Source organism: Undibacterium sp. GrIS 1.8 (assembly GCF_040544445.1).
Classification (GTDB): Bacteria; Pseudomonadota; Gammaproteobacteria; order Burkholderiales; family Burkholderiaceae_D; genus Undibacterium.
Genome location: NZ_JBEONQ010000004.1, coordinates 57,672 through 115,342 on the forward strand (window position 1 = coordinate 57,672; position 57,671 = coordinate 115,342).

47 protein-coding genes (2 of these 47 cut by a window edge) are annotated in these 57,671 nt (G+C 45.6%); 36 read left to right on the top strand and 11 right to left on the bottom strand.

What is annotated here, in order from left to right; translation table 11 throughout:
* A protein-coding gene (gene dapC, locus AAKU64_RS02955) for a succinyldiaminopimelate transaminase (protein WP_354331461.1) crosses the window boundary here: on the bottom strand, window positions 1–724 show its 5' portion. It extends 497 nt beyond the left edge of the window; 724 of the gene's 1,221 nt are visible here — the first part of the coding sequence; the start codon lies at window positions 722–724; the stop codon falls past the left edge of the window.
* Between the two features lie 302 nt (window positions 725–1,026).
* On the opposite strand from dapC, the gene smc reads away from it, so the two are divergent.
* The 5 genes from smc to def all read left to right on the top strand — a co-directional run bounded on the left by smc (window position 1,027) and on the right by def (window position 9,298).
* Window positions 1,027–4,551 carry a chromosome segregation protein SMC gene (smc, locus tag AAKU64_RS02960; RefSeq protein ID WP_354361366.1) on the top strand — a complete coding sequence of 1,175 codons (3,525 nt, stop codon included), beginning with the start codon at window positions 1,027–1,029 and terminating at the stop codon, window positions 4,549–4,551.
* Window positions 4,548–5,681 (top strand): cell division protein ZipA C-terminal FtsZ-binding domain-containing protein, encoded by a 1,134-nt coding sequence (locus tag AAKU64_RS02965; protein ID WP_354331396.1) that lies wholly within the window; start codon window positions 4,548–4,550, stop codon window positions 5,679–5,681. Before smc ends, AAKU64_RS02965 begins: the two co-directional genes overlap by 4 nt.
* Window positions 5,587–7,773: an NAD-dependent DNA ligase LigA gene (gene ligA / locus AAKU64_RS02970; RefSeq protein ID WP_354361368.1), complete on the top strand. Its 2,187-nt coding sequence runs from the start codon at window positions 5,587–5,589 to the stop codon at window positions 7,771–7,773. Before AAKU64_RS02965 ends, ligA begins: the two co-directional genes overlap by 95 nt.
* A gap of 1 nt (window position 7,774) precedes the next feature.
* Window positions 7,775–8,656, top strand: a complete 882-nt coding sequence (gene galU / locus AAKU64_RS02975) for a UTP--glucose-1-phosphate uridylyltransferase GalU (RefSeq protein ID WP_354331400.1) — start codon at window positions 7,775–7,777, stop codon at window positions 8,654–8,656.
* 108 nt (window positions 8,657–8,764) lie between these two features.
* Window positions 8,765–9,298, top strand: a complete 534-nt coding sequence (gene def / locus AAKU64_RS02980; RefSeq protein WP_354331402.1) for a peptide deformylase — start codon at window positions 8,765–8,767, stop codon at window positions 9,296–9,298.
* 174 nt (window positions 9,299–9,472) lie between these two features.
* Here def and AAKU64_RS02985 read toward each other — a convergent pair whose 3' ends face one another.
* The 3 genes from AAKU64_RS02985 to map form a co-directional block, all read right to left on the bottom strand.
* The gene (locus tag AAKU64_RS02985) at window positions 9,473–10,219 is read right to left on the bottom strand and encodes a pseudouridine synthase (RefSeq protein WP_354331403.1); all 747 of its coding nucleotides are present in this window, start codon (window positions 10,217–10,219) and stop codon (window positions 9,473–9,475) included.
* A gap of 159 nt (window positions 10,220–10,378) precedes the next feature.
* Window positions 10,379–12,946, bottom strand: a complete 2,568-nt coding sequence (locus AAKU64_RS02990) for a [protein-PII] uridylyltransferase (protein ID WP_354361370.1) — start codon at window positions 12,944–12,946, stop codon at window positions 10,379–10,381.
* A complete protein-coding gene (map, locus tag AAKU64_RS02995; protein WP_354331407.1) occupies window positions 12,946–13,776 on the bottom strand; it encodes a type I methionyl aminopeptidase in 831 nt (276 codons plus the stop codon). Before map ends, AAKU64_RS02990 begins: the two co-directional genes overlap by 1 nt.
* Window positions 13,777–14,061: 285 nt before the next feature.
* Here map and rpsB point away from each other — a divergent pair, with 285 nt between their 5' ends.
* From rpsB to AAKU64_RS03120, 25 genes are all read left to right on the top strand, one after another.
* Window positions 14,062–14,811, top strand: a complete 750-nt coding sequence (rpsB, locus tag AAKU64_RS03000) for a 30S ribosomal protein S2 (protein WP_354331409.1) — start codon at window positions 14,062–14,064, stop codon at window positions 14,809–14,811.
* Between the two features lie 133 nt (window positions 14,812–14,944).
* Complete coding sequence (tsf, locus tag AAKU64_RS03005; protein WP_354361372.1) at window positions 14,945–15,826, top strand: translation elongation factor Ts; 882 nt, start codon at window positions 14,945–14,947, stop codon at window positions 15,824–15,826.
* A 200-nt stretch (window positions 15,827–16,026) separates the two neighbouring features.
* Window positions 16,027–16,758, top strand: a complete 732-nt coding sequence (pyrH, locus tag AAKU64_RS03010; RefSeq protein WP_354331411.1) for a UMP kinase — start codon at window positions 16,027–16,029, stop codon at window positions 16,756–16,758.
* 50 nt (window positions 16,759–16,808) lie between these two features.
* Window positions 16,809–17,369: a ribosome recycling factor gene (gene frr / locus AAKU64_RS03015; RefSeq protein ID WP_322119276.1), complete on the top strand. Its 561-nt coding sequence runs from the start codon at window positions 16,809–16,811 to the stop codon at window positions 17,367–17,369.
* Window positions 17,370–17,462: 93 nt separating this feature from the next.
* Window positions 17,463–18,218: a polyprenyl diphosphate synthase gene (uppS, locus tag AAKU64_RS03020; RefSeq protein ID WP_354331414.1), complete on the top strand. Its 756-nt coding sequence runs from the start codon at window positions 17,463–17,465 to the stop codon at window positions 18,216–18,218.
* Window positions 18,219–18,233: 15 nt separating this feature from the next.
* Window positions 18,234–19,058: a phosphatidate cytidylyltransferase gene (locus tag AAKU64_RS03025; RefSeq protein ID WP_354331416.1), complete on the top strand. Its 825-nt coding sequence runs from the start codon at window positions 18,234–18,236 to the stop codon at window positions 19,056–19,058.
* Between the two features lie 23 nt (window positions 19,059–19,081).
* A complete protein-coding gene (gene ispC / locus AAKU64_RS03030; protein WP_354361432.1) occupies window positions 19,082–20,254 on the top strand; it encodes a 1-deoxy-D-xylulose-5-phosphate reductoisomerase in 1,173 nt (390 codons plus the stop codon).
* Window positions 20,251–21,630, top strand: coding sequence for an RIP metalloprotease RseP (gene rseP, locus AAKU64_RS03035; protein WP_354331418.1), 1,380 nt, complete (start codon window positions 20,251–20,253; stop codon window positions 21,628–21,630). Before ispC ends, rseP begins: the two co-directional genes overlap by 4 nt.
* A 72-nt stretch (window positions 21,631–21,702) precedes the next feature.
* The gene (bamA, locus tag AAKU64_RS03040) at window positions 21,703–24,078 is read left to right on the top strand and encodes an outer membrane protein assembly factor BamA (protein ID WP_354361374.1); all 2,376 of its coding nucleotides are present in this window, start codon (window positions 21,703–21,705) and stop codon (window positions 24,076–24,078) included.
* A gap of 107 nt (window positions 24,079–24,185) precedes the next feature.
* Entirely contained in the window at window positions 24,186–24,662 is a 477-nt protein-coding gene (locus AAKU64_RS03045; RefSeq protein ID WP_322121591.1) for an OmpH/Skp family outer membrane protein, read from the top strand.
* Window positions 24,663–24,674: 12 nt separating this feature from the next.
* The gene (gene lpxD / locus AAKU64_RS03050; protein ID WP_354361434.1) at window positions 24,675–25,727 is read left to right on the top strand and encodes a UDP-3-O-(3-hydroxymyristoyl)glucosamine N-acyltransferase; all 1,053 of its coding nucleotides are present in this window, start codon (window positions 24,675–24,677) and stop codon (window positions 25,725–25,727) included.
* Window positions 25,724–26,188, top strand: a complete 465-nt coding sequence (gene fabZ / locus AAKU64_RS03055; protein WP_354331421.1) for a 3-hydroxyacyl-ACP dehydratase FabZ — start codon at window positions 25,724–25,726, stop codon at window positions 26,186–26,188. Before lpxD ends, fabZ begins: the two co-directional genes overlap by 4 nt.
* Window positions 26,189–26,980: an acyl-ACP--UDP-N-acetylglucosamine O-acyltransferase gene (gene lpxA / locus AAKU64_RS03060; RefSeq protein WP_354331467.1), complete on the top strand. Its 792-nt coding sequence runs from the start codon at window positions 26,189–26,191 to the stop codon at window positions 26,978–26,980.
* Window positions 26,981–27,123: 143 nt separating this feature from the next.
* Window positions 27,124–28,263 (top strand): lipid-A-disaccharide synthase, encoded by a 1,140-nt coding sequence (gene lpxB / locus AAKU64_RS03065; RefSeq protein WP_354331469.1) that lies wholly within the window; start codon window positions 27,124–27,126, stop codon window positions 28,261–28,263.
* 276 nt (window positions 28,264–28,539) lie between these two features.
* The gene (locus tag AAKU64_RS03070; RefSeq protein WP_354331423.1) at window positions 28,540–29,319 is read left to right on the top strand and encodes a TatD family hydrolase; all 780 of its coding nucleotides are present in this window, start codon (window positions 28,540–28,542) and stop codon (window positions 29,317–29,319) included.
* 1 nt (window position 29,320) lies between these two features.
* Window positions 29,321–30,067 carry an ankyrin repeat domain-containing protein gene (locus AAKU64_RS03075; protein ID WP_354331425.1) on the top strand — a complete coding sequence of 249 codons (747 nt, stop codon included), beginning with the start codon at window positions 29,321–29,323 and terminating at the stop codon, window positions 30,065–30,067.
* Between the two features lie 537 nt (window positions 30,068–30,604).
* Window positions 30,605–32,365: an ABC transporter permease gene (locus AAKU64_RS03080; protein WP_354361376.1), complete on the top strand. Its 1,761-nt coding sequence runs from the start codon at window positions 30,605–30,607 to the stop codon at window positions 32,363–32,365.
* 61 nt (window positions 32,366–32,426) lie between these two features.
* Window positions 32,427–33,728 (top strand): ABC transporter ATP-binding protein, encoded by a 1,302-nt coding sequence (locus AAKU64_RS03085; protein WP_354331429.1) that lies wholly within the window; start codon window positions 32,427–32,429, stop codon window positions 33,726–33,728.
* A 753-nt stretch (window positions 33,729–34,481) separates the two neighbouring features.
* Entirely contained in the window at window positions 34,482–35,603 is a 1,122-nt protein-coding gene (locus tag AAKU64_RS03090) for an Acg family FMN-binding oxidoreductase (RefSeq protein ID WP_354331431.1), read from the top strand.
* A gap of 598 nt (window positions 35,604–36,201) precedes the next feature.
* Entirely contained in the window at window positions 36,202–37,533 is a 1,332-nt protein-coding gene (locus tag AAKU64_RS03095) for a cytochrome-c peroxidase (protein WP_354331433.1), read from the top strand.
* A gap of 144 nt (window positions 37,534–37,677) precedes the next feature.
* Window positions 37,678–39,021: a porin family protein gene (locus AAKU64_RS03100; protein ID WP_354361378.1), complete on the top strand. Its 1,344-nt coding sequence runs from the start codon at window positions 37,678–37,680 to the stop codon at window positions 39,019–39,021.
* Between the two features lie 81 nt (window positions 39,022–39,102).
* Complete coding sequence (locus tag AAKU64_RS03105) at window positions 39,103–39,681, top strand: FMN-binding protein (protein ID WP_354331438.1); 579 nt, start codon at window positions 39,103–39,105, stop codon at window positions 39,679–39,681.
* Window positions 39,678–40,523, top strand: coding sequence for an FAD:protein FMN transferase (locus tag AAKU64_RS03110; RefSeq protein WP_354361380.1), 846 nt, complete (start codon window positions 39,678–39,680; stop codon window positions 40,521–40,523). The genes AAKU64_RS03105 and AAKU64_RS03110 overlap by 4 nt, the downstream gene beginning before the upstream one ends.
* A gap of 200 nt (window positions 40,524–40,723) precedes the next feature.
* A complete protein-coding gene (locus AAKU64_RS03115; protein ID WP_354361382.1) occupies window positions 40,724–41,173 on the top strand; it encodes a DUF4405 domain-containing protein in 450 nt (149 codons plus the stop codon).
* Window positions 41,174–41,582: 409 nt separating this feature from the next.
* Entirely contained in the window at window positions 41,583–43,340 is a 1,758-nt protein-coding gene (locus AAKU64_RS03120; RefSeq protein WP_354331443.1) for a methyl-accepting chemotaxis protein, read from the top strand.
* 47 nt (window positions 43,341–43,387) lie between these two features.
* Here the strand turns inward: AAKU64_RS03120 and AAKU64_RS03125 are convergent, their stop codons facing one another.
* The 4 genes from AAKU64_RS03125 to wrbA all read right to left on the bottom strand — a co-directional run bounded on the left by AAKU64_RS03125 (window position 43,388) and on the right by wrbA (window position 46,413).
* Window positions 43,388–43,873 (bottom strand): DUF4124 domain-containing protein, encoded by a 486-nt coding sequence (locus tag AAKU64_RS03125; protein ID WP_354331445.1) that lies wholly within the window; start codon window positions 43,871–43,873, stop codon window positions 43,388–43,390.
* 31 nt (window positions 43,874–43,904) lie between these two features.
* Window positions 43,905–45,311, bottom strand: coding sequence for an FAD-binding oxidoreductase (locus AAKU64_RS03130; protein ID WP_354331447.1), 1,407 nt, complete (start codon window positions 45,309–45,311; stop codon window positions 43,905–43,907).
* 92 nt (window positions 45,312–45,403) lie between these two features.
* A complete protein-coding gene (locus AAKU64_RS03135; RefSeq protein ID WP_354331449.1) occupies window positions 45,404–45,805 on the bottom strand; it encodes a DUF2069 domain-containing protein in 402 nt (133 codons plus the stop codon).
* Window positions 45,802–46,413: an NAD(P)H:quinone oxidoreductase gene (wrbA, locus tag AAKU64_RS03140; protein ID WP_354331451.1), complete on the bottom strand. Its 612-nt coding sequence runs from the start codon at window positions 46,411–46,413 to the stop codon at window positions 45,802–45,804. The genes AAKU64_RS03135 and wrbA overlap by 4 nt, the downstream gene beginning before the upstream one ends.
* A 176-nt stretch (window positions 46,414–46,589) precedes the next feature.
* On the opposite strand from wrbA, the gene AAKU64_RS03145 reads away from it, so the two are divergent.
* On the top strand, window positions 46,590–47,846 hold the full coding sequence (locus tag AAKU64_RS03145; protein WP_354331453.1) for a YihY family inner membrane protein: 1,257 nt from the start codon (window positions 46,590–46,592) through the stop codon (window positions 47,844–47,846).
* Between the two features lie 329 nt (window positions 47,847–48,175).
* On the opposite strand, the gene AAKU64_RS03150 is transcribed toward AAKU64_RS03145, so the two are convergent.
* Together AAKU64_RS03150 and AAKU64_RS03155 are read right to left on the bottom strand one after the other, a co-directional pair.
* Complete coding sequence (locus AAKU64_RS03150; protein WP_354331455.1) at window positions 48,176–49,594, bottom strand: undecaprenyl-phosphate glucose phosphotransferase; 1,419 nt, start codon at window positions 49,592–49,594, stop codon at window positions 48,176–48,178.
* Between the two features lie 73 nt (window positions 49,595–49,667).
* Entirely contained in the window at window positions 49,668–50,633 is a 966-nt protein-coding gene (locus AAKU64_RS03155) for a glycosyltransferase family 2 protein (RefSeq protein ID WP_354331457.1), read from the bottom strand.
* A 335-nt stretch (window positions 50,634–50,968) separates the two neighbouring features.
* Between AAKU64_RS03155 and AAKU64_RS03160 the strand changes: the two genes are divergently transcribed.
* The 5 genes from AAKU64_RS03160 to AAKU64_RS03180 are packed head-to-tail and all read left to right on the top strand — an operon-like array spanning window position 50,969 to window position 56,650.
* The gene (locus AAKU64_RS03160; protein WP_354335195.1) at window positions 50,969–52,108 is read left to right on the top strand and encodes an SLBB domain-containing protein; all 1,140 of its coding nucleotides are present in this window, start codon (window positions 50,969–50,971) and stop codon (window positions 52,106–52,108) included.
* A 13-nt stretch (window positions 52,109–52,121) separates the two neighbouring features.
* A complete protein-coding gene (locus tag AAKU64_RS03165) occupies window positions 52,122–53,564 on the top strand; it encodes a Wzz/FepE/Etk N-terminal domain-containing protein (protein WP_354361384.1) in 1,443 nt (480 codons plus the stop codon).
* Entirely contained in the window at window positions 53,557–54,618 is a 1,062-nt protein-coding gene (locus AAKU64_RS03170) for a polysaccharide biosynthesis tyrosine autokinase (RefSeq protein WP_354335199.1), read from the top strand. Before AAKU64_RS03165 ends, AAKU64_RS03170 begins: the two co-directional genes overlap by 8 nt.
* An 8-nt stretch (window positions 54,619–54,626) precedes the next feature.
* Window positions 54,627–55,589, top strand: a complete 963-nt coding sequence (locus tag AAKU64_RS03175; RefSeq protein WP_354335201.1) for a glycosyltransferase family 2 protein — start codon at window positions 54,627–54,629, stop codon at window positions 55,587–55,589.
* On the top strand, window positions 55,589–56,650 hold the full coding sequence (locus AAKU64_RS03180) for an acyltransferase family protein (RefSeq protein ID WP_354335203.1): 1,062 nt from the start codon (window positions 55,589–55,591) through the stop codon (window positions 56,648–56,650). The genes AAKU64_RS03175 and AAKU64_RS03180 overlap by 1 nt, the downstream gene beginning before the upstream one ends.
* Before the next feature lie 232 nt (window positions 56,651–56,882).
* Here the strand turns inward: AAKU64_RS03180 and AAKU64_RS03185 are convergent, their stop codons facing one another.
* A protein-coding gene (locus AAKU64_RS03185; protein WP_354335205.1) for an O-antigen ligase family protein crosses the window boundary here: on the bottom strand, window positions 56,883–57,671 show its 3' portion. The gene runs 567 nt beyond the window's last position; the window shows 789 of its 1,356 coding nt (coding positions 568–1,356); its start codon lies off the right edge, out of view; the stop codon is at window positions 56,883–56,885.

Below are 57,671 nucleotides of genomic sequence, written 5' to 3' on the forward strand. Positions count from 1 at the left end.
AGGTGATTAAGCCTCGGTAGTCATTTCTGCCTAAAGCATGCGCTGCTTGCAAGCTGCCTAGCGGTGCCTCTGACTTGAAGTAAATTTCGGAATAGCATTCGTCCGCTGCAATCACAAAACCGTATTTGTCTGATAAATCGAATAATTCTTTCCAGTCTGATAGTGTCAACACGGCACCAGTCGGGTTGCCCGGGGAGCAGATGTACAGTAATTGCACCCGTTTCCAGATGTCGTCTGGAATACTTTTATAGTCGGGGGCAAAATTGCGTTCAGGATCAGCGTTGGCAAAATAAGGTTCAGCACCGGCTAAGTAGGCTGCGCCTTCATAAATTTGGTAAAACGGATTGGGGCACAGAACGATAGGTTTGCCGTGCTGATTAGCGCTGGGATCGATGATCGTTTGCGCTAAAGCAAAAAGCGCTTCGCGTGAACCGTTTACTGGCAAAATCTGAGTGGAAGCGTCCAAAACAGGTATTGCATAACGACGCGCCAGCCAATTTGCAATCGACAGTCTTAATGCATCTGAACCTGCAGTCGACGGATATGCGCTTAGTCCGTCTAAATGATCCGTTACAGCCTGGCGGATAAATGCCGGTGTCGGATGCTTAGGCTCACCAATACCTAAGCTGATTGCTTTGTAGGCTGGATTTGGTTTGACATCCGCGAACAGAAGTTTTAGCTTTTCGAACGGGTAAGGCTGAAGTTTTTGCAGGAAAGGATTCACTGTAAATTCACGAGTAGTGGTGGAATTGCGATCTAAAAATGATGTTTTCATCATCTTTTGCTAGAAAAACTAAAGAACAGCACTACATTATAGCCTTCCACGTTGCATTGCGGCATAGGGAACTCCCTCGTTGGGCATCATCAAAAACGGAATTTCAACCCTTCAAAATGTTATGATGAATAAAAAAGTAATGTGTAAAACATGGGGCTGGAAAAAATCCATTCAATTTTTGCTTATAAATGCAAATTGGATATGAGTTTTCAGGCGGAATCTGAACATTAAAGATTGTAAAATTTTATAACGTGCGTTTAACTTCCATTAAATTGTCGGGATTCAAATCTTTTGTCGATCCGACCAACTTTCAGGTTCCAGGCCAGCTGGTAGGCGTGGTCGGCCCCAATGGCTGTGGTAAATCTAATATCATCGATGCGGTACGCTGGGTTTTGGGGGAGTCAAAAGCTTCCGAGCTCCGTGGTGAGTCGATGCAAGACGTTATTTTTAACGGCTCTACCCACCGCAAACCTGCCGGACGCTCCTCTGTAGAACTGGTTTTCGATAATAGTCTAGGTAAAGCAGCAGGTCAGTGGAGTCAATATGCAGAGATTGCCGTTAAGCGCACGCTGACGCGCGACGGTACATCAACTTATTACATTAATGGTCAGCCAGTCCGTCGCCGCGATATCCAAGACATCTTTATGGGCACCGGCTTAGGGCCACGCGCTTACGCGATTATTGGCCAAGGAATGATTTCGCGGATTATTGAGGCGCGACCTGAAGAGTTAAGGATATTTTTAGAAGAAGCGGCCGGCGTATCTCGCTACAAAGAGCGGCGTCGCGAAACCGAGAACCGCATTCATGATACTCATGAAAATCTGGTGCGTGTAGAGGACATTCTGCGCGAGTTAAACGCGAATTTAGAAAAACTCGAAGCCCAGGCAGTTGTCGCCAATAAATACAATGAGTTGCAAGGCGACCAGGAAGAGAAGCAAAAACTGCTCTGGTTATTGCGTAAAAATGAAGCAGCAAATGAGCAGACTCGCTATTTCGCAGAAATAGAAAAAACCCAGATAGATTTAGAAGAGCAAACCACCAAGTTACGCCATGTTGAATTAGAACTGGAGCAAATGCGTCAGGCGCATTATGCGGTTGGCGACAAAATGCATCAGGCACAAGGACACTTGTACCAAACCAATGCTGAGATTGGTAGCTTGGAAGCGCAGATTAAGTTTGTCATTGAATCGCGCAGCCGTTTGCAAAGCCAGCTCAATTCTTTGACGGCACAGCGTGATCAATGGCAACGTCAGGGGCAACAATTTCAAGATGATCTGGCTGAGGCCGAAATTCATGTGGAAGAACTCGGTGAGCGTTCTGAGCAGGCGCAAGAAATCGCCCAGCAGCAAAACGATAAAATCCCAGCGTTAGAACAAGTCTGGCGTGAGGCGCAACTTAAAACTACAGAGTCGCGTGCCAAGATCATGCAGTTGCAACAGCAGATCGAGCTGGAATCGGCACATCAGCGCAATGCCTCGAATATTCTGAACACACTGGCCACCCGTAAAGAACGTTTGCAGCAAGAAAAACAAGGCTTGGCAATGCCAGATAACGTACATCTGGAAAATCTGTCTTTGCAATTGGAAGAGAAAAAACAAGAGCTAGAAGAGTCGTCCATGCAGTTGGAAGAAGCACAAGAGCGCTTGCCAATTCTTGAGGAAGAACGTCGCGCGGCGCAACAACAAGTCAACCAAGATGCCGCCGCTTCAGCACAATTAGATGCGAGGCTGCAAGCGCTGAAACAGTTGCAAGAGAAGGTTTTGAGTCAGGGTAAAGTACAACCTTGGCTGGAAAAGCATGAACTCAGTGGTTTGCCAAAGCTCTGGCAAAAACTACACATTCAACAAGGTTGGGAAACTACGCTCGAGGCTGTGTTACGTGAGCGAACCTCAGCGTTGGAAATGTCGAATCTTGATTGGGCTAAAGCATTCTTTAATGATGCACCGCCAGCTAAGCTTGCTTTGTATTCTCCGCAGGTGAATACGCCAACAACCGAGTCAGTTGCTGGTTTGCAGCCTTTGCTATCTTTGCTTCAACTAAATGATGCTGGCGTACGCGGCTTAATGCAGGACTGGTTACATCAAGTGTATGCGTCTGATGATGTTGCCAGTGCGTTCCAAAATCGGGATAAATTGCCATTAGGTGCGTGCTTTATCACCAAGCAAGGCCATGTTATTAGTAAGACTAGCGTACGGTTTTATGCTGCGGATTCTGAACAAGATGGTGTGCTGGCACGTCAGCAAGAAATCGATAATATTAGCAAGCAATCTCGTGCTCAACAAATGCTGGCAGATGAATCCAAAACGCGCACGGTGCGGGCGGAATCTGCTTACACGCAAGCGGCACAAAGCTTGCAAGAGTTGCGCCAGCGGGTCACTAGCCTGACCCAGACTGTGCATAGCTTGCAAATCGAATTTATGAAGCTGTCAGAAGTGCAAGCGCGTTTTAATCAGCGTAGTACGCAAATCATGAGCGACCTGACAGAAATCGCGGCACAAGAAAGCGAACAGCAACAAGCGAAAATCGAATCCGAAGAGAAGTTTGAGATGCTAGATATTGAGCTCGCCGAACTGCAAGAAAATCATGAGCAAGCTCAGACCAATTATCTGGAAAAAGAACAGCATTTAACGGACGCCCGCCAGCGTCTGCGCGATTTAGAATTAGCTGCACAAGAAAGCGCGTTCTCAGAAAAAACCCATCGTAATAAAATGGAGGAGTTGCGTCGCAGTATTGCCACGGCCGTAGAGCAATCTGCCCAGCTATTTGCAAATATGCAGCAAGGTCATCTTGAGTTAGAGGAAATGGATGACCAGACTGCCCAAGCTGGATTGCAGTCTTTATTGGAAAAACGGAGTGATCAAGAGCGTGCGCTATCGGATGCGCGTCACGAACTTGATCAGCTGACGCAAAAATTACGTCAGGTAGAAGAGAGCAAAATGCAGGTAGAGCGCAGCCTGCAACCACAACGCGACAGAATCGTGGAGTTACAACTCAAAGAACAGGCAGCGCGTTTAAATCAAGAGCAATTCGCAGAACAATTGCGTAATTTTGATGTGGACGAACAAGTCCTTTCACAAAAATTGCATGACGATATGAAACCATCCTATCTGCAAGGTGAAGTCACTAGATTGACAAATGCGATCGCTGCATTGGGTGCCGTGAATATGGCGGCGCTAGATGAGTTGGCGCAAGCGACTGAACGCAAAACTTTCTTGGATGCGCAATATGCCGATCTAAACGAAGCTATTACGACCTTGCAAGATGCTATTCATAAAATCGATATTGAAACTCGTGATCTCTTACAAGATACATTCAATAAAGTGAATCTCCATTTTGCCGAATTATTCCCGATTTTATTTGGCGGTGGACAAGCGAAATTGATTATGACTGGCGATGAAATTCTGGATTCGGGTGTGCAGGTGATGGCACAGCCACCGGGTAAGAAAAACGCCACAATTCACTTATTGTCAGGTGGTGAAAAAGCGCTGACTGCAACAGCATTAGTATTCTCGATGTTCCAATTAAATCCGGCACCGTTTTGCTTGTTGGATGAGGTTGACGCACCGCTTGATGATTCAAACACGGAACGTTTCTGTAACATGGTGAAACGTATGTCCGCTAACACACAGTTTTTGTTCATCTCCCATAATAAAATTGCGATGGAAATGGCGCAGCAACTGATAGGCGTCACCATGCAAGAGCAGGGAGTTTCTCGTATCGTTGCGGTGGATATGGAGTCCGCCGCACATTTCGTATCTGAGGCGCAAGCAGCATGACAGATCTACAAATTGTTTTAATGGGAGCCGGTGGTGCCTTTTTAGTCGGCATCGTTGCATACAATAAATGGCAAGAATATAAAGCGAAGAAAAGTGTTGATCAGGCATTTGGCGCTGGACACGATGATGTCCTGATGAACCGGGATGCTTATCCAGAATATCCAGATAAATTGGCAGAACCGCGTTTTAAAGAAGAGACATACAAAGAAGATGTATTCAATTCGTCGCGCCATGAACCTAGTTTGGATACTGATTTTGCAGAAGAAAATTCAGATTTTGGACAGCAAAATGCTATCCCTGATCGCACAGCCACTTCATCATTTGACGCCGCCGAAAAAGAATTGCCCGTCGATGAATTGATCGACTGCATCATTCCTTTAGAGTTTGATGCGCCAGTACGCGGCGAAAAATTATTGAGTGAAATACAAAGTCTTAAGTATGTTGGCAAAAAGCCAGTGCATTTCATTGGATTAAGTCATGATGGTATGCGTGATGTGATCGCTCATGGTGGAATTTACACGGCCTTATTTGCCGGCGTGCAAATGGTCAATCGTAGCGGGCCGATTAATGAATTAGAGTATTCAGAATTTGTGACGAAGCTGCGCGAAATTGCAGATCGCCTGAATGCACATTCAGATATTCCTGATATGAACCAGGTGATGTCCAATGCACGCGAACTACATCAGTTTGTGTCTGAGCATGACGCACAATTGAGTGTCAATGTATTGGCCAACGGCGCGCCATGGGCTGTTGGTACTTTACTTGCAGCGCTAGAAAAACAAGGGTTTGATATACGTCCAGACGGTCGCTTGGTAATGCCAGACGGCGATGGCGGCAATTTATTTACCTTATCCACCAATGTCAGCGTTAGCGAAACGGTTACTGCTCGCCTTACCTTATTACTCGATGTGCCTTGTGTTGCTCCATCGCGCGACGGTTTTGGTGCGATGGCTGCCTGTGCACGTTCATTGTCTACACGTCTTGGTGGTACGGTAGTCGATGACGGCAATCAGGCAATTTCTAAGGCTGCCCTAGATGAGATTGCAGGTCAAGTCAGTGAGTTTTATGCCGCTATGGCGGAAGCAGATATTGCTGCCGGCTCGACTCGCGCACAGCGTTTATTTAGCTGAATTCAATAAAAATATGGAAGAAGATTTATTCGGTTATTCAGTGTCGACAATTGAGTCAAAACTTTATAACAAATTAAAAGAGCGCGTTCAAACACTGCATGTAGAACTTAACCGTCATTCTCATCGTTATTACGATAATGATTCGCCTTCAATTTCGGATGCTGAATATGATGCTCTTTTTTTAGAGTTACAGCAGATCGAATTGAATTATCCATTGTTCAAATGGGCTGATAGCCCGACCTTTCGCGTTGGTGGCGCTCCTTTACCTGAGTTTAAGCAAGTCCAGCATGCAACATCAATGCTGTCTCTAAATAATGGTTTTGAGGAGCAGGATATTCGTGCTTTTGATCGTCGCGTCAGCGATGGTCTGGATACACAGCAAGCAGTGGAATACGCAATCGATCTGAAGTTTGATGGTCTTGCCATTAATCTTCGTTATGTAGATGGCGTATTCACGCAGGCGGCGACTCGTGGTGATGGATTTACGGGTGAAGATGTAACGGAAAACATCCGCACCATTCGCAGTATTCCTCTACGTTTAAATATAAAAGAACCACCTAAAGTATTGGATGTGCGCGGTGAAGTTTTGATGTTTAAAAGCGATTTTGAAAAACTCAATCAACGTCAGCGTGCAGCCGAGGCTAAAGAATTTGCGAATCCACGTAACGCGGCTGCCGGTAGTTTGCGTCAGCTAGATTCTAAAATCACTGCGCAGCGTAGCCTCAAATTTTTTGCTTACGGAATTGGCTCCCTGGAAGGTGCAAGTTTGCCTGGCTTGCAGCTATATTCTCATCGAGCTTTATTAGAATGGTACAAATCGATGGGCATTCCTGTCTGTGAGGAACAGGCCATCGTGCGGGGTGCGGACGGACTCTTGGATTTTTACAAGCAGATACAGCAACGACGATCACAATTGCCATATGAAATTGACGGTGTCGTCTACAAAGTTAACTCGTTCGTGCAGCAAGATACTTTAGGCTTTGTATCGCGTGCGCCACGCTTTGCGATTGCACATAAATTTCCGGCACAAGAAGCTTTAACCACAGTGTTAGATATTGAAGTCCAGGTCGGGCGTACTGGTGCAATTACTCCAGTGGCTCGTTTAGCGCCCGTATTTGTCGGCGGAGTCACCGTGACTAATGCGACCTTACATAATGAGGAAGAAGTGCGTCGCAAAGATATTCGTATTGGCGACACCGTGTCGGTGCGCCGTGCTGGCGACGTCATTCCTGAGGTGGTCGCGAGCATCTTAGAAAAACGTCCTGTTGACGCTAAAGAATTTGTAATGCCGACACAATGTCCCGTCTGCGGGTCAACAATTGTTAAACTGGAGGATGAGGCGATTGCCAGATGCTCCGGTGGGTGGATAAAATGTATTGCTCAAAGAAAAGGTGGTTTGTTCCACTTTGCTTCACGCAAGGCCATGAATATTGATGGCGTCGGCGAGCAATTAATCGATCAATTGGTCGATAAGCAGGTAGTGACAACAGCAGCAGATTTATATAAATTAGGTTTAACGTCCTTAGTAGCGCTGGATAGAATGGCCGATAAGTCTGCGCAGAACATTCTGGGGGCGCTGGAGAATTCTAAAGCCACGAGTTTTGCCCGTTTTATTTATGCATTAGGGATTCGTCATGTCGGCGAGTCGACTGCAAAAGATTTAGCGGCGACTTTTGGTAATGCCGATGCACTAATCGAGGCGACCGAAGAGCAGCTACTGGCGGTATCTGATGTAGGCCCCGTGGTTGCGAAGTCGATAAGATTATTTTTTGCCGATCCGCTGAATGTCGAGCTAGTGCAGCAGTTACTGGCATCTGGAATACATTGGCCAGAAGCAGCGCAAAAAGAAGTCGGCTCTTTACATTTGCTTGGGCAGACGTTTGTGTTAACCGGAACCTTGCCAACACTAAGTCGCGATCAGGCAGGTGCTTTGATAGAAAGTGCAGGTGGTAAAGTAGCTGGTTCGGTATCAAAAAAAACCAGTTATGTCGTTGCCGGAGATGATGCTGGTAGTAAGTTGTTAAAAGCGCAGGAATTGGGTATCCCTTTACTGACCGAAGCGGAATTGCTTCAACTCTGTTCAAGGAATTAAGATGAGAAAAATTAGAAAAGCAGTATTTCCTGTTGCTGGTTTAGGTAGCCGTTTTTTACCTGCGACAAAAGCGCAACCAAAAGAAATGTTACCCATCGTCGATAAGCCACTGATCCAATACGCGGTAGAAGAAGCGGTTGAGGCAGGTATTACCGAAATGGTGTTCATCACAGGTCGCGCCAAACGTGCGATTGAAGATCATTTTGATAAAGCTTATGAGTTAGAAAGTGAGTTGGAAGCCGCAGGTAAACAGGCTTTGCTGGACCTGGTCAGAAACGTTATTCCAAAAAACATCAATTGTATTTATATTCGCCAACAAGCTGCTTTAGGTTTGGGTCATGCCGTTTTGTGTGCCCGTCCGGTGATTGGTGATGATCCTTTCGCTGTGTTGCTAGCGGATGATTTGATGGATGCAGATGAAGGTTATCCATCCGTTATGACGCAAATGGCTCGCTTGTATGAAGAAGAGGGTGGTAGTGTGATTGCAGTGCAGGATGTGCCGCATGAATTTACCCGCCAATACGGTATCGTCAGCGGTACGCCGTATAAAGATCGCGTAGAGAAAATGCACGGCATTGTCGAAAAACCTAAACCAGAAGATGCGCCATCTAATCTGGCGGTAGTTGGACGTTATGTTTTGTCAGCACGTATTTTTGGATATTTAGAAAAGCTGGGCAAAGGCTCCGGAGGAGAAATCCAGCTCACTGACGGCATCGCCGCAATGCTGAAGGATTATCCTGTGTATGCTTATCGCGCTGCCGCGACTCGCTATGATTGTGGTTCTAAACTTGGTTATCTCAAAGCCAGCGTCGCCTTGGGTTTAAAGCATCCAGAGACCGGAGCAGAATTTTCTGAGTATCTACGTAGTCTTAAATCTACTTAAGCTTCGCTTTGATATCAGGCCAAACGTGATGTTCAATTGCGTTTGGCCTTTTTGTTTCTACCAATTTTTTAAATTAACCCAAGCTGCTGAAAGCCAAGGAGTCTTTTTATGATTCATCCGATTTTAAAAATGGGCGACTCTCGTCTTTTACGTAAAGCAGAGCCAGTGAAGCAATTTAATACAGAAGAGCTAAACAGCCTGGTCAAAGACATGTTTGAAACCATGGTTGCGGCCAATGGCGCTGGTTTGGCAGCGCCGCAAATTGGAGTTAATTTGCAGTTAGTGATTTTTGGTTTTAAAGATAATCCACGTTACCCAGACGCCCCAAGAGTGCCGGAAACAGTCTTACTGAATCCCGTGCTAACGCCATTGTCTGATGAGACCGACGATGCCTGGGAGGGATGTTTGTCAGTGCCCGGAATGCGCGGCCTTGTGCCACGCTGGAGCAAATTACGCTATGAGGGCTTTGACCAATTCGGCAATCCCATATCTCGTGAAGTCGATGGCTTTCATGCGCGCGTAGTGCAACATGAATGCGACCATTTGGATGGCGTCTTATATCCAACGCGAATTAAAGATTTGACGAAGTTTGGTTTTACCGAAGTCCTGTTCCCAGACATGGATCAGGGCGATGACGATTGAAGCTTCGCTAGCAGATTCAACGCACTACGACAGCTTTTTCATCGGCATTAATTAATATACTCCCACTGGGTATTTTTTAATTGTCCATATAAAACATCGACAATAGACGGTTTTTCAATAAAAAATAGGGGAGTATATTCTTCTTGCTAGGGTTGATAGGGTATGTAGTGTTAGTTAAAACTGCTCGTCGTCACGCAAGTAGCGCCACTGACCTTCGGGTAAATTTCCCAGCCTGACTTTCCCTATGCGTACCCGTTTCAAGCCCAGCACTTTTAAGCCGACCATCTCGCACATGCGGCGAATCTGGCGCTTTTTACCTTCGCGCAAAACAAACTTAAGCTGATCTTCATTGAGCCAACTGACTCTGGCAGGGAGCAATTTTTTACCATCTAACATCAAGCCGTGATTGAGACGCTTTAATTCTGCATCGGGTAGGGTGCCTGTTTTGCCATATTGAACGCGAACCAGATATTCTTTTTCTACCAATGTGTCTTGCCCGATCAGTTGCTTGGCAATTCGACCATCTTGGGTCAATACCAATAAGCCGACAGAGTCGATATCCAGACGTCCTGCTGGCACCAGGCTTCTGAGTTGGGTTGGATGGAATTGCGCATCTACCGCGCATTCAGTCCAACGAGCTTCTGGTTTGATCAATGCAATCGCCGGTGTATAGCCATCTTCAGCTTGACCACTGACATAGCCGACCGGTTTATTGATGAGGATGGTGACGCGTTTTGATTGTTCCGCCGCGGCTTGACGCTCGACTGAAATTTGCTGGTCTGGCAGCACCTTACTGCCGAGTTCAGAAACTACTTTGCCGTCAACTCTGACCCATCCGCGCGCGATCCATTCGTCGGCTTCGCGGCGTGAGCAGATGCCCAATTCAGACATTCGTTTCGATAGGCGTACAAGTTCGGTCATGGCAAAGATAATCAATTAATAGTGATGAAAATAACGTTAAGTAAGTCTTAATTAAACGCGAGGTAGTCGTTTAATGGCTCAATAACAGGTAGGGCGTTGCATTAAAACAGAGATGCTAGAGATTTGTTTAGTTTTTAGAAAATATCTATTTGATTCAGCCTAAATCCGTAACGCATCCAATAGCTCAGTCTCAAATTGTAATTGGTTTTTAGCTCTTTGTAGCGAGGCACCATCGACCAGAAAAACGTCTTCTACCCGCTCACCAAGCGTCATAATTTTGGCTGTATGCAAATTAATTTTATATTTGGTTAATACGTTTGCAATCGAGTACAGTAGACCGTTTCTATCATTGGCTGAGATTGATAATAAATAGTATTGACCACGCTCATCCGGCCTTAGATCTACGCTTGGCACTATCGGGAAGGTTCTGGACATGCGTGATAACCGACCACGGTTCGGAGGTGACAAGGCAGTCTGCTGTGTGAGCACCGTTGCCAGTTCATGCTCGATTAAATTAATGATGTCACGGTAGTTATTTGCAAAGGCAGGCTCAATCACCAAAAAAGTATCGAGCGCATAGCCGCTTTTAGTTGTGTGAATTTTCGCGTCTAAAATGCCAAAATTTTTGCTATCAAAATAATTGCAAATTCGTGCAAATAAATCAGCTTGATCTTGAACATAGACAGTGACTTGCAAGCCTTCGCCAATTGGTGATAAACGACAATTGACGACCGGAACTGTGCTGTTAATTTTGTCATACAGTGAACGCGTTTGCCAGGCGATATCGGAGGAATCATGACGTAAAAAATACGCCATATCCAGTTGCTGCCAAAGCGCCTCATGAGCATCTACTGGCAAACCAAAAAGACGTAAAGCTTTAAGTGCATCCTCCTGCCGATTTTTTAATTCTCTATCTTTAGACGGCGCTTCGCCGCCTAAAATTCGCAAGGTAATACGATATAAATCCTCTAGCAGTTTCCCTTTCCATGCATTCCAAACCTTAGGACTGGTGCCTCGAATGTCTGCGACCGTGAGCAGATATAGCGCTGTGAGGTGACGTTCGTCCTTCACTATTTTTGCAAATGCCTGTACAACATCGGGATCAGATAAATCCTGTTTTTGTGCGAAATGCGACATCGTCAAATGCTGCTGTACTAAAAATATAATCAACTCAGAATTGGCTTTAGATATGCCATGATCAAAGCAAAATTTCTTTGCATCTGCCATACCTAAGACAGAATGATCGCCGCCGCGTCCTTTGGCGATATCATGGAAAAGTGCCGCGATATATAACATCCATGGTTGCGTAAAGTTCGCCATTAACTGGCTGCAAAATGGGTATTCATGTGCATGTTCTGTCATCGTAAAACGACGTATATTGCGTACCACCATCAAGATGTGTTGATCTACTGTGTAAGCATGAAAAAGGTCGTGCTGCATCTGACCAATAATACGTCTGAAGTTAGGCAGATAGCGGCCCAGAATACTCATCTGGTTCATGCGACGTAACGCATGAGTAATCCCCCGCGGTGACTGCAGAATCTGCAAAAACATCGCACGATTAAAAATATCATGGCGGAATCCCGCATCAATCAAAAAGCGGGCATGCCACAAGGCGCGCATGGTGCGTGCGGTCATCCCTTTCAATTCAGGGTGTTGCACCAGCAGCAGAAATACTTCTAGTATCGCAGACGGTGTTGACTGAAAAAGCTCATCCCGAGCCATCTCAATAAAGCCGTTTACTTCATTAAAACGCAGATTGATTGGGCGTGGGACGGACGGTTGAGGAAACAAGCTGGCTTCAATATTTTGCAGCAAGATCATATTGAGTTGCGTGACGGTTTTTGCTGCCCAATAGTAGCGCTGCATTAAGTGTTCACTGGCTCTGCGCGAATCAGTAGTCTTAAATCCAAAAGTCTCAGCAATCGCTGTTTGCACATCAAATATCAGCCTATCTTCGCGTCGACCTGCGTGAATATGCAGCCTTATGCGAATATCTTTGAAGGCGCGCTCATTGCGCTTAAGTTGGTGTGCTTCGGTCGGCGTAATTAAGCCACGATCAGCGAGTTCCCGCCATGAGTTGCCTAAGTTAGCAGCTTTAGCGACCCATAAAATCACCTGCAGGTCTCTTAGTCCCCCAGGGCTCTCTTTGCAGTTTGGTTCTAGGCTGTAGGCAGTATCTTCATACTTGACATGCCGCTGACGCATTTCCAGTAGTTTTTCCTGGAAAAACTGCTGTGGGTTTATATCAGCAAGATAGGCTGCTTGTAGTTCACGGAATAACTTACGGCTGCCAGTAACTAAGCGCGCTTCCAGCAAACAAGTTTTAACGGTAAGGTCTACTTTTGCTTCTTGCATGCATTCGTCAACGGTGCGTATACTATGGCCAATATCGAGTCCGATATCCCAAAAAATCTGCACTAATTGTTCCAGCTTTGCACGCGTCAGACTATCTGGCTGTGCAGACAGTAGAATCATCACGTCTACATCAGAATAGGGGAATAATTCTCCTCGCCCATAACCACCAACTGCGACCAGCGCGGTGCTGGTCGGGAAGTTAAATTTTTTCCAAATTTTGATTAAAACGTTATCAACATTGCGGCACAAGTCGTGCAGTAATTGTTCCGCTTTGTGATTTTCTGTGAATGCAGCGATGACCAACTGTTGCGCTGCTTTGAGTTCTTCTTTGAACTCTAATGCGGAAATGTTTGCAACAGCGGCCGTCATTATGCTGGCAGGTTTTGCGTCGAGCCGGCCAAAATAAATGCCGGAGGCGGAGGTGATCCCGCAGATAAGGTCAATACTTCATAACCTGTTTCTGTGACCAGAATTGTGTGTTCCCACTGTGCAGACAAGCTGCGGTCTTTTGTTTTAATGGTCCAGCCGTCACCCATTTCACGAATATCACGACGACCAGCATTAATCATCGGTTCTATAGTGAATATCATGCCAGGCACTAATTTCTCTAATGTGCCAGGACGCCCGTAATGAAGTACTTGTGGTTCTTCATGGAAAACTTTGCCGATGCCGTGACCGCAAAATTCACGAACCACGCTATAGCCAGCTTTTTCTGCGTGTTGTTGAATGATATGGCCGATATCGCCCAAATGATTACCCGGTTTTACTTTGGAAATACCTAACCACATGCATTCGTATGTGATCTCATTAAGACGTTTTGCCAAAATCGATGGCTCACCAACCAAGAACATACGGCTATTATCCCCGTGGTAGCCATCTTTGATCACAGTAATGTCTAAATTGACAACATCGCCACTTTTTAATATTTTATCCCCAGGAATTCCATGGCAAATTACGTCGTTGACCGAAGTGCAAATCGCCTTTGGGTAAGGCGTGTAGCCAGGTGGGCAATAGTTTAATGGAGCCGGGATGGTACCTTGGACATTGGCCATGTATTCATGACACAATCTGTCTAATTCACCCGTAGTTACGCCTACTTTGACGAATGGCGTAATGTAATCCAGTACTTCCGAGCCAAGTCGGCCTGCTATACGCATTCCTGCGATATCTTCCGGTGTTTTAATTGAGATAGATGTCATGCTGAGCCAAATAAGATGAATATAAGTAAGCTCTAATTATAGTCGAGGCAAGAGCCGTTCGCTGGCCGATCATTGCGCGCTTGAATTTAGGGCTCATTTCGTAGTAGAATAGAAGGCTAGTTTGGAAAAATGCATCACCAAGCTAAAGAAAAACTACAAATCGGCCGTGAAAAGTTGATTGAAAAATTATTTATTAATGCACGAATCTGATCAACAAGGGTGTCTGGAATTACATAATATTTCCCAGATCACTGACTGGATTCAAGACCTAACCCTGGAGTTAACATGTCTGTAACAATGCGCGAAATGCTGGAAGCTGGCGTCCATTTTGGTCACCAAACCCGTTTTTGGAATCCAAAAATGGCACCGTTCATCTTCGGTCATCGCAATAAAATTCATATCGTCAACCTGGAAAAAACTCTGGGTATGTATCAAGAGGCGATGCAATACATCCGTCAATTATCAGCAAATCGCGGCACAATTTTGTTGGTTGGTACAAAACGTCAAGCACGCGACATCATGGCAGCAGAAGCGCAACGCGCTGGTATGCCTTTCGTTGACCAGCGTTGGTTGGGTGGTATGTTGACTAACTTCAAAACAGTCAAAACATCGATCAAACGTTTGAAAGATATGGAAGCTTCTGTAGAAGATGGTTCCGTAGAAAAGTTGAGTAAAAAAGAAGCGTTGATGTTCCAGCGTGAAATCGTTAAATTGCAAAAAGCAATCGGCGGTATCAAGGATATGGGTGGTATTCCTGACGCAATTTTCGTAGTTGACGTTGGCTATCATAAAGGCGCTATCACTGAAGCTGCTAAATTGGGTATCCCAGTTATCGGCGTAGTTGATACTAATCACTCTCCTGAAGGTGTTACTTACATCATTCCAGGTAACGATGACTCCTCCAAGGCAATCGCTTTGTACGCTCGCGGCGTTGCTGATGCAATTCTCGAAGGCCGTGCTAATGCTGTCAACGAAGTGTTGGAAGCCGTTAAGCCAAGTGCTGATGAATTCGTCGAAGTGGCAGATCAAGCTTAATTGCTTAAAAGCTACGAACTGAGTTCGCAAGTAAGGTGATGGTAAAGGGGCAACAGTCGTTCGCCCCTTTTTTTAAATAAATTTTGATGTTGGTGCTTATCAATAGATGGCACTATCAATTTAGGAGAAAAACATGGCAGTGATTACAGCAGCGATGGTAGGTGAATTGCGCGCAAAGACAGATGCGCCGATGATGGAGTGCAAAAAAGCTTTGACTGAAGCCGAAGGTAATATGGATCGCGCAGAAGAATTGCTCCGTATTAAACTTGGTGGCAAAGCATCGAAAGCGGCATCCCGTATTACTGCAGAAGGCGTAGTAGCTAGTTACTTAACTGGTAATGTTGGCGCAATGATTGAAGTTAATTGCGAAACTGACTTTGTTACCAAGAACGATGACTTTTTGGCGTTAGTAAACAATTGTGCGAAGTTGGTTGCAGAGCATAACCCTGCTGACGTAGCAGCTTTATCAGCTTTGCCACTGGAAGGCGGCACAGTAGAGTCAGTGCGCGCTGCACTGATCGGGAAAATCGGCGAAAACATGTCAATTCGCCGTTTTGTACGTTTTGATACTGAATCTAAATTAGCAGCTTACTTGCACGGTACTCGTATCGGTGTTGTAGTTGACTTTAATGCCGCTGATGATCAGGTCGGTAAAGATGTTGCTATGCACATTGCCGCAATGAAACCAGTTTCATTGTCCTCTGAGCAAGTTCCTGCTGAATTGATTGAGAAAGAACGTTCAGTAGCCTCTCAGAAAGCAGCTGAGTCTGGTAAGCCAGCAGATATCGTTGCTAAAATGGTTGATGGTTCGATTCAGAAGTTTTTGAAAGAAGTCTCGCTGTTGAATCAAACATTTGTGAAGAACGACAAGCAAACAGTCGAGCAAATGTTGAAGGCGGCAAATGCTTCCGTCAAATCTTTCACAATGTATGTGGTTGGTGAAGGCATTGAGAAAAAGCAAGATGATTTCGCTGCGGAAGTAGCTGCTCAGGTGGCAGCGGCAAAGCAGGCGTAAGCAAGAATGCGGGCCGAAAGGCCCGTTTTTTTAAACTGTCCGCTTTTTAAATGTATAGATACAGTGTGCTAATTAGGTGCACTAGTTTGCATTAAATTACTATCTAGTATTTACATTTAGTGAAGCTATTTAATGCAGCTCGTTTCTCAGCTTTTAGCCTGTAAGAAATTAATCGTCTAAATCCATAAGGAGTCCAGAACGTGACAAACGTAACGAACGCAAAGCCAGCTTACAAACGTGTCCTGTTGAAGCTCTCTGGTGAGGCCTTGATGGGAGATGATGCCTTCGGAATTAATCGCGCAACAATTGAGCGTATGGTTGCTGATGTCGCTGAAGTCTCAAGGCTTGGTGTTGAATTGGCGATTGTTATTGGAGGCGGCAATATTTTTCGCGGTGTGGCGCCCGGTGCGCAAGGTATGGATCGGGCCACAGCGGATTATATGGGGATGCTTGCAACTGTAATGAATTCCCTTGCATTGGCGGATGCGATGCGTCAGGCGGGTATTACTGCCAGGGTTATGTCAGCAATTGGGATCGATCAAGTGGTTGAGCCTTACGTCCGGCCTAAAGCATTGCAATATCTGGAGGAGGGTAAAGTTGTTGTATTTGCAGCTGGAACAGGTAATCCGTTCTTTACTACAGATACTGCCGCTGCTTTAAGAGGATCAGAAATTGGTGCTGAGATCGTTTTAAAAGCAACCAAGGTCGATGGCGTTTATACTGCCGACCCAAAGAAAGATGCGACTGCAACACGTTACACTACGATTTCTTTTGATGAAGCAATCTCACGCCATTTGCAGGTAATGGACGCAACTGCATTTGCGTTATGTAGAGATCAAAAATTACCAATCAAAGTGTTCTCAATTGTCAAACCTGGTGCGCTAAGAAACGTCATCATGGGAGCAGACGAAGGCACCTTGGTGCACGTATAATTTTATCGGACGTACTACTGAATTGATAAGTTGATGTATAGGAGGGCGGCATGACCGTTGCAGATGTAAAGAAAAATACTGAACAAAGAATGCAAAAAACGATAGAGACGCTGAAGGCGGATTTGTCCAAAGTCCGTACTGGCCGCGCGCACACCGGCATTCTTGATCATGTTCAAGTTGATTACTATGGTACGGCAACACATATTACACAAGTTGCGAACGTGACCTTAATCGATGCCCGTACTATCGGTGTTCAACCTTGGGAAAAGAAAATGATTTCTGCGGTTGAGAAGGCGATTCGTGATGCGGATTTAGGTTTGAATCCGTCCACGCAAGGTGACATGATCCGAGTACCAACCCCTGCGTTGACAGAAGAGCGTCGTAAAGAAATGGTTAAGTTAGTTAAGAATGAGGGCGAAGATGGAAAAATCGCCATCCGTAATATTCGCCGTGATGCTAACGAATCACTCAAGAAAATTCTCAAGGATAAAGAGTGTTCTGAGGATGATGAGCGTCGGGCTCAAGATGATATACAGAAGCTGACCGATAAGTTTGTTAGTGAAGTAGACAAGCTGCTTGCTGAAAAAGAAAAAGAAGTATTGACGGTATAGATTGCCCCGGTATTTCCTTGCTCCTATTTGCCTTGGGCGTTTAATTAAATTTTTTGCTCAAGGCAGAAAAGAAGTAATTCATTCTGGATATTCATGACTCACATTAGCTCTACAAAAGATGTTCCCGTTGTCGATAATGTGCCTAAGCATGTAGCTATTATCATGGATGGTAATGGGCGTTGGGCTACTAAGCGCTTTTTGCCACGTGTTGCAGGACATGCTAAAGGGGTAGACGCCGTTCGTGTCATCGTCGAGGCATGTGCAATCAGGGGTGTGCAATACCTGACTCTTTTTGCCTTTAGTTCTGAAAACTGGCGTCGGCCTGCAGATGAAGTTTCTTTATTGATGCGCTTATTTGTTACTGCGCTTGAGAAAGAAGTCGCAAAAATGCACGTCAACGATATTCGCTTGAAGGTTGTCGGTGATTTAAGTCGTTTTGATGCGCCATTGCAGAAAATGATACAAGCAGCAGAGACAAAGACGGCGAACAATGCCGGGCTCACAGTCACCATCTGCGCTAACTATGGTGGCCGCTGGGATGTAGTGCAAGCCTTTAATCGATTGGTACAAGAGGGGCAAGTTAGTATGCCGATTGATGAGGATCAATTAGCGCCTTATTTGTCTATGGCGTATGCCCCCGAGCCAGATCTTTTTATCCGTACTGGCGGCGAAACAAGAATTTCTAATTTTTTACTGTGGCAATTGGCCTACAGTGAGCTGTACTTTACCGAGACCTACTGGCCTGACTTTGATGCTGCAGCGCTAGATACGGCCATCACATCCTATCAAACAAGAGAACGAAGATTTGGCCGAACCAGTGCGCAATTGGTAGGACAAACATCGTCATAGCCCTCAGGCGATTTAATGCTTAAAACTCGTGTCATTACGGCATTGCTATTATTGGCAATTTTATTGCCGATTCTTTATTCGGGTTCTTTTATTGCGTTTACGATCATCGCAACCTTGTTCTTGGGCGCCGCAATGTGGGAAAACCAACGTCTGTTTCAGAACCCGGCTCCTATTGTTATTGCCCTTATTTGGGCGGGCTTATTTGCGGGCTTAACTGTTAGTAATGCGGCTATTTCTCAACCTATGCTGTTTGCTTTGTCTACCGCATTTTGGGTAGTTAAATTTATTCCCTCGCTAGCCAGAGGTCTTCCGGCTCGTAATAACGGAATTGCTAACTCTCTATTTAGTGGTATGTATAGCGCATCTATTTTTGCTTGTTTTGTCGCGATAACCAGTTTGTTCAATTACTCCCCGATTTTTTTGTTATCTATCATGGCGATAGTCTGGGTTGCTGATATCGGAGCCTATTTTTCTGGAAAAGCTTTTGGTAAACATAAGCTGGCACCAAGTATTTCACCCGGCAAGTCTTGGGAGGGAGCGATAGGCGGCTGGATTGCTGTACTGCTGATTAGTTTTTCTGCGAGCCAAGTTGACGTGCTTTCTGGTACTTTTCCTTCCAAAGTATTAATCTCGTTTGGAATTTTGGGCTTTGTTGGCATTATGAGTCTGTTGGTTGTCGCCAGTGTTGTGGGCGATTTATTTGAATCCTCATTAAAACGCCGTGCAGGTTTCAAAGACAGCAGTGCTTTACTGCCGGGTCATGGCGGTGTGCTTGACAGGATTGACGCCTTAATCCCCGTATTACCCATTGCTGCGATCATTGTTTTATGGATGAAGTAAGTATGACGACGAGCGTATCAAGTATACAAAAACTCTGCATTTTAGGTTCAACCGGTTCTATCGGGGTTTCTACTCTGGATGTGGTTGCCAGACATCCAGATCGCTATCAGGTATTTGCTTTAACAGCACATAGTCAAGTTGAAAAATTGGCGCTGCAATGTGAGCAATTTAATCCGCAGATTGCAGTGGTTGGTTCCGCTAAGGCGGCTTCTGAATTACAGCGGCTACTGCTTGGAAAGAATCTAAAGACTGAAGTCAGTTATGGCTCACAAGCCCTATGTGATGTGGCGAGCTCTGTCGATTGTGATACGGTAATGGCGGCAATTGTCGGCGCTGCTGGTTTGCCTGCATCCTTAGCTGCAGCTAGGGCGGGTAAGAAAGTTTTACTTGCGAACAAAGAAGCCTTAGTCATGTCTGGCCAGATATTTATCAATACTGTTCGTGATAGCGGCGCTACTTTACTACCCATAGACAGCGAGCATAATGCGATCTTCCAATGCTTGCCGCATAATTACAATCGACATCCATCTGAATATGGAATCAGCAAGATTATCTTGACCGCATCTGGGGGGCCTTTTTTAAATCGCAATTTAGAATCCTTATCCGATGTAACGCCTGACGAGGCCGTGGCGCATCCAAACTGGGTCATGGGCAGGAAGATTTCGATTGATTCCGCCACCATGATGAATAAGGGCTTAGAGGTAATTGAGGCGCACTGGTTATTTGCTACGCCTGCAGAGCAAATTGAAGTTTTGATACATCCTCAGAGCGTCATTCACTCTATGGTTTCCTACAATGATGGCTCAGTCCTTGCCCAGATGGGGAATCCGGATATGCGCACACCGATTGCTTACGGTCTAGCCTACCCAGAACGAATTGCATCTGGCGTCGCACCACTTGATCTGGTTAAAATCGCTAAACTCCATTTCGAAGCGCCAGACTTTAAGCGTTTTCCTTGTCTTGATCTGGCTTATGCTGCGTTGAAAGCGGGCCAAACTGCATCAACTATATTGAACGCAAGTAATGAAGTCGCTGTCCAAGCGTTTTTGGACGGCAAAATTGGTTTCAGGATGATTGATCAAATTATTGCTCGTGTATTAGACAAAATTGCATTATCTAGCGCGGATGACATTGAATCCATTCTTGAGTGCGATAAAGAAACGCGAGTAATTACTCAGGCTTTGCTCGCTTCATGATTCAAATACAAACTTTTTTACAAACTGTCCTAGCCTTTGCATTTGCGCTGGGTACTCTTGTGATTATTCACGAGCTTGGACATTATTTTGTCGCCAGACTTTGCGGTGTTAAAGTTTTACGTTTTTCTGTGGGTATGGGGCGAGTTATTTACTCAAAAAATTTTGGTAAAGACCAGACTGAATGGGCTTTATCAATTTTACCTTTGGGCGGTTACGTCAAAATGCTTGACGCCAGAGAGCAGGATGTTAGTAAGCTATCTGAGCATGAGTTAAGTAGGGAGTTTTGCAGACAGTCAGTTTGGAAGCGCATCGCCATTGTTGCCGCAGGTCCCATAGCTAATTTTTTGCTGGCAATTACTTTGTTTTCTGTTCTTTACTTGCATGGAGTTGCCGAGCCCAGTAGTAAAATTCGCGTACCTTCAAGTTCTTCATTGGCTTATCACTCAGGTTTGCGTCAAGGTGACGTGATCACTAGCGTAAATGATGAAAATGTACAAACTTGGTCTGACGTGCGCTGGAAGTTGCTTCAATTAGGTTTATCTAAAAGTAACGCGCAGTTAGTTGTCGCTAGGGTTAGTCAAAATAAACCGGAAATTCTTGATCACGTAACGATTGAACTCCCTTTATCCCAGCTCTCAAGTAAAGAGCTGGAAGCCGATTTTTTGACTCAATTGGGTTTTTCTGTTGCTCGTCCGGCGGCAATACTAGGCACAGTAGATCCCGATGGAGCTGCGAAGCGCGCTGGCTTGCAGGAGAAAGACCAAATTCTTGAAGTTGATGGTAGACCATTATTGGATGGCTTAGCATTTACCGAACTGGTCAATGCTTCCCCAAATAAAGCGATGCATTTGTTAGTCAAGCGAGGCGAACGAACTTTCGAACTTGATGTCACACCTGAGCAGCAAGTGATTAAGGATCAGACTATTGGCAGAATTAAAGTTGGATTGATGCTCGCACCAGAGATGGTGCAAGTAGAAACAACTATTTTGGATTCAGTGGTCAAGGGCATAAAAAGAACCTGGGATACCAGTATTTTGAATTTTAAAATGCTGGGGAAAATGGTGACTGGAGATATTTCTTTAAAGAATATTACAGGTCCCATTACGATTGCTGATTATGCAGGTCAGACCTCCAGAACCAGTGTCGTCAGTTACCTTAGCTTTATTGCTTTAATCAGTATTAGTCTTGGCGTCATGAATTTGCTCCCTATTCCTGTGTTGGATGGCGGGCATTTGTTGTATTATTCGCTGGAAGTTTTGACTGGAAGGGCTGTGTCAGAGCGTTTCGGTGAGATTGCACAGCGCGCAGGCGTAGTTTTATTAATGGCTTTGATGGCAGTTGCCTTTTTTAATGATATTTCACGACTAATGTCATAATGCGCAGCTGAAGCAAACTATGCTGCTGGTTGTCGATCTTTCCGGTAGAAATTTGAGATTAAATAACACCCAATGAAATTACATATCGAGCACTTTACTTTGCCAAATACTTTGCCTAAATTACGACGCCACATATTGGCATTAGCGGCTCTTGCCGTTTGTTCAGGAAGTGCATTGGCCGTTGAGCCATTCACTGTAAAAGATATCCGTGTAGAGGGTATTCAGCGAACCGAAGCAGGAACTGTATTTACTTATCTTCCCGTTAAAGTTGGCGAAGTATTTGATGATGCCAAGAGTATTACTGCAATCAAGTCTTTGTATGCGACAGGTTTCTTTAAAGACGTTCAAATCGAAGTGCAAAACGGTGTTTTAATTGTTTTGCTTGAAGAGCGTCCATCTATCGCTGGCGTCGAGTTCACCGGTACCAAAGAGTTTGAAAAAGATGCTTTGATTAAAGCCTTAAAAGATATTGGTGTTGGTGAAGCAAAAATCTTCGATAAAGCGACGGTGGATCGTGCAGAGCAAGAACTGAAACGTCAATATTTATCGCGCGGTTTGTATGGTGTTCAGATTACGACAACAATCACGCCAATTGAGCGTAACCGGGTAAATGTTACTTTTGCAGTTAATGAAGGTGATATCGCTCGCATTGCACAGATTACTTTAGTAGGTAATAAAGCGTTCTCCGATAGTGAATTACGTGAATTATTTGCGCTCTCAACACCTGGTTGGTTTAGTTGGTACACCAAGGCTGATCAATACTCAAAACAAAAATTGTCTGGCGATATAGAAACACTGCGATCTTTTTATCAAAATCGCGGTTATCTGGAAATGCAAATTGATTCCACGCAAATTTCTATTACCCCAGATAAAAAGAATATTTACATCACCATCAATATTATAGAAGGCGACAAATACACAGTATCTGACGTCAAGCTTGAAGGTGAGGTTTTCGGTCGTGAAGACGAACTGAAATCTTTGTTATCCCTAAAGAGCGGTGACATTTATAACGCTGCGAGATTAACGGATAGTACCAAACGTATTTCTGAGCGTATGGGTAACTTTGGTTACGCTTTTGCGAACGTTAATGCCAATCCGCAACTTGATAAAGAAAAGAAAGAAGTTGCGTTCACAATCTTTATCGATCCTGGTAAGCGAGTCTATGTACGCCGCATTAATCTTGCAGGTAACACCCGAACCAGAGACGAGGTAATTCGTAGAGAATTCCGTCAATTCGAAGGATCTTGGTATGACGGTGAAAAAATCAAAATTTCTCGCGATAGGGTTGATCGTCTTGGATATTTTAAAGACGTCAATATAGAAACGCCAGAAGTGCCAACTAGTACAGATCAAGTTGATGTGAATTTGACGATCACTGAGAAGCCGACCGGTAATATTTTGCTCGGTGCAGGTTACTCCGGCGCAGAAAAATTGACTTTAACAGGTTCAATTCAACAAGCAAATGCGTTTGGTAGTGGTGATACGATTGGGCTTGATGTCAATACAAGCCGTCAAAACCGTACTATTGCAGTGACTCATGTCGATCCTTATTTCACTGATGATGGCGTAAGTCGCAGTTTTGATCTTTACTTGCGTACAACTAGACCAATCATTGGTAGTTATGGTGATTATAAAGTTAAAACAACTGGCGGTAACGTTCGGTTTGGTGTGCCATTTTCTGAGGTTGATACCGTATTCTTTGGTTTGGGTATTGAACGCACGGATGTACAGACTTTTTCGCCTCTCGATGGCATACAAAGTCCATCGCGGTATTTGACATACGTCGCTACGTACGGTGACGGCATTAAAGATATCTCTAATCCTCTCTATGGCGTTGGTAACGCAGTTACTACGGCTTTTCCATTAACAGCGGCGTGGCAGAGAGATAGTCGAGATAGCGCTCTGACACCATCGATTGGTCGTTATCAACGTGCGAATTTGGAAGTTGCTGCTATAGGTAGTTTCAAATATTATCGCGCAATTTATCAGCATCAATATTTCAAACCTATTTATCGCTCAGTTGTGTTGGCGATGAATGGTGAGTTTGATTATGGTCACGGTCTTGGGGGTAACCCGTATCCATTGTTTAAGAACTTTTATGCGGGCGGTATTGGCTCTGTCCGCGGTTATGAACCGTCTTCTTTGGGAAGTCGAGATTCAAATAATGATGCTTTGGGTGGCGCTTCCAGGTTGTTCGGTAATATAGAGCTACAATTGCCATTCCCGGGTGCTGATAAGTCGTTAAGATGGTTTACTTTCCTGGATGGTGGTAACGTCTTTGATGAAGGTCAAAAAATACGTATCAGTGATATGCGATACTCTGCTGGTATGGGGATTAGCTGGATTTCACCTGTAGGTCCTTTGAAGTTGAGTATTGGTAAAGCATTGAATGCAAAACCAGAAGATAAAAAACAAGCTTTCCAATTTCAATTGGGTGCTGGATTTTAAACAAACGGTCTGCTAAGTTTTAACTTGTTTGAGTTTGTATTTGAGAGTGTTTTTCGGAGAATATTTTGAGTCAACTTACTACCCCGTCCAAATTGTTGCAAAGCCTGATGGTTTGTGCGGCCTGTTTTGTCAGCGTTGCTCAAGTCCATGCACAGGATTCCAGAGTCGCTATTTTTGATTCTCAACGTGTTATGCGTGAGTCTGGTCCAGCCAAAGCTGCCGAAGAAAAAATTAAACAAGAGTTTTCTAAGCGCGGCAAAGAAGTTGATGATTTGGGCCTTAAAATTAAAGCAATGGCAGAAAAGCTTGAAAAAGATGCTCCCGTTATTTCTGAGTCTGAGCGAATTAAACGTCAGCGCGAGTTAACGGATCTGGATCAGGATTTCAAACGCAAACAACGTATTTTTAGCGAAGACCTGAATCAGCGTAAGAATGAAGAAATCGCTGCTTTAGTAGATCGCGCCGTAAAAGCCGTGAAGCAAATTGCCGAAGCTGAAAAATACGATATCGTCTTGCAAGATGCTGTCTACTTTAATCCACGCGTTGATATCACAGACAAGGTTCTCAAAGCCCTGTCCAAATAAAATATGACCACCATAAGCATTCGGCTGGGGGAATTGGTCGATCGCTTCGGTGGTCAATTAATTGGCTCTCCAGATGTTGATGTCACTGGCATCGCTCCTTTGAGTGACGCCGGTTCTAGCCAACTCAGCTTTTTATCCAACTCTAAATTATGTTCACAAGTATCGCAGACACGCGCTGCTGCATTGATCCTGTCTGCGACAGATCATGCTGCTCTCGGTGATTTATATCTTGGTATTTGCATTATCGTTGATAATCCTTATGTCTACTTTGCCCGGGTAGCCCAACATTTTGCTGCCTTACAAGCTATTCCTGCTGACAAAGGCGTACATCCAACTGCCTTCGTCAGTCCACATGCAGTCATCGCTCCCAGCGCCTCTATTGGTGCACATGCTACGGTTGAAGCCGAGGCCGTGATTGCTGAAAACGTCGTTATCGGCGCGGGTTGTTTTATCGGGCGAGGTGTAAACCTTGATGCCAATACACGAGTTCATCCTAATGTCACGATTTACGACTATTGTAGTATCGGTCAACGCGTGATTATTCATTCGGGTGCGGTGATTGGTGCTGATGGATTTGGCTTTGCAAATGAGCGTGGCTACTGGATTAAGATTCCGCAAACCGGGCGTGTGTTGATCGGTGATGATGTGGAAATTGGTGCGAATACCAGTATTGATCGCGGTGCACTCGCAGATACCATCATCGAAGAGGGCGTTAAGTTGGATAACCAAATTCAAATTGGGCATAACTGTCACATCGGAGCGCATACGGCAATGGCTGGCTGCGTCGGGGTTGCAGGTAGTGCCAAAATTGGAAAGCATTGCACATTTGGCGGTGCCGCCATGGTGTTAGGGCATTTAAATATCGTTGATAACGTACATATTTCGTCGGGTAGCATGGTCACCCGTTCCATTTTAGAACCGGGTCAATATACAGGTTTTTATCCATTAGCAAAAAATGCAGATTGGGAAAAAACTGCCTCGATTGTTCGTAATTTAAACAGCATGCGCGACAAAATCCGACAATTAGAAAAAACCATTAAATCGCTTACAGAAAAATCATCATGAACAGTCTCGATATCAATCAAATCAAGCAATATCTTCCACATCGTTACCCTATGTTGTTAGTAGATCGCGTTTTGGATTGGGAAAGCGGTAAGCGTATTACAGCGATCAAAAATGTGACCGCAAATGAAGAGTTTTTCAATGGCCATTTTCCGAATAAGCCAGTTATGCCCGGTGTTTTGATGATAGAAGCAATGGCACAAACTGCCGCGATTTTGTCTTTCCTGACGATGGATCAAAAACCGGATGAAAATACAATAGTCTACTTTTTAGGCATTGATGGCGCACGCTTTAAACGACCTGTAGAGCCTGGTGATCAATTAAGAATTGAAGTAGAAATTTTGCGTATTACCCGAGGTATCTGGAAATACAAAGCCAAAGCGACCGTTGATGGCCAACTTGCTGTAGAGGGCGAATTAATGTGTACCTTACGCTCAACCACTGACACTCCTACGACGGTGTAAATCATGGCGATCCATCCAACAGCACTGATTGATCCTAAAGCCTCATTGGACAGCTCGGTTGAGGTGGGTCCGTATTCGGTTATAGGACCCAATGTCTCGATCGGTGCCGGGACAAAAATTGCATCGCATGTGGTGATTGATGGCCACACCAGCATTGGTTGCGACAACCAGTTTCATCCGTTTTCATCCATAGGCGGCCCTGCACAGGACAAAAAATATGCTGGTGAAGCGACGCGTTTAGAAATTGGTGATCGTAACTTGATCCGTGAATTTTGTACCTTCAATTGCGGTACCGTGCAAGATAAAGGCCTGACCCGTATTGGTAGCGATAACTGGTTTTTAGCCTATGTGCATATTGCGCATGACTGCCAGGTTGGCAATCGTACGATCTTCTCCAACAATGCGGCATTAGCCGGTCATGTCCAGATTGGCGACTGGGTAATTTTAAGCGGCTTTGCGGCGGTACATCAATTTACTCAAATCGGCCCGCATGCTTTTGTCGGGATGAATACCAGCCTGACGCAAGACGTACCTCCTTTCGTGCTTTTGTCTGGCAACCCCGCTCAGGCGCATGGCATCAATATTGAAGGCTTGAAACGACGTGGGTTTGATCGTGCCCAAATCTCTGCTTTGCGCCAAGCCTACAAAACTATCTACAAGTCAGGTTTGACATTAGACGAGGCGAAATCTGCTTTGGATCAAGAGATTGCCGACTTGCCTGACAGCGAAGCGCAGCACGTCCAGCAAATGCGCCAGTTTCTTGATACCACCACACGCGGCATTGTGCGTTAATTTTAGCGGTATGCGGTAGCCCAATAAACTTTAGATGAGTTTTGAACGAGCTTCAACTAGGCTTAAATCAAGCTCCATTTACTTCACTGTGTTTGTGTACTTTTTGTATTGGACTACTCTTGTCAAACAATTCCGTCATTGCTATGGTCGCTGGTGAAACCTCTGGCGACATGCTGGCTAATCGTATGTTGTCCGGCCTCAGAAAACAATTACCTGATGCCGTAATGCATGGGATTGGCGGGCCAAGGATGGCTGAGTACGGTTTTATCAACGACTGGCCAATGGATAAACTGGCAGTACGTGGCTTGTTTGAAGTATTAGCGCATTACCGAGAGATCAGTGGGATTCGTAAACAATTGCGTGAGCGTTTGCTTGTAGAAAAGCCTGACGTATTTATCGGCGTTGACGCTCCAGACTTCAACCTGGATTTAGAAATCCAGCTCAAGCGAGCTGGTATACCGACCATGCATTACATCAGCCCGTCGATCTGGGCGTGGCGTGGCGGACGTATCAAAAAAATTGCTGAAGCCGTCTCGCATATGCTGGTCGTCTTTCCGTTTGAGGAAAAAATTTACCGCGATGCCGGTATTCCGGTCACCTATGTCGGCCATCCTTTAGCGCAAGTGATCCCGCTAGAAATCGACACTGCAGCTGCGCGGGAAGAACTGGGCTTTCCCGCGGATGCAAGAATCTTGACGGTGTTACCTGGCAGCCGGATGTCAGAAATTAAGTACAACACGGCGACGTTTATCAGTGCTGCAAAAATCTTATGTGCGCGCGATCCTCAGTTGCAAATCGTGGTGCCGATGGCTGGCTCCAAACAACGCAGTTACTACATCAAACTAGTGGTACAAGCCAAGTTAGAAGGTGTACCCGTGTTGCTGATCGATGGCCGATCACATACGGCAATTGCTGCTGCGGACGTTGTATTAGTCGCCTCAGGTACCGCGTCGCTAGAGGTCGCTTTATTTAAAAAACCAATGGTGATCGCTTATAAAATGATGGAAGCATCATGGCAAATCATGCGGCACATGGGGTATCAGCCATGGATAGGTTTGCCGAATATTCTTGAGCGTGAATTTGTCGTACCTGAATTTTTGCAAAGTGCCGCAACGCCAGAAGCTTTAGCAGAGGCTTTGTGGAAGCAATTAAACGATACGTCATTGCGTGACTCACTTCAGCAGCGTTTTACCGACATGCATCACACGCTATTACGTGATACAGCCGAATTGTCCTCCAATGCGGTGATGGCGGTGATGGATAAGCACCGCTCTGGCCGCTGATTTGTCTTACAGGTTTGATCAGGCTTCCGCGTCTGATAACATTGATTTTTCCTGACAAATTCAGACCTAGTTTTGCACAGATTTAAATATACTCCCCATTATTTTTAGTAAAATCGCTTTGTTGTCCAGACTTTACTTGGACACCTAATATATACGGGGTGGGAGTAATTTATTCTCTCAATCCATTATTCCAATGAGGAATCTGAGTTGAAAGCAAAGCTCTTGCTTAAAAATTAGGCTATCCTATGTCATCCCCTTCATTTGCTTTTTTATCTTATGTATATCGACTCTCATTGCCATATTAATTTCCCTGAACTGGCGATACGCATGCCAGAAATTATGTCGAAAATGGAGGAGAACGGTGTTACGCATGCCCTGTGCGTGTCGGTTGATTTGCCGCATTTTCCGCAGGTATTGGCACTGGCAGAAGCATATCCAAATATCTACGCGTCGGTGGGCGTCCATCCAGATTATGAAGACACCGAGGAGCCGAGTGCAGAGCAACTCGTGCACTTGTCACAGCATCCAAAAATTATTGCCATAGGCGAGACCGGCCTGGATTATTTCCGGCTGACAGGTGATCTGGAATGGCAGCGCGAGCGGTTCCGGCAGCATATCCGTGCCTCTAGGCTCAGTCGCAAGCCGTTGATTATCCACACCCGATCAGCCTCAGAAGACACCATCCGTATTATGCAAGAAGAGGGCGCTGGCATTGCCCAAGGTGGCGTTGGTGGTGTGATGCATTGCTTTACCGAGTCTTTAGAAGTTGCGCTGGCGGCGATTGAAATGGATTTTTATATTTCTTTCTCCGGTATCCTGACTTTTAAGAGTGCCAAAGATCTACAAGCGGTTGCACGTGCTTTGCCTTTAGAACGCATTTTGATCGAAACCGATTCACCTTATCTGGCACCCACGCCGCATCGAGGCAAAATGAATGAACCTGGTTTTGTGCGCCATGTGGGTGAATTTTTAGCTGACTTAAAAGGGATTTCAGTCAAACAGGTGCAAGAAGCGACGACTGAGAATTTTTTTAAATTATTCAATCTAGCGCAATAAGATGCAAAATCAATTCCGGATCAATTTAGAAACTAACTTCAGAGCTACTGATTTAGAAGGCAAGCTAAGATTAGTGCCAGTTTTTAGCCAACGCCGCACTGCACTTTGGATGCTGTCCATACTGCTGTTAGTTACCAATCTGTTTTTGCCTACTTCAGCACATGCAGGGTCTTACGACGATCTGATCACCGCCGTCAAATTTGATTATGTTGAAGTGGTTCAAGACCTGCTAGTTAAAGGCATCGACCCAAACTCGGTAGAGCCAGGCAGAGGCGAGACTATATTAATGCTCGCTCTGCGTGAACATTCCGACAAAGTGTTTAATCTACTAATGGCGCAGCCAGAGATAAAAATCGAGGCTAGAGCAAACAACGGTGATACCGCACTGATGATCGCCAGCTATGAGGATAACATCGAGGCAGTAAAAAAACTGATCGCCGCCGACGCGCAGATCAACCAGCCCGGCTGGACGGCGCTGCATTATGCCGCTGCAAAAGGCAATCTGGAAATCATCTCTCTACTGCTAGAGCATTCAGCATACATCGACACAGAATCGCCCAATAAAACCACGCCGTTGATGATGGCGGTACGTTCTGGCAAATCAGAAGCAATTACTTTGCTATTGGACGAGGGCGCGGACGCTACTGTAAAAAATCAACTAGGTTTGACCGCACTGGATTTTGCGCTGAAATACGAACAAAAAGAAATTGCTGAAATTTTAAAAGAGCATATAAAAAAGTATCACTGAATTGTTGGTCGATTGCCTTATTAATTCCACCAAAACGTCGTTAAAAATTTGGTCAAAGTTGAGTTAAAGTATGGTCAAAGTATGGTCACTGAGTAGTAACAAACAAGCGGCAAAATGAGCGTACTTCCGTGGTGCTTTATCGGCGTAAATTAACTGCTAAAACCGGGTTGCCAAGCCTTGTTCTATCGTGGTAAAGTTCGCGCTTCGTCTTATTGGAGTTTTTCTGTGGATAGTTATAGTAGTCGATCTTATATCGACCACACCTTGGCACTGTAACCTCAGAACTCCTGTCGCTACTTTGCCAGATAATGGCAAGTAGTGATGTCAAAAATAGCCTGCAACATCTGCATGCTGCACATCCTTACTTACCCCCACTAACGTACTTAACAACGTACTCAACGCATGCTTAATTTGGCGTAGCGGCTTAGCACCGGAAGCTTGTACTCTGCCTGACAGATACCCAAGTTCAGTAGCTTAGTTTGCCTGGCATGTGCTGTTTTTAGTCATGACCTATGCGTAGCTGGTCAGGGAGGTAGTTTGTTCGAACTTTTTAATCCGCAAAAACGCTCTGTACTCACGAGCGTTATCAAAGGGTCTTTAAGCGATCCTAACAAAGGGCCTAATCGCTGGGATTGGGCTTTATTGCCATTGGTTTTATTACTGATCGTTGCATTTGCCTTTGCCGCAATGCAGATGAGTCGTCCCTTTGTGGTCGGCGAGATTTTAGAGATCTCGCTTGATCCAAGTTACTTGCCTTATTACTTATTGCGCACAATTTTGCGTATGTTTACGGCTCTGGCTTTTGCTTTGTTGTTCAGCTTTGCTTTTGTCGCGATTGCCGTCAAATATGCAGCGGCAGAAAAAGTCATGATCCCATTGCTGGATATTTTGCAATCGCTGCCAATTCTGGGTTTTCAGGCAATTACGATTTCCCCGTTTATTGCGCTTTTTTCCGGTGATTTGTTGGGCGTTGAGTGCGCAGCGATTTTTGCGATCTTTACCTCGCAAGCCTGGAATATGACTTTTAGTCTGTATCAATCGGTGCGCACTGTGCCGCCAGAATTGAGTGAAGCCGCACGTATCTTCAGATTGTCTAGCTGGCAGCGGTTCTGGCGCTTAGAACTGCCATTTGCGATGCCAGGTTTGTTGTGGAACATGATGATGTCGATGTCAGGTGGCTGGTTTCTGCTAGTTGCTGCCGAGGCGATTTCTGTCGCTGGGCAAGATATTAAATTGCCGGGTATGGGCTCGTATATTGCAGTAGCGATTGAATCTAAAAACGGCATGGCAATTGCCTATGCGATTGCTGCCATGTTGACCGGTATTTTGCTCTACGACCAACTATTCTTCCGACCCTTATTGGCATGGGCAGATAAATTCCGTTTTGAAGAAAGTCAGGGCGAATCTGCGCAGCAATCCTGGTTGCTGGACTGGATGCGCAATAGTCATTGGTTCCGCGAATGGACTGAAAGTTTTTGGCAATGGTTAAGCCGCGCGTTGGGCTGGTTCAGCGTAACTTACGACGGTACATCGCCACAGGCAATTGTGCGTGAGCCGCATCCGTTTTGGTCTCGGGCATGGGATGTTTTTCTGGTGCTCGGTTCTGCCATTGCAGCTATTAGTTTGCTGGTATATATACATACCGAAGTTGGCTGGGGTGAGGTTGCGCATGTAGTTTTTCTGGGGTTTATCACCCTAACCCGCGTCATGTTATTAATTGGACTTGCTTCAGTGGTTTGGGTGCCGATTGCAGTATGGATAGGTTTGCGCCCGCAATACTCACAACGAGTGCAGGCCGTGGCGCAATTTTTAGCCGCGTTTCCGGTGAATTTTTTATTCCCTATCGTCGTTTTTATGATGGTACGTTTTGAACTCACACCGAATATCTGGCTCAGTCCGCTGATGGTGTTTGGTACTCAGTGGTACATCTTATTTAACGTGATTGCCGGTGCTTCTGCGATTCCGAACGAGTTGCGCCTGGCCGCAGATAATCTAGGTTTAAAAGGCTGGCTAAAGTGGAAGCGCGTGTATTTGCCCGCCATTTTCCCTAGCTACATCACTGGTGCAATTACGGCCAGCGGCGGCTCCTGGAATGCCAGTATCGTAGCTGAATATGTAACCTGGGGTAAAACGACTTTGATTGCTGATGGTCTGGGTAGTTACATCAAGCAAATGACCGAAGCAGGAGATTTTCATCGCAACGCGCTGGCGATTGGCGTGATGTGCGTTTTCGTCATGTTATTGAATCGGTTTTTCTGGCGCAAACTGTATTTGCTCGCTGAAGATCGCAGCCACTAGAATTTAGCGCATTGATATGCAGTCAAAACTGCTTTTAGCATCAGTGTGAAGAGGATAAATGATGACTCAAAAATTATTAATTGATTTAAACGCCGTAGCCAAATCCTTTCGTGCAGCCGATGGTACTGCCCGCTTAATTTTAGATAAGGTCGATTTCCAGCTAAAAGAAGGCGAGATCGTCGCCTTGCTGGGTAAATCCGGCTCTGGTAAATCTACTTTATTGCGCATCATGGCAGGCTTGATCCCTGCTGACAAAGGCAAGGTTGCTTACCGCGACAAACCGATTTATGGTCCGGTCGCGGGCGTTGCCATGGTGTTTCAATCATTCGCGCTATTCCCTTGGTTAACCGTGCAGCAAAATGTCGAGCTGGGTTTAGAGGCGCAAGGAGTTCCGGTCAAAGAACGGGAAGAGCGAGCCGATGCCGTTTTAGAGATGATCGGTCTGGCTGGTTTTGGCGGCGCTTTACCACGCGAACTTTCTGGCGGTATGAAGCAACGTGTAGGTATCGCCCGCGCACTGGTGACGAATCCAGATGTACTACTGATGGACGAAGCCTTCTCTGCGTTGGACGTTTTAACTGGCGAAACCTTACGTAACGATATGCTGGAGCTATGGGAGGAAAGCCGTATTCCAACCAAAGGCATTCTGATTGTTTCGCACAATATTGAAGAAGCCGTGATGATGGCAGATCGCATCATTATTTTGTCCAGCGACCCAGGCAGCGTGCGTTGTGAAATCAAAATTGATTTGCCGCGTCCACGCAATGTGGAGTCTGCCGAGGTGAGGGCTTTGATTGACGAGGTATATGGCCTTATGACTATGCGCCATACACCTGAAACCGTCTCTGGTCGTCCTTCGCCAGAGCATCTTGGCTACCGTTTGCCAGATACCGACGTCAGCCGGATCGAAGGCGTACTCGACTTACTGGCCGATGCACCGTTCAACGGTCGTGCCGATTTGCCGCAACTGGCAGAAGAATCTGAATTGTCAGATGAAGAATTATTCCCAACGTACGAGGCACTAGGCCTATTGGGTCTGGCAATCATCGAAAAAGGCGACATCATCCTGACGCCATTGGGACAACGGTATGTCGATGCCGATCAGGCCTTAAAGCAAGAACTCTTCGGACATCAATTATTAACCCACGTACCACTCGCCGCCAACATCCGCGGCAATTTAGAAATCGATCCGAACGGCAGCTTACCGGAAGAACCTTTCCTAGAATTACTGGCAGAATTTTTAGAAGCCGACGAAGCCAAGCGGGTACTAGAAATCGCGATTGAATGGGGACGTTATGGTGAAGTGTACGAGTATGACTACCGCACCGGCCGTCTGATTTTGCCTGAGCTGGAAGAGGATTAAATTGGGGTTCTGTTGCAATATCAGAAGCTATTTTTTTGGTCAGGGCAGATTCAAAATATCAGATCGGAGATGTAGTCGGCGAGGATATTGTTCTGTGTACTAGAACTTAGTTGGCGAGTGACATTACGACTGTAGATTGTATTTTTCCTTGTTCGGATGAAATATACCCAGTCTGGATGTTGCACTAAAAGCAAAAAAATTCTTTGGCTACACTGGCGGGGTACATGTGCCCCACAACATCGTCGCTACTTTTGCTTGAGGCTGAGATGTCATTTGGGTTTATGCTAAAGTAATCTTAGATTACTGACTAAAACCATATACTCCCACTTAAGATGTAAGAAATATACCCTAGTGTCCAATGATTATATGGGTGTGTAAAATATACCCGCAGAGAGTATATTGATTCAGATTCATCTTCGATGGATAGACGATCCTCACAAACTTCACCTAAGAGCCATTGCAAAAGTTTTGCAGGCCGGCTGTACGTCCAGCACAAACTTGGCATCACAGCATGGGGTGTTTTATTGGACATTGGGAAAACGGTCTGGAAAGGTCGCTAGCCTCGGGTGATAGTGCAAGCAGTGAGCAGTGAGTACTGAGCACTGAGCAAGCTAGTCGCATTGATTCATCTAATCCAGTGACGATTGCTAAATCTCTCTAAGCGAGCCTAAGCGTGCTGTCGCACCGATCTGTACAAGCCGCACCTGCTAGATTGAGCGTTTTAGTTTAATCAGCTCAGTCGAGGCGAACATCATGAAACGAAGAGATTTTTTGAGAGATGTGAGCGCTCTTGCAGTGGCTTCGCCTGTGTTGAGCTCGTGCTCCTCCGATATCCATCACGAACAACTCTTGCGTGACCTAAGGTCGCCGATGTCTGATCAGCCAGTTGGGGATGGCGGCTATTATTCCTCGCTGCTACGCGAACTGGTGCGTTACTCGACTCTGGCGCCATCGAGTCATAATACCCAATGCTGGCAATTTCAGTTGCAGCCGAAATTGGTCTCGATTATGCCGGATTTGACGCGGCGCTGTCCTGTCGTTGATCCAGATGATCATCATTTGTTTATTTCATTAGGTTGCGCCGCTGAGAACTTGGTGCATGCCGCATTGGCAAATGGTCTTTGGGCTGAACCGCGCTTTGACTCTGTCGGGGCTGGCGCCATTGCTATTTCGTTAGAGCCAACTCGAGCGCAGTCGTCCAGCTTTGCGGCAGCCATTCCGGTGCGTCAATCTACCCGAGGCGACTACGATAACCGGCCGCTGTCCAATGAAGAATTACGTTTGCTTGAACTGGCGGGCTCTAGCAATCATGGCGGTGGCATTCATCTCATGCTTATTACTGAGCATCGTATGGCAGAGAAAGTGCTGGAGTATGTCGTCGCTGGAAATACGGCGCAGATGAATAATGCTGCATTCGTCAAAGAATTAAAAAGCTGGATTCGTTTTAGTCCGCAGCAGGCGGATAGGACTGGCGATGGATTGTATGCGGCAGCATCTGGTAACCCAGCGATGCCAGAGTGGTTAGGGGGCCAAATGATGAATTGGTTTTTCACGCTCCGATCTGAGAATGAGCGCAATATCAGGCAAATCCGCAACTCGTCTGGCCTGGCAATATTTTTTTCTGACGTCAGTGATCCGGAACACTGGGTTGAGGTTGGTCGTTGTTATCAACGGTTCGCACTGCAAGCGACCGCACTGGGTATTCGTAATGCCATGCTGAATCAACCAGTTGAAGTAGGAACGATTCGGCCGCACTTTGCCACTGCGTTGGGATTGGGGAATGCGCGCCCCGATCTGGTTGTGCGTTTTGGCCGTGGCTCATTGCTACCTTACTCGATACGTAGACCAGTTAGTGCGGTACTAGATAGAGTGTAATCGTCTCTATTTTGCATCGTGTTGACAAGCTGACCCGATGTTTATTGAGCTAGAACTTACTTTATCTTCAGCTAACTTTTAATCAGATTGGCAATTTGCATAAGATCCGATCAGACCTTACGTAATGCTTTTTGCCATAGTCGACTTAAATCTGATTACTATCTGTTTAAATATACTCCCATCATTTATTTATAAAAATAGCTTAATGACCAATAATCATATGGGCATCTAATATATACACTGTGGGAGTATGTATTTATGCTTAGCTGTTCTTTAGAATATTCAGATTTCTCGTGCGAGCTTGTGCATGTTGCGGCGACCGCTGCAATCTGATTGCCAGCCTTGTTTTATTCCGGTTTTTTAAAATTACATTTGCTTACACTTACCTTGCTTAGCTACAAATCGGATAAGTATAATTACAATCATTCTCATTTGCATTCGTAGATTTTCGTAATGATTTGTTATTTTAATCAGATGAATTTTTACTAATTTGCATGTGATTAAGTAATTTTTGATGTGTGCCTAAATAACTATAAAAGCACAGCAGTAACAACCCGATGTGCTCTCATCAGTCTGATCCCGAAGGAATAAAAATAACATGCAGCAAGAAAAAATTGGCATCCATCACATGCTGAAGAAAACGTTTATGTCTCGATTTGCCGGATGCAACCGTCTTACGGTTTCGACGATTACTTCAAAGATTGCTACCAAGATTGCTACCAAGATCGCCTTATCAATTTGTCTGGTGACCATGATCAGCTCTTGTGGTGGCGGTTCTGGCGGCAGCGCTAGTTCTGCGGTTGCCAGTGGTGCCGTTGCCCCTTCTGATGCGGATGCAGATCTGAGTCCGCAAGCGGCGCTGGGCGCAAAGATTTTTAGAGATGCCAGCTTGTCAGCATCAGGCAAATTAGCTTGCGCGTCTTGCCATAATCCTGATAATGCTCATGCGCAAACCAATGATTTGTCAGTACAGTTAGGCGGGAAAAATTTAGACGTGCCGGGTTTTCGTGCCGCGCCTTCTTTGCGTTATCTGAATCTGACGCCGACTTTTTTCTTCGCCGCAGATGGCACGCCGACGGGTGGTTTTAATCGTGATGGCAGGGCGCTGACGCTGGCAATCCAGGCACAACGCCCGCTGCTGGCTGCGCATGAAATGGCGAATGCTAGCAAAGCAGATGTGCTGGCAAGTCTGAAGCGCGCAAGCTATGCAGAACAATTCCGGCAAGTGTTTGGTGCTGCTGTTTTGGATGATGCAGATACGGCGTTTGATCGCATCACATTCGCATTGCAGCAATATCAAAAAGAGGATAAAGATTTTCATCCTTATGATTCTAAGTACGATCAATTTTTGGCCGGTACCGTCAAATTTGAGGATGCTGAGTTGCGTGGCTTAGCCTTGTTCAATAATCCCACCAAAGGTAATTGTGCTGCGTGCCACATCAGTAGCAAAGGGGCTGACGGCTCGTCACCTTTGTTCACAGATTTTACTTACGACAATATTGGTGTTCCGCGCAATACGGATATTCCGGCAAATGCTGATGCTACCTATTTTGACCTTGGTTTATGCGGTCCTGATCGCCAGGATCTGACTGCCCGTACTGATTTATGTGGCGCGTTTAAAGTGCCGACGCTGCGCAATGTGGCGACCCGTAAGGTATTTTTCCATAATGGTCGCTTTAAGAATTTACGGGATGCGATTGGTTTTTATGTCCGGCGCGATACTAATCCTGAGGAATGGTATCCGGTCTCAGCTGATGGCTCTGTAGCTAAATTCAATGATTTGCCGGCGCAATATCAAGGCAATGTCAACGTGACTGAAGTGCCTTATAACCGCACACGCGGTATGGCTCCGGCATTGTCGGCAGACGAGATTGAGGACGTGATTAAGTTCCTCGGCACATTGAATGACGGCTATAAAGCGACTAAATAAGTCATCTAAATAAGTTATCTATTTAAGTTACATAAATAAGCTACCTAAATAAGTTACCTAAATACGGTATCAAACAAGACCGCCGAATAACACAGCAGTCAACATAACAATCAACAAATAAGCGTATCTGACAGGGAAAATATCATGAAAAAAACTTTAGTAGCACAAGCCTTGAGCATTGCATTTTTGAGCACGGCAATTGTATTTCCAGCCCACGCAAGTGAGGCGGAATTACTTCAAAGAATAGAAAAACTCGCTGCTGAATTAGATGCGATAAAAGCGGAACTGGCGGCTACCCGTAAGAAAACAGACGTCGTAGAGCAAAAGCAAGAGGCATTGGCCAGCACCGTTAGCGCATCGATCGCACCTGTTGCTGCTTCTGGCGCTGCTGGCAATGGTGCAACTGGCGCGTCATCAGGAGCGGGTTCTTGGGCGCAATCTACAGTAGTTACCAGCTACGGTGAGATTAATTACACTCGTCCTAAAAACGCAACCAACCAGGCAGAGACAGACGTAGCACGGGCTGTAATCGGCATCACCCACCGGTTTGATGAAAAGACCAAGATGGTCGCTGAATTTGAATGGGAGCATGCAGTCACGTCTGCCGATGACAAAGGCGAATCTGAGGTTGAGCAATTGTATGTGGAGCATGAGTTCAACAATGGCTTGCGCGCTAAAGCAGGTTTGTTCCTGATGCCAGTAGGTTTGATCAACACCAATCACGAGCCGACCGCGTATTACGGCGTACACCGCAATTTTGTAGAGACGGCGATTATTCCTTCGACTTGGCGCGAGGCAGGCTTTGGACTGTCACGCACACACGACAATGGCCTGACCTGGGATTTAGGTCTGACTACCGGATTTGATTTGAGTAAATGGGATACCGCTTCAGCCGATGGCACCGAGTCGCCGCTGGGGAGTATTCATCAGGAAGGGCAATTAGCTAAGTCGCATGACTTGAGCATGCATGCTGCCTTAAACTGGCGCGGTATTCCTGGTTTGCTAATAGGCGGTTTTGTTTTTACTGGCAAGGCTGGACAAGCGACGGCTGATTTTGCAGCGAATGATTCTCGCGTTACTTTATGGGATATGCATGCCCGCTATACGCCTGGGCTGTGGGATTTATCTGCGGTTTATACTCGTGGCACGATTAGTAATACCGATGCGTTGAATCTGACCTTTATCGGCCAGCCAACGCCTGTGCCGTCTTCTTTTTATGGCTGGTATACGCAGGCCGCTTACCAATTGTGGAAAAACGAAGAGTATAGTTTTACCCCATTTGTTCGCTATGAGTTGTTTAATACTGCACATAGCTATAGCGCAGTGCCACAAGGTCTGGGCATAGCGCCGCAGGCAGACGAAAAAGTAGCCACAATTGGCGCTAGCTTTAAGATTGGTGAAGGCGTAGTGTTGAAAGCGGATTATCAGAAGTTTAAATTGGATAGCAGCCGTGATCGCCTCAATCTTGGTGTCGGATATTCGTTTTAATTTATGCTGATCCAATAAATAATTAGAAATAATATTGAAATGACTAGAGAGTAATAACAACGTGATGAAAATAGCAGCGTGATGAGAACAACAGCGATCGCACCTTTGGTATTAATGAGCCTGGCAGGTATGAATACGTCTGCTTTTGCGACACAATATCTGACCGCAGAACAGGCGCAAAAGGTGATGTTTCCTGATGCGACTGAGTTTAAATCCGCTACCTTGCAACTGACGCTGGATCAAATGCAGCAGATCGAAAAACTAGCAGGTTTGCCAGCTCGTTCGGCTGCATGGCGTACTGCAATGGCCTACAAAGACGGCAAGCTCCTTGGTTATATTGTGTTGGACGATGTAGTGGGCAAATTTGAGCTAATTTCATACGCAGTCGGTTTGTTGCCAGATGCGAGCGTTAAGCAGATAGAAATACTGAACTATCGTGAAAGCCATGGTGCTGAAATCAGAAATGCGAATTGGCGTCAGCAGTTTGTGGGCAAATCCGCGTCTGCGGGTTTGCGTGTAGGCGAGGGCATTTCTAATATCAGCGGTGCGACCTTATCTTGTACCCATGTCACGGACGGCGCACGCAGAATCGCAGCAGTGGCGCAGGTGGCAATGGTTTCGACATCAACAACGGCAGCAACGGCGACGCAAAAAAAATGAAGCGCAGGGCGCAGCCTTGGTTGGGGACGATGGTAGAAATCAGTATTGCTGATGCGATGACGGATATCGCGCTAGCAACCGCGTTTGAGCAGGCATTTCAATCAATCGCTCTGGTCCATCGCCTGATGAGTTTTCATGCGGCGGATAGCGACATCAGTCGTATCAATCATGCTGATGTCGGTGCTATTGTAGAGATTGATGTACATACTTACCACGTCTTGCAGACAGCAATGCAGATCAGTGATGCCAGCGCGGGTTTATTTGATGTCAGAATCGCCGGTCGCCTGATGGAATGGGACTTGCTACCAGCGACTGAGCAAGAGCGTACGCTGTACCAAACATATCAAGCGCAAAAGACGGCGTTTACTTTGACGGCTGAAGGTACACTAAAAAAACAACGAGCCGACTGGCTAGATGTAGGTGGAATCGCCAAGGGTTATGCGGTCGATCTGGCGATACAAAGTTTGCAGCAAGTTGGTGTCCGGCAAGCGTGCGTCAACGCTGGTGGCGATTTACGTCTAATAGGTGACGAGGGGGACGACCCTATTGAAGTCCTTTTACGCGACCCTGCCTGTCCATCCAACTTGGCGTACAAACTCAATTTACAAAATCAAGCACTGGCAACGTCCGCCAGCTATTTTTCTTTAGTGCAGACCACACAAGGTAGTTACAGCGCACTAGTACATGGCCAGACTGGCGCAGCGATGCTGGATAAAGTTAGTGTCTCGGTCGTCGCACCGCAATGTATTTTGGCGGATGCATTGACCAAAGTAGTGATGGCGAGTGCTGATGCTGGTCATGCATGCCTGGCACAATTCGATGCTCATGCCTTTATAATCTGAGCCTCTGCATTCTTGTTTTTTTAAGATCGCTAGAGCTGCTTCCTTTATTGAATATATGCATTGAATATCTGTATTGAGTATTTTCTGCTATCGCTTCTTTGCCGCGATTTATTTCCTTTTTGGTTACCGCCTTTTTTAGTACTTATGCTTGCTTTATGAAACATAACCAGCATCAACTATCACACTCACGTAGCCGCGCAGTGAGCTTCCGTTTAGAGCGCTGGCATCGCTGGACGCTTTATAGCGTAGGTACTGCTTTATTACTGAGCGGTGTTGTATGGTTGCTTGCGCATTATTTTTTGCGAGTGCCTGGCGAATTTGGCGAAACAATTAACCCCTTAGAACATCTGTCTATGCAGTTGCATGGAGCAGTTGCCATGCTCGCTTTATTTTTTATCGGCAGTTTGTTGAATAACCACATCCGTCGTGCCAACAATGCCCGCCGCAACCAGCTGACAGGCTGGCTTATGATTGTGTTGCTGATCTGGCTGACACTGAGTGGTTATGCTTTGTATTACCTGGTGAGTGAGACCAATCATTCTATTTGGTCTTTATCGCATTGGATTGTCGGCATGCTATTGCCGCTGCTAGTGCTCTGGCATATTCAATCAGGGCGCAGGCTTATTAATCGATTGGCAGCGACTACCTAACAATGCTTGGCTAAGTGATCGCCGCATGATCAATAAACTCAGTATTGAACCGAGCATCATTAATCACATTGTCATCGTATAAAAAATTCTATCGCTTGTTCCTGATTGCGCTGATTAACAACAGAATATTTGCAATGAGGGCTTTACACAGATAATTTTTTATTTCACTAGTGATACTATTTGAGCACAACTACAATTTAAAAATATAAGCTTTAAGCTTAAATGTGCCGCGATTTTTTGTCACAAACTAAAATCCGCAGCCACTCATAGTTATTTTTTAGCAGGATACCTTTTCCTGAAAACAGTTTTTTTCTCAGTAATTTTTGTATACGTAACTTAGCCAGTTTAGTGGCAGAGTTTTATCATCAATTCGCATCGTCAGCGTATTGTCAGTTACTCCGGAGATTTTATGAAGCTACTTGCTAATATCAGAATTGGTACACGTCTCACCATTGGTTTTGGATTAGTACTCTTTTTTGCAACTGGCTTGTTGATTCTGGGATTATTCCGCATGAGTCAGATGCAAAGCTCGATGGACTATATTTTTAATAATAAAATTGCCAGCCTGAGTGCCGCAACTGATATGCGCGAGCAAGGTCGTGCTTTGGCTTTGGTATTGCGTAAGATGACCGCACCTACTGATGCTGCAGAAGCAGAAAAAGAGACCAAGCGCCTGGTTCAAATTTTGGATAGTTATTCCAAGTCAGAAGCCTTAGCGAAAAAGCTGATTGATAATAATCAAGGGCAAGCAACTCTGGCAAAAGCCATAGAGCAAAAGCAGGCGGTAGTAGTTTTAGTGGGCAAGATAAAGTCCTTTGTCACTGAGGGTAATTATTTTGATGCCTCCTCATTGTTGCAAACGGAATTTACCCTGCCGCATGACAAGTGGATGATCGCTTTAACCGAGCTGGCGCAGCAGCAGCACGAGGCGATGAAAACTACTTATGAAGAATCACAAAGCAACTACCGGGGTGCTTTAAGCAGCATGATAGTGATTGGTGGGTTGACGCTGGCGTTTGGCGTCCTGGCAGCATGGATCATTACCAGAACTATTTCTAAGCCGATTAAACGCGCTGTCATTGTTGCGGACAATATAGCTAGCGGTGATTTAACTAACGAGATCACAGTAGATGTAACGGACGAAGTAGGTGAGTTGCTAGAGTCGCTAAAGCGTATGCAAGGTAATTTGATCAATACGGTTTCGCAAATCAAACAAGGCACAGAAACGATCACAGTCGCATCCCAAGAGATTGCCTCAGGCAATGCCGATCTCTCCAGCAGGACAGAATCGCAAGCCAGCTCGCTGGAAGAAACTGCTAGCTCCATGGAAGAACTCACCAGCACCGTCAGACAAAATGCCGATAACGCCCGGCAAGCCAATCAACTCGTTGTCTCCGCCACTGGTGTTGCCGTCAAAGGTGGTGCAGTTGTCAATCAAGTCGTTAGCACTATGGGCTCGATTAAAGAAAGCTCCCGCAAGATTGTCGACATTATCAGCGTCATCGACAGTATTGCCTTCCAGACCAACATCCTCGCCCTCAATGCCGCAGTAGAAGCTGCCAGAGCCGGAGAGCAAGGAAGAGGATTTGCCGTTGTTGCCTCAGAGGTGCGTAATCTCGCCCAACGGAGTGCCAGCGCCGCCAAAGAAATCAAATCTCTGATCGACGACTCAGTCGACAAAGTCAATCAAGGTGGCAAACTGGTAGACGAAGCAGGCAAAACCATGGACGAGATTGTCACCAGCGTCCAGCATGTCGCCGACATCATGAGTGAGATCACCGCCGCCAGCCAAGAGCAAAGTGCAGGGATAGAACAAGTCAATCTAGCGATTACGCAGATGGACGAAATGACGCAACAAAATGCAGCGTTGGTAGAACAAGCAGCAGCAGCAGCAGAGAGTATGGAGGAGCAGGCGCAGACTCTGGCTGCTACTGTACATATCTTTAAAATTGCAGCAGGAAATGGTTCTGCACTACGTACTTCAACATCAAATGTCTCGGCTTCAAGCACCAAGCGGGTTGAGAAAAAAATGGGGCAGCAACGCGCTCCTCAAGCCAGCCTTAAAATTACTGCTAAGCCAGCACCGACAGCGAATAAAAGTGCGAGCAAAAAAGCACCTCAAAGTAGTGGTGGCAAAGTACAGGAAGGTGATTGGGAAGAGTTTTAATTGTTGATCGTTGAAATTAGTAAATAGTCCTAATGTAGTTATAGAATTTACGACGGACCACAAACAAGAGCTGCCTTTTCGGTAGCTCTTTTTACATTCTGACGTGCCTTTGCTTCGGCTTTAGGTTTAGCGTTTTTTGCATCCTCTTTTACCCATTTTATTTTTAATTGAGCCGCATCACATTTTTGTTTTTTCTTCTCGTTGCGGCCGGCAATCACTTTCATTTCCCGGTCTGATTTTTCTTCTGCTTTATGGCGTGATGCTGCTAGGCGAGTCGCCTCTGCTTTTTCTTTAGCGCTGGTTTGCGCTGCCTGTTGGCTAGTCGATTCTGGAACAGTATTGGTATGTACTACCGTAGTTTGTTGCGCGTTATCTGTGCACGGAGATTGGCTATAACTAGTAGCACCATTTTTTACGCATTTGTAGGTTTCAGCCGATGCGCTGTTCATACTGCTAATGCTAGTTATCATTATTACGATGATAGGTAGAAACCTGAGGTGAGCAATGCGGTATTTGCGTGAATAGTTTTTCATATTTTTATCTCGATGACATGTTCTCTAAGTCTTATAAAATTTTCCCGGGATTCATCAAATTGTGAGGATCTAAAGCCGCTTTTATACTGCGCATTAACTGCATTTCTACATCAGATTTATAACGCAGAATTTCATCTTTTTTTAGCATACCAATTCCATGCTCTGCTGAAATAGAACCATTGTGCTGATGTACGCTGTCATGCACAATTTGATTGATATTTGCTTGCTGCTGAATAAAATCCGTGTCACTAACAGTCAGTGGTGGCGAGACGTTGTAATGTAAATTGCCATCGCCTAAATGTCCGAAAATAATCATCCGGCAGTCTGGAAAAGCCTGTTGTAACAGCGCGTTCGTCGTATTGACGAAATGGGCAATTTCAGAAATGGGTAGCGAGACATCGTGCTTAATATTCTTACCCTCAGCAGCCTGTGCCATAGAAATGTGTTCGCGCAGATGCCACATCGCTTGTGATTGGTGGAGTGACATCGCTACTATCGCATCGGTGATGATGTTGGCTTCAATCGCTGTATTTAATAATCCTTCTAAGACATCATTCGCATGAAGTTCCGATTCGCTATCAGACAGCTCTAATAAGACGAATTGCGGCGATGGTGTGGCCAGCGGTTGCGGGATATTCGGGAAATGTTGATGAACCAGTTGTAAACATGCCTCAGACATCAACTCAAACCCGGTTAATGCAGAGCCACAATGAGCTTGCGCCAGAGTTAATAATTCAAGTGCTGTTTCAGTTGAATGAAGGGCTGCAAGTGCCGTGACTTTCGCTTTTGGTTGTGGGTATAGTTTGAGTACCGCCGCAGTGATGATACCCAAAGTACCCTCTGCACCGATGAAAAGATCACGCAAATCGTAACCGGTATTATCTTTGCGTAGGCCGCGCAGACCATTCCAGATATCGCCATTGGCAGTCACGACTTCCAGTCCCAAACACAGTTCACGGGCGTTGCCATAACGGAGTACCGCGGTGCCACCAGCGTTACTGGAGAGGTTGCCGCCAATGGTGCAACTACCTTCAGATGCTAGTGACAAAGGGAATAAGCGTTGCGCTTGCTCAGCGGCTTCTTGCACTTGTACCAGCAGGCAGCCTGCCTCAACCGTCATGGTATTGTTGACGGTATCAATCTGGCGTATCTGTTTTAAGCGGCTTAAAGATAAAACGATTTGCTGCCCGGATTGATCCGGCACACTGCCAAGCACCAAGCCTGTATTACCGCCTTGCGCGACGATCGCAATAGCGTATTGCTTGCACAAGCCAACTAGGGCGGCGACCTCTGATGTTAATCCTGGTCTGATCACCGCCAATGCTTTCCCTTGAAAACGCTTACGCCAATCCGTGACATAGGGTGCAACATCAGCGGGATCGCAGATCACATTGTCTTTGCCAACGATCTTGGTACATTGGGTGAGAAATTCATTCATATGAACGGACTCGAACATTGAACCTATATTAAACCTGCGTTGAATTTACACTGAACCTGCGTTTAGCCTGCATTAAATTAAGCTGAAGAAATCTACTGCGGCATAGTCGCATTTTTTTCGGCTAATTTAGCGGCAGCTTTTGCAGCTTTTTTGATCGGACGCAAATACAGGATGCTACTCATAAAGAACAATACAGATAGCGCGATTTCCGCTCCGCCCAGAAGACGGGACAGGGGCAATTGATCACTGAAAGCCCGCACAATACCTTCGGCAAAATACAGCAGGATTAGCATGGATGACCACTGCATGGTGTAAACCTGTTTTTTTAAAATTCCACGCAGAGGAATCAAAATAGGGATCACTTTTAAAACGATCCAAGACCCACCCGGATGCAGTGGTGCAAGTACCATTTCCCATAGCACTAACAAGATAATCAGAGCAATCAGGCTGAAGCAGCTTAAAAAATAATACGTTGATTGTCTGGATGATGTCATGCTGACACCTTCAATTTTTGCGCGGTCTCTGCCAGGCGGCGACCTAGAGCAATCGCTAGTTTTTTGCTGTCTTCTGAGACCGGAGTATCGCCTTTAATTCCTGCCCAGTGGCTCGCACCATAAGGGCTGCCACCGGTACTGGTTGTCATTAATTCTGCATGGCTGTATGGGATGCCGACTAACAGCATGCCATGATGCATCAGCGGTAGCATCATCGACAGCAAGGTGGATTCCTGTCCACCATGCATACTGCCCGTGGATGTGAACACGCAAGCGGGTTTGCCGCTTAATGTGCCGGATAGCCACTGGGTTGCAGTGCCGTCCCAAAAATATTTCATCGCTGCTGCCATATTCCCAAAACGGGTAGGTGAGCCCAATGCTAGTCCGTCGCAGTCTTCCAGATCGGCCAGCTCGACATAGGGTGCGCCTTCGTTTGGGATATCCGGCTCGGTCGCTTGGGTTACCGTCGATACTGCTGGAACAGTACGCAATCTGGCATCGCAGCCGGCGACGCTTTCCACACCTTGGGCGATATATTCGGCCAATTTTCTGGTGCTGCCGTGGCGAGAATAATATAAAACGAGAATGGTGAGTTGTTTAGAGTTCATGCTTGCTATTATATGGGGCTTTTAGCGCGATGAGTCTTGCCAGATAAGCTAATTGCTTAGAAGTTCCCTAGCTCCCTAGCTCAGTACTCAGGCACGATAGAGCGCACACGTGATGGACTTATTCAGAGAGATGTTGGTTGATGTATTTGTTTGATGATGTAGTAAAGAAAAAATCTATGCGTAAATTTTCTTGGGGGCGGATGCGTAATCTGTTCCAGTTTGCTTACCAGCGTTTACTTGAAGGCCGCTTGCCGCAAGTTGCAGGCAGTTTAACGTTTACGACGGTATTGGCATTGGTGCCCATTTTGACTATCGCCTTGGCGATTTTTACCGCTTTCCCCTTGTTCAATACCTTTCGATCTTCGCTGGAAGCGTATTTTATTAAAAGCCTGATGCCGAGAGAAATCTCGAATGTGATTTTGGGTTATCTAACGCAATTTGCGACCAAGGCAACACGTTTGTCGGCGGTAGGTGGCGTTGCTTTAATGGTGACAGCGGTGGCAACCTTGGCGATGATCGACAAGTCGTTTAACCAAATTTGGCAAGTCAAAAGAACTCGTCCATTGATTAAGCGAATACTAGTCTATTGGGCGATAGTGACCTTAGGGCCGTTGCTGATTGGCGTGTCGATTACGGTGACTTCTTACTTAGTCACTGCCACCAGCGGTGTGGTTGGCGTAATGCCCATGGCTGGCGATGTTTTTTATACTTTAATCTCGGTGTTTTTCACCACCATCGCATTCACTTTGTTGTACATGGGCGTCCCCAATCGAACGGTCGATTGGCATGATGCGATTTGGGGCGGCTTGTTTGCAGCGATTGCTTTTGAAATGGCTAAACGTTTGTTTGCGGTCTTCGTCACCAAGTTCCCTACTTACACCGTGGTATATGGTGCACTCGCCGCGGTACCGATTTTTTTGGTGTGGATTTATTTGTCCTGGCTGATTACTTTGATTGGCGCAGTGATCGCGGCGGCATTGCCAATCGTAAAATTTGAGCGATGGTGGCATAAGCCTGCACCTGGCAGCGCATTTATTGACGCAATCGAAATTTTGAAAGTATTGTTTGTCGCTCGCAACGCCCAGGATGCGACAGCGGTTGATGTGTCTGCAATACGGATTCAAACCCGCTTTGGCATGGACGAGATTGATGGCTTGTTAGAGCAGATGCTTGAAGTCGGCTGGGTCGCTAGAGTGGTCTCTGACGCGCCGGAATCGGATAAGACGGTCTGGTGGAAAAAATTGAACGACGATGCTGAGCGATGGGTATTGCTAGCCAATCCGGCACAACTCAAACTAGCAGATATTTATCGATTATTTGTATTCAAGGCCAGTACGACGAACCTACTGGCAAAACAGACAGAGCTAGTAATAGAGCAGGGTTTGCAGCAGAGTTTGGAAAGCCATTTTTCAGGTTTACAAACCCTGGCTTGAAATTGATTTGATAGTCAGAGGGTTTAATCTCGCTTGCTTAATCTCGCTTGCTTAATGTCACTTGCTTAATTCTGCTCAACCGATGCAGATATTTTTTCTACCAGTGTTCAAACCTATTGAAGAATCAAAGGGCGGCAAGCGCTTAAGTTTGAAAGTTAGTGAGTCTAAGATCCGCTAATTTTAGATCGTATACTCATTGCAGTATATTTTATTGTCTAGGTGTTTGCTTGGAATTAGCTCGTTTTAGCCACATACTCCCCTAATTTATTGATTATCGATGAAGAGGATCGGTTCTTAAAACTGATCCATCTTTGATGTTAGGCTAATCATCAATAAGCGTTTTTATCACCAAACAAAACGCTCACGGTACGCCACATAATCACGATATCCAACCAGACCGACCAGTGCTGGATATAGTACAAATCATAATCAACCCGGCTTTGCATTTTTTCCAGTGTTTCGGTTTCTCCGCGGAATCCGTTAACCTGTGCCCAGCCTGTGATTCCTGGTTTTATCTTGTGTCTGAGCATATAGCCATCCACTAATTTGCGATAAAGTTCGTTATGCTCAACCGCATGTGGCCTTGGGCCAACCAGACTCATATTTCCTTGAATGACGTTGAGTAGCTGTGGCAGTTCATCAATCGAGGTACGGCGGATAAAGCGACCAAACCGGGTAACACGATTATCACCGACCGTTGCTTGTATCACAGGTCCTTTTGAGTTGTGATTAATCATGCTCCTGAACTTGTAAATATTGATCGGTTTCCCCGCGACGCCATAACGTTTTTGTTTAAATAGAACCGGCCCCGGTGAACTTAGTTTTACGCCAATCGCGATGATCAGCAACAGCGGCGATAACAAGATTAAGCCTAGTGTTGCGCCGAATAAATCCAGCAGCCGTTTTGGCAGCGCAGCCAAACCAATGAATGGTGTTTCGGTCGAGGCTAACACGGGTCTTCCCGCCATTTCACGCAGCTGTATACCTGGCATGCCAAAAATCAGCGACTCTGGAATAAAGTAAGTGGAGGCAGTGCTATCCTGCAAAATAGCAATGATTTCAGCCAATTCAGGGGGCTCTTTGGTATTGAGTCCGATGAATACAACATCGACCGTCAACTGACCAGTTACCGGATCAACTAACCATGCTGTTACGTCGTCTAAAGCACCCAAGCGAGTTAAATTGCTGGGTGGGCGTGAATCATTCCGGTTGTCAAAAAAACCTACAACATCAATCGCAGCCAAAGGCGTTTTACGTAAGGATTCTACTAAGTCTGCGCATGCAGAATTCGACCAAATTAATACGGCCTTACGGCGTCTTGCAGGATTAGAGTAAAAGAAGGCTGCAAACAAACGTATCAATATCGCTGTCAGTAGCAACGTAAAAGGAGTCACACACAACCAGGTCAGCATCACTATGCGAGATAAGCGCTCGGTCGTCTTATCCGCATAGGCACTAATGAGTACCAAAGTAAATACCACCAACCAACGTACGCACAAAGTAGGTAGTAAATTAAAGACGCGCTTATCTTGCAAAGCATTGAGTAATCTATGGCTAGAAAATGCGATGATGCTAGCTAAACCAGCGATAACAAAACGCAAGCCAAACGCGTCCAGTTCAGTATTTTTGTTATAAATAATGATGCCGACCAAGGTCAGTGAGATAGCAACGGCAAACGCAAAGCCAACCATCGCCGTTAATATTTGCGATGATTGCGTGCTTCTTCCATGCGACGTTGGGCTCATCATAAGAAGTGCTTCCTATGTAGATTAGGATTGTTCGTTTCCGAAGAAAAAAACAAATTCATATTGACGGCAATCATCAAGCGGAATTTCCCTTTTTGTCTTTAAAGAAGATCGCCTTAATTTTTTTCAATTGCCATTGATGTAAATGCTGACGGAATTCCAGATTGTCGTACTGGGGAGCGCGTTTAAGCGCCGCACCTAAATAACCCGCCATAATTAATATGCCGCCGATGATGAACGGCTTTTCACGCATGCGAAAAATGCTGGAGGCTAGCGCGTACAGTGGGTGATAACCCATAAACCAAATTCCGCGCCCCCAACGCAGACGACCGCGATACACATTTTTGTCTGATGACCCCATTAACCGGTGATGCATCAAAACCGCATCTGCATGATAAAAACTGAAGGTTTTCCATCCTTTCATCCGTGCAGAATGAACGTCAATACCATCCCACATGACTTCTTCGACAAAACCACCAATTTCTTCAAAAGCGCTGCGACGATATAGTTTAAATTGTCCGGCGACATGCTCATCGATAATATATTCTTCGATTTTTTCGTCATCTTCTTCTCGGTAAACTTTGCCTGAGACCGATGCCAGTTTTGGATTTGCCTCAAATTCTTTAAACATGATTTCGAGATAGTGCGGACCAAAAGACATGTCACCATCTAGTTTCGCAATATATTCATACTCACTATGCGTAATTTGGGTAATCCCATATTTAAATGCTGCAACAACGCCGCCCCCGACTTTACGGAAGCCACGATCCGGTCTTTGCACTAAGCGAATAAAACTATATTTTTCTGCATAAGCCTTGACGATATTTGCCGTGTTGTCTTTTGAACCATCATCCACAATAATCCACTCCATCGGACGCACGGTTTGAGCAACCATGGAATCTAGTGTCAGTTGGATTAAATCGGCCTCGTCACGCACAGGGGCAATGATGACCAAAGGGACCGTGCGCGTCGGATATTCCGGTGGATGCGGCACTTGGATTGCTGTCATATTCATTGGCTCTGGTATGGAAGTAGGCTGCATAGTGCGTATTCCTTTGTTTTCTCGGTATGTGGAGGAGCAATAGGATCTTTTAACTCACACTAACAATCTGTGCATGGTTTGATTGCCTGTAAGTTCTACTGCCTGCGAGAATTCTTTACTTATGTTAACTTAGTTTGCATACAATCAACAATCAATCAAAAGTTAATTATTGTTATCAATCTGGATCTAAATAACATCAAAATAAAGTTGAAACATGGGCTTATAGGTTTTCATAAGTTTATATCTTAGCCAGATTGTTTTCATGACAAAAATTTGCAAATAGTTTGTTATAGCAAGATAGAATTGAGTTCTTTTATAGCAGGACACCCAGAGAGATGAATTTTTCACTTTGCCGTCATCATAATTATCGAGTTCACGCTCTGTGCAGCCTGCTGTTGTTTTTGGCTTTTGGTTTTCCTTTGAATGCGCAAACCATCGATGCAAAGGCGACCCAAGCTCCGCCAGCCAATACTACTGACGCCGCTCTGAGTCTAAAATTGCTCGACAGGATTACGACTAGTGAGATTAGCAATGCTAAGAATAGTCCGTTCAAAAATAATCCGTTCAAAAATAATTCGGTAGCAAGCGGCGAAAAAGCCCCTCTGAACGAAAAAACTAAAGAAATAAACGGTGACATCAAAGCGGACCTTAAGGCGGATACCAACGCAGGTAATGTCAAAAATATTAACTACACCGATAACGTCGACAGTGCCGATAATGTTCGTGATCTCGTCGGTATTGGCGATCAACTTTTAGTCACCGTATTTGGTCAACCAGATTTGACTGCAGATGTCACCGTCGGAGAAACCGGTGTGATTACTTTGCCTTTGGTTGGCGTGATAGATACCAAAGGCAAGACGCCGGCAGAGATTGCCAGCCTGTTTGCAGATCGCTTAGAGCAAGGACAATACGTACGCAGTCCCAAAGTTGCGATTAAAGTATTGCAGCAATTAAGCCGCAGTTTTTCTGTATTGGGTGAGGTGCAGCGACCAGGACGTTATCCCTTACAAGGACAAATAACTTTGTTGGATGCGCTCAGTTTGGCTGGTGGTTTAAATGGACGCGCTGATAAAGGGATCAGCATTATGCGTCGCACGAATGGGCAAGCCAAAGGGCAAGCTAATGCGGCCGCTGAATCAGTAAATTATATCCCCCTAAAAATTGACGCTCAGACGGTACAAATATCAGAAAAACTGAATCAAAAAATATTGCCAAATGATGTCTTGTTTGTCTCCGCGCAGAAATCGTTTTATGTCTATGGCGAGGTCAGAAAGCCAGGCAATTACCCGATAGAAGAAGAGTTGACGGTGATGCGTGTGTTATCTATCGGTGGCGGTGTAACCGAGCGCGGTTCAACGCGCCGCATGATTATTTATCGCAAAACAGACGAGGGCGCAGTCAAAGAAATTCCTGCAAAAATAACCGATCAGGTGCTACCAGGCGACGTTGTTTTTATTAACGAACGGCTGTTTTAAAGCGACTGAAACTATGCGAAATTCTCCCGGCGATCTGCTATTGTCCTTCTCGCAAATTGGCGCAATTTTATATGCCCGGCGCATATTAATTGCCGCAGTTGTGGTCGTTGCCGTTGCCATTGCCATGGTAGCTAGTCTGGTATTGCCCAAAACTTATATTGCTACATCCGATATTTATATCGATTACCGTATCAATGATCCGATTGGTGGTCGCCAGTTTAATCCACTGCAAGATGAGAGTTTTTTGCAGACGCAGTTTGATGTGATCAAGAGCGTGCAAGTTGCAGATCGTGTGATTGCAGAGCGCAGACTTGAGAGTAGCAGTGCCGCACAAGCGTATATTAAAAAATATGGGGAGCAAAGTGGTATGCGGGCGATGGCGGAAGAAATCGTCAAAAATATCGAGGTCACGCAGCACAAAAATAGTCGTGTCGTTGAGGTCGGCTACGCATCAAATAATCGGCAAGATGCAAAAGATATGGTTAATTCCGTAGTCAAATCGTATATGGAATTATCAACAGAGATGGCGAATGCGCCTGCCCGGGCAAGACGGGATCAATACAATGCTCAATTAGAGAATATGAGCAGACAAATTGATGATTTGCAAAAGAAACTCACAAGCTATCAGCAAGAACATCAGATCATTGATGCAGATGAGCGTGCAGATCCCGAGTCCAAACAAATGGAAAGTCTGGGCGTGCATCTGGTTGAGGTGCAAGTGGCACGAATCGAGGCTCAAGCCAAACGCCAATCTTTAGAACGCTTGATGCATGGTGGTAATCTTGGTGCCGACCTCCCGGAGATCGCCGGCATAGGGAATATATCCGGGCTGAAAGCAGGTATTAGTACGCTGGAAATGCAATTAGCCAATGCAAAAACTTCCTTAGGTGTGCGGCATCCTCGTTACGTGGCGATAGAGGGCGAGCTCAAATCCTTAAATGATCGCTTGAAAATAGAATCAGCCACCGCAGTCGCGGCTCTGCTGTCAAATGAATCGCGTTTGCAGCAACAAGAGAAGGTCATTGCAGCGGATATAGCGATATACGAAAAGCGCACGCTGGCAAATAAAATACACAGAGATGTGATTAGCTCTTATCAACGGCAATTGGATAGCGTGCAAAAAATTTATAACGCTGCGATACAAAAATTTGATGATTTGCTGATGACCAGTAACGTTGTGATATCTAACGCAACCTTGATGCGTAGTGCAGAACTACCCGAAAAACAATCTAAGCCTTTGCTCCGTAATAATGTCATTTTTGGTTTGATCGCTGGAATATTCTTGGGCTTAGGCGCGGCATTCTTACTGGAGTTGGCGCATCGACGTGTGCGTTGTATTGACGATTTAGAGCGAGAGTTTGAGGTGCCGGTATTAGCCAAAGTCGGTTTTGCAGAAAAACTATTTGATCATCAGAAAATGATAGATGCTGAAAAATCAGGGGGGCTGCATGGATAATCTTCCATCAGAATTTTCTACTGCATCTGCTAGTGCAGCGGATATTAATCCCGCTATTGATTTAGCTACAGATCCGGCTCAGCATTTAGTCACGCCAGTGAGCGAATCGGCGTTGCCAAAAATCGGTCGCCTCGGAGAACTCTTTCTTGAAAAAGGTCTCTTGACGACGCCACAGATTGAACAAATTGCCCGCACACAAATAGAAAAAAATCTGCGCTTTGGTGACGCCGCGTTGTCCTTAGGTTTTCTCACATCAGATCAATTGAATCTAGCATTGAGCGAGCAATTTGGTTATGCATCAAAGAACTTATTAGTTGGCAAAGCGCATCCTTCATTAAAGATTTTGCATTATCCATTTTGTCTGGAATCGGAAGAGATTCGCCGCTTACGGAGTGAGTTGTTGCTCAAGTTCGAGCAAAAAGACAAAATCAAAATCAACTTCGTCAGTCCTGCAAACGGCGAGGGTAAAAGTTATATGGCGGCGAGTCTCGCAATTGCCTTGTCGCAGTCTGGAAAGCGTACTTTGTTGATTGATGCCGATTTACGTGACTCTGCTCAGCAGGATTATTTTGGACTAGACCGTCCCGATGGTCTGTCATCGATTTTGGCCGGGCGCAAGTTAATGGATGATGTGCTGATTAAGCTCATGCCTAATTTACATATTTTGCCAGCAGGACCCAAGCCGCCCAATCCTTTAGAGATATTGCGCGCGCCCAATCTACATAATTTGCTAGCGTCTTGCTGGGATCAGTTTGATGCTTTTGTGGTTGATACTCATGCATCATCGCTGGCATCGGATGCCCAGATAGTTTCACACCAAATTGGCGCTGCATTGGTATTGGCACGCAAAGACGTTACTCAACTTGCACTTCTGCGCCAAACCATGTCTGATCTGCAAGCGGCAGGTGTTGAGATACTGGGCACGGTCTATAACCAGCTGGCTGAAAGTGCAGACGATAATGACAATCCGATTGGCCAAGCAAATCAAACAGCTAATTTTATGCGTGGTCGCCAGGGGTTTTTTGCAAAATTATCCGCAAAAATTTTCCGATAAAAATCAATATGACCGATATCAGTATCTGCATTTGCACTTTCCGCCGCCCGGAACTGCTGGCAAATTTGTTGACTGCAATCCGCCACCAGAATGTCAATAATGTCTCGGTACAGATTGTTGTGGTTGATAACGATCCCGCACAATCAGCAAAATCAGTATTGGCTTTGGCGCAATCCACCTGGTGCGAAAATTTAGTCGCCATTGCGCTCAGTGAGCCCAATATTTCTCTTGCTAGAAACGCTGCAGTGCATGCCGCAGTCGGTACTTGGGTCGTCTTTATTGACGATGACGAACGCCCCGTTGATGGCTGGCTTGCCGCCTTAATCCTCACCCAGCAAAGCTATCACGCCGATGTTGTATTTGCGCCAGTCCTAGCAGAATACGCCGACGGCGTAGCTGGTTGGTTGCGACGTGGCGGCTATTTTGATCGGCGCCGCCTGCTTACCGGTACCCTCATCGACCACACCGATGCCCGCAGTGGGAATGTGTTAATCCGACGTAGCGCTTTAATGCAGCTTTGCAAGTTGGATAATGGTGACCCGAGCATAGACTACAAGAGCGGTCCGTTTGACGCGACCTACGGTAAAACCGGTGGCGAAGACTCTATCTTGTTCCGGCAACTTGCCGCCAACGGCGCGGTGATGGTCTGGTGTGATGAGGCGCCGGTGTATGAATGGATACCGCTGGAGCGGGCCCAAGCCAAATGGCTGGTACAACGCTCTTATCGCACCGGACAACTTTTTATGCGTACCGAGCTTGCGATGAAGCACGGATTTTCTCGCCATGGTCGTGCCGCTTATCTTGCGGTGAGGGCGGCGATACAGTTGTTGATTGCTGCTGGCCTGGCGATTGTGCTGTTGCCTTTTAAACCCTTGAAGTCGTTTCATTGGGTGCGTATTGTTGCCTCACAAGCGGGCAAAATTAGCTATTTGTTCGGTAGTCTTTCACAAGCCTACGGCGGTACAGCCTGATGTCGCTGCCGCTGACGAAATCGCCTGCATCACGCTTGCTCGCTCTGGATGGTCTGCGCGCAGTGTCGATTTTGCTTGTCGTGATTTCACATGCTTGGCTGGGGCATATTGTGCCCGGTGGTTTGGGTGTGACGATTTTCTTTTTTATCAGTGGCTTCATCATCACACGCTTGATGTTGCAGGAATTTGATCAGGATCAGAAAATCGATGTTCGTCATTTTTATGTACGCCGCTTGTTCCGTTTGATGCCTGCTTTGATCGTCTATGTGGCTTGCTCCTTACTGGCAATGTGGATGGTGGGTGAGCCAATCAGGCTAGTAGAACTGTTATCAGTATTTTTTTATTTCGCGAATTATTTTGCGATATTTTTTGGCTTTAGCAGCACTCTGATGCCTGCGCCTTTATCCATCACTTGGTCATTGGCAGTTGAAGAGCACTTTTATCTGGTTTTCCCATTTTTATTCGCGGCGCTTGCTTCCAACACTAAGTGGTTTTTGCGCTTGATCGTTGTTGCCTTAGTGGCAGTGTTGTTGTGGCGCTGGTATCTGGTTACGCAGATCGGGCTGGATTATCTGGCCCCCGACAGAATTTATAAAGCGACGGATACCCGGGTCGATTCGATCTTGTACGGCACTGGATTTTCGCTATTACTACATCGTTATCCAAGTGCGCGTGATTTCTTCTCTGATTGGCGGATATTTTTGGCCGGCGTCGTTTTAATGCTGAGTTCTTTGCTGATACGTGATCAGATTTTTCGTGAAAGCGTGCGTTACTCGATTCAAGGCATTGCGATGGCCGCCTTGTTTTTCCATCTGATTTTTGCGGACAATCTGATCACTCGGTTGTTCTCATCTGCGCCTATGGTATACATCGGCAAAGTCAGTTACTCGCTATATTTGTACCATTATCTTGTGTTCGCTTTGATTACTGTATGGATGCCTGACGCGGCACTTGTGTCGCGGATAGTCGTCATGATGGCACTGTCTTTTCTTTGTGCGCATTTATCTTATCGTTTTGTTGAGCAATATTTTTTGCGACTTGGGCGGAAGTTTTTACATTAAATGCTGCGATGCATTTTAGCGATAAGCACCTCGCTGAGTCGTAACAAAATCAGCTATATTTACTCAAATTCATATAAATCATAAATAACATACTCCTAGTATGTATATTTAATTGTCCAGAGGATTGCTGGCCTATAAGCCGATTTTTTATAAAATGATGGGGAGTATGTGGTATTTTAATTCGCTTATCTGATGTTGCGCCAGGCTCGCCAAAAGCTAGCAAGTTATCAATTTAAGCTTGTGCAGACGCTTCTTTTAAGCGCTTTAAAGAGGATGTGACTGTCATTAATGCAAAAATAAACAGCACATTCTGAAATCCAAACCCGCGGAAAAGACTGCTCTCTGTGAAGTTGGTAATGATGACCACCACGAGCATTGTTCCCCAAAACGCCGCCTGTAATCTGTCTACATAAGACATTAAGAATAATTGCTGGAATTGTTTCGCCAGGCACAGAATGGCAAACCCCATGCCGATCAATCCTTGCTCATTCAAAATATCCAGATAGCCGTTATGTGATTGAAGAGGTACCCAGTACAAGGCATCAATAATGTATTGCGACAGACTGCCAGGCCCTAGCCAAAAAGCGCCGTAGCCTAATCCTATCCATTGGTGGCGCGCAATTTCAAGGTCAATTAATTGCCAGATGTCGGTGCGCCCGGTGAGATCGGAGCCTTTGCCAAACAGACCCGCAATCGGACCCGATACTTCGCCATACGTTGGCATGCGCGACTCAAACATATAAAACGCAAACGTCATTAGAATAATCAGCATGCCTATGCTGAGAAAAACTCTGGTCAACGAATAATTAGAACCTATCCGCTGCTTGCGGAATAAATGAAAAAGAAAAGAACTTAAAATAGCCATCGCCAGGCTGGTAGAGCTCTTCGACATGACCAGTACAAAAAAACAAAACAATAAGCCGATCACCATTGAGCGTAGCGAGGTCTGGCCTAAACAAGTGCTGACTTGCCATAGCAAAAAACAAAGCGCCGCGACCTGTCCCAGTTCATTTTTTTGCGA

What these genes read in the sequence shown, in the direction of transcription:
- AAKU64_RS03100 (WP_354361378.1), top strand. Translation starts at nt 37,678, where the DNA reads ATGAAAAAAACTTTAGTAGCACAAGCCTTGAGCATTGCATTTTTGAGC.
- AAKU64_RS02985 (WP_354331403.1), bottom strand. Translation starts at nt 10,219, where the DNA reads ATGACCGAACTTGTACGCCTATCGAAACGAATGTCTGAATTGGGCATC.
- AAKU64_RS03070 (WP_354331423.1), top strand. Translation starts at nt 28,540, where the DNA reads ATGTATATCGACTCTCATTGCCATATTAATTTCCCTGAACTGGCGATA.
- rseP (WP_354331418.1), top strand. Translation starts at nt 20,251, where the DNA reads ATGATTCAAATACAAACTTTTTTACAAACTGTCCTAGCCTTTGCATTT.
- AAKU64_RS03170 (WP_354335199.1), top strand. Translation starts at nt 53,557, where the DNA reads ATGGATAATCTTCCATCAGAATTTTCTACTGCATCTGCTAGTGCAGCG.
- tsf (WP_354361372.1), top strand. Translation starts at nt 14,945, where the DNA reads ATGGCAGTGATTACAGCAGCGATGGTAGGTGAATTGCGCGCAAAGACA.
- AAKU64_RS03160 (WP_354335195.1), top strand. Translation starts at nt 50,969, where the DNA reads ATGAATTTTTCACTTTGCCGTCATCATAATTATCGAGTTCACGCTCTG.
- AAKU64_RS02990 (WP_354361370.1), bottom strand. Translation starts at nt 12,946, where the DNA reads ATGACGGCCGCTGTTGCAAACATTTCCGCATTAGAGTTCAAAGAAGAA.
- AAKU64_RS03090 (WP_354331431.1), top strand. Translation starts at nt 34,482, where the DNA reads ATGAAACGAAGAGATTTTTTGAGAGATGTGAGCGCTCTTGCAGTGGCT.
- map (WP_354331407.1), bottom strand. Translation starts at nt 13,776, where the DNA reads ATGACATCTATCTCAATTAAAACACCGGAAGATATCGCAGGAATGCGT.
- wrbA (WP_354331451.1), bottom strand. Translation starts at nt 46,413, where the DNA reads ATGAACTCTAAACAACTCACCATTCTCGTTTTATATTATTCTCGCCAC.
- def (WP_354331402.1), top strand. Translation starts at nt 8,765, where the DNA reads ATGATTCATCCGATTTTAAAAATGGGCGACTCTCGTCTTTTACGTAAA.
- AAKU64_RS03125 (WP_354331445.1), bottom strand. Translation starts at nt 43,873, where the DNA reads ATGAAAAACTATTCACGCAAATACCGCATTGCTCACCTCAGGTTTCTA.
- AAKU64_RS03110 (WP_354361380.1), top strand. Translation starts at nt 39,678, where the DNA reads ATGAAGCGCAGGGCGCAGCCTTGGTTGGGGACGATGGTAGAAATCAGT.
- uppS (WP_354331414.1), top strand. Translation starts at nt 17,463, where the DNA reads ATGACTCACATTAGCTCTACAAAAGATGTTCCCGTTGTCGATAATGTG.
- ligA (WP_354361368.1), top strand. Translation starts at nt 5,587, where the DNA reads ATGAGATTGCAGGTCAAGTCAGTGAGTTTTATGCCGCTATGGCGGAAG.
- AAKU64_RS03045 (WP_322121591.1), top strand. Translation starts at nt 24,186, where the DNA reads ATGGTTTGTGCGGCCTGTTTTGTCAGCGTTGCTCAAGTCCATGCACAG.
- fabZ (WP_354331421.1), top strand. Translation starts at nt 25,724, where the DNA reads ATGAACAGTCTCGATATCAATCAAATCAAGCAATATCTTCCACATCGT.
- AAKU64_RS03025 (WP_354331416.1), top strand. Translation starts at nt 18,234, where the DNA reads ATGCTTAAAACTCGTGTCATTACGGCATTGCTATTATTGGCAATTTTA.
- AAKU64_RS03135 (WP_354331449.1), bottom strand. Translation starts at nt 45,805, where the DNA reads ATGACATCATCCAGACAATCAACGTATTATTTTTTAAGCTGCTTCAGC.
- galU (WP_354331400.1), top strand. Translation starts at nt 7,775, where the DNA reads ATGAGAAAAATTAGAAAAGCAGTATTTCCTGTTGCTGGTTTAGGTAGC.
- AAKU64_RS03120 (WP_354331443.1), top strand. Translation starts at nt 41,583, where the DNA reads ATGAAGCTACTTGCTAATATCAGAATTGGTACACGTCTCACCATTGGT.
- bamA (WP_354361374.1), top strand. Translation starts at nt 21,703, where the DNA reads ATGAAATTACATATCGAGCACTTTACTTTGCCAAATACTTTGCCTAAA.
- AAKU64_RS03145 (WP_354331453.1), top strand. Translation starts at nt 46,590, where the DNA reads ATGCGTAAATTTTCTTGGGGGCGGATGCGTAATCTGTTCCAGTTTGCT.
- AAKU64_RS02965 (WP_354331396.1), top strand. Translation starts at nt 4,548, where the DNA reads ATGACAGATCTACAAATTGTTTTAATGGGAGCCGGTGGTGCCTTTTTA.
- AAKU64_RS03180 (WP_354335203.1), top strand. Translation starts at nt 55,589, where the DNA reads ATGTCGCTGCCGCTGACGAAATCGCCTGCATCACGCTTGCTCGCTCTG.
- lpxB (WP_354331469.1), top strand. Translation starts at nt 27,124, where the DNA reads ATGGTCGCTGGTGAAACCTCTGGCGACATGCTGGCTAATCGTATGTTG.
- AAKU64_RS03085 (WP_354331429.1), top strand. Translation starts at nt 32,427, where the DNA reads ATGACTCAAAAATTATTAATTGATTTAAACGCCGTAGCCAAATCCTTT.
- AAKU64_RS03150 (WP_354331455.1), bottom strand. Translation starts at nt 49,594, where the DNA reads ATGATGAGCCCAACGTCGCATGGAAGAAGCACGCAATCATCGCAAATA.
- AAKU64_RS03095 (WP_354331433.1), top strand. Translation starts at nt 36,202, where the DNA reads ATGCAGCAAGAAAAAATTGGCATCCATCACATGCTGAAGAAAACGTTT.
- AAKU64_RS03175 (WP_354335201.1), top strand. Translation starts at nt 54,627, where the DNA reads ATGACCGATATCAGTATCTGCATTTGCACTTTCCGCCGCCCGGAACTG.
- AAKU64_RS03075 (WP_354331425.1), top strand. Translation starts at nt 29,321, where the DNA reads ATGCAAAATCAATTCCGGATCAATTTAGAAACTAACTTCAGAGCTACT.
- AAKU64_RS03155 (WP_354331457.1), bottom strand. Translation starts at nt 50,633, where the DNA reads ATGCAGCCTACTTCCATACCAGAGCCAATGAATATGACAGCAATCCAA.
- AAKU64_RS03165 (WP_354361384.1), top strand. Translation starts at nt 52,122, where the DNA reads ATGCGAAATTCTCCCGGCGATCTGCTATTGTCCTTCTCGCAAATTGGC.
- AAKU64_RS03105 (WP_354331438.1), top strand. Translation starts at nt 39,103, where the DNA reads ATGAGAACAACAGCGATCGCACCTTTGGTATTAATGAGCCTGGCAGGT.
- frr (WP_322119276.1), top strand. Translation starts at nt 16,809, where the DNA reads ATGACCGTTGCAGATGTAAAGAAAAATACTGAACAAAGAATGCAAAAA.
- rpsB (WP_354331409.1), top strand. Translation starts at nt 14,062, where the DNA reads ATGTCTGTAACAATGCGCGAAATGCTGGAAGCTGGCGTCCATTTTGGT.
- AAKU64_RS03130 (WP_354331447.1), bottom strand. Translation starts at nt 45,311, where the DNA reads ATGAATGAATTTCTCACCCAATGTACCAAGATCGTTGGCAAAGACAAT.